Annotated in this window: 47 protein-coding genes; 31 read left to right on the forward strand and 16 right to left on the reverse strand. The window is 31.8% G+C overall.

All coding sequences use genetic code 11. The features are described 5' to 3' along the window. The 16 genes from MK083_04680 to MK083_04755 all read left to right on the forward strand — a co-directional run. On the forward strand, positions 1-117 hold a 117-nt coding region (locus MK083_04680; GenBank protein ID MCH2673748.1), incomplete at its 5' end, for a hydroxyacid dehydrogenase. Positions 118-121: 4 nt separating this feature from the next. Continuing rightward, positions 122-598 carry an NADH-quinone oxidoreductase subunit C gene (locus tag MK083_04685; GenBank protein MCH2673749.1) on the forward strand — a complete coding sequence of 159 codons (477 nt, stop codon included), beginning with the start codon at positions 122-124 and terminating at the stop codon, positions 596-598. 3 nt (positions 599-601) lie between these two features. Beyond that, positions 602-1,714: an NADH-quinone oxidoreductase subunit D gene (locus MK083_04690; GenBank protein MCH2673750.1), complete on the forward strand. Its 1,113-nt coding sequence runs from the start codon at positions 602-604 to the stop codon at positions 1,712-1,714. Continuing rightward, positions 1,714-2,913, forward strand: coding sequence for an NADH-quinone oxidoreductase subunit NuoH (nuoH, locus tag MK083_04695; GenBank protein MCH2673751.1), 1,200 nt, complete (start codon positions 1,714-1,716; stop codon positions 2,911-2,913). The genes MK083_04690 and nuoH overlap by 1 nt, the downstream gene beginning before the upstream one ends. Further along, positions 2,913-3,590: a 4Fe-4S binding protein gene (locus tag MK083_04700; GenBank protein MCH2673752.1), complete on the forward strand. Its 678-nt coding sequence runs from the start codon at positions 2,913-2,915 to the stop codon at positions 3,588-3,590. The genes nuoH and MK083_04700 overlap by 1 nt, the downstream gene beginning before the upstream one ends. Further along, positions 3,526-4,227, forward strand: a complete 702-nt coding sequence (locus MK083_04705) for an NADH-quinone oxidoreductase subunit J (protein MCH2673753.1) — start codon at positions 3,526-3,528, stop codon at positions 4,225-4,227. Before MK083_04700 ends, MK083_04705 begins: the two co-directional genes overlap by 65 nt. After that, positions 4,224-4,571 carry an NADH-quinone oxidoreductase subunit NuoK gene (gene nuoK, locus MK083_04710; GenBank protein ID MCH2673754.1) on the forward strand — a complete coding sequence of 116 codons (348 nt, stop codon included), beginning with the start codon at positions 4,224-4,226 and terminating at the stop codon, positions 4,569-4,571. The genes MK083_04705 and nuoK overlap by 4 nt, the downstream gene beginning before the upstream one ends. Positions 4,572-4,573: 2 nt before the next feature. Beyond that, complete coding sequence (locus MK083_04715; protein ID MCH2673755.1) at positions 4,574-4,768, forward strand: hypothetical protein; 195 nt, start codon at positions 4,574-4,576, stop codon at positions 4,766-4,768. 13 nt (positions 4,769-4,781) lie between these two features. Next, positions 4,782-6,743 carry an NADH-quinone oxidoreductase subunit L gene (nuoL, locus tag MK083_04720; GenBank protein ID MCH2673756.1) on the forward strand — a complete coding sequence of 654 codons (1,962 nt, stop codon included), beginning with the start codon at positions 4,782-4,784 and terminating at the stop codon, positions 6,741-6,743. 6 nt (positions 6,744-6,749) lie between these two features. Then, a complete protein-coding gene (locus tag MK083_04725; protein MCH2673757.1) occupies positions 6,750-8,285 on the forward strand; it encodes an NADH-quinone oxidoreductase subunit M in 1,536 nt (511 codons plus the stop codon). Then, entirely contained in the window at positions 8,285-9,712 is a 1,428-nt protein-coding gene (locus MK083_04730; GenBank protein ID MCH2673758.1) for an NADH-quinone oxidoreductase subunit N, read from the forward strand. Before MK083_04725 ends, MK083_04730 begins: the two co-directional genes overlap by 1 nt. Before the next feature lie 12 nt (positions 9,713-9,724). Then, on the forward strand, positions 9,725-10,561 hold the full coding sequence (locus MK083_04735; GenBank protein MCH2673759.1) for an NAD(+)/NADH kinase: 837 nt from the start codon (positions 9,725-9,727) through the stop codon (positions 10,559-10,561). A 61-nt stretch (positions 10,562-10,622) separates the two neighbouring features. Beyond that, a complete protein-coding gene (locus MK083_04740; GenBank protein ID MCH2673760.1) occupies positions 10,623-11,069 on the forward strand; it encodes an NUDIX hydrolase in 447 nt (148 codons plus the stop codon). Positions 11,070-11,090: 21 nt separating this feature from the next. After that, positions 11,091-12,773, forward strand: a complete 1,683-nt coding sequence (locus tag MK083_04745; GenBank protein ID MCH2673761.1) for an FAD-dependent oxidoreductase — start codon at positions 11,091-11,093, stop codon at positions 12,771-12,773. An 8-nt stretch (positions 12,774-12,781) separates the two neighbouring features. Next, the gene (gene sdhB, locus MK083_04750; protein ID MCH2673762.1) at positions 12,782-13,738 is read left to right on the forward strand and encodes a succinate dehydrogenase iron-sulfur subunit; all 957 of its coding nucleotides are present in this window, start codon (positions 12,782-12,784) and stop codon (positions 13,736-13,738) included. After that, entirely contained in the window at positions 13,738-14,613 is an 876-nt protein-coding gene (locus MK083_04755; protein ID MCH2673763.1) for a CoB--CoM heterodisulfide reductase iron-sulfur subunit B family protein, read from the forward strand. Before sdhB ends, MK083_04755 begins: the two co-directional genes overlap by 1 nt. Positions 14,614-14,640: 27 nt before the next feature. Here the strand turns inward: MK083_04755 and mdh are convergent, their stop codons facing one another. Genes mdh through MK083_04770 form a run of 3 tightly spaced genes read right to left on the reverse strand, consistent with a single transcriptional unit; the run spans position 14,641 to position 18,529 of the window. Further along, complete coding sequence (gene mdh, locus MK083_04760) at positions 14,641-15,573, reverse strand: malate dehydrogenase (protein ID MCH2673764.1); 933 nt, start codon at positions 15,571-15,573, stop codon at positions 14,641-14,643. 21 nt (positions 15,574-15,594) lie between these two features. Further along, positions 15,595-16,959, reverse strand: coding sequence for a hypothetical protein (locus MK083_04765; GenBank protein MCH2673765.1), 1,365 nt, complete (start codon positions 16,957-16,959; stop codon positions 15,595-15,597). Between the two features lie 10 nt (positions 16,960-16,969). Then, the gene (locus MK083_04770) at positions 16,970-18,529 is read right to left on the reverse strand and encodes an acyl-CoA carboxylase subunit beta (protein ID MCH2673766.1); all 1,560 of its coding nucleotides are present in this window, start codon (positions 18,527-18,529) and stop codon (positions 16,970-16,972) included. Positions 18,530-18,633: 104 nt separating this feature from the next. Between MK083_04770 and folP the strand changes: the two genes are divergently transcribed. Both folP and folK read left to right on the forward strand, forming a co-directional pair. After that, a complete protein-coding gene (gene folP, locus MK083_04775) occupies positions 18,634-19,461 on the forward strand; it encodes a dihydropteroate synthase (protein ID MCH2673767.1) in 828 nt (275 codons plus the stop codon). After that, on the forward strand, positions 19,458-19,934 hold the full coding sequence (folK, locus tag MK083_04780) for a 2-amino-4-hydroxy-6-hydroxymethyldihydropteridine diphosphokinase (GenBank protein ID MCH2673768.1): 477 nt from the start codon (positions 19,458-19,460) through the stop codon (positions 19,932-19,934). Before folP ends, folK begins: the two co-directional genes overlap by 4 nt. On the opposite strand, the gene MK083_04785 is transcribed toward folK, so the two are convergent. Genes MK083_04785 through MK083_04795 form a run of 3 tightly spaced genes read right to left on the reverse strand, consistent with a single transcriptional unit; the run spans position 19,905 to position 22,231 of the window. Then, positions 19,905-20,297 (reverse strand): hypothetical protein, encoded by a 393-nt coding sequence (locus MK083_04785; GenBank protein MCH2673769.1) that lies wholly within the window; start codon positions 20,295-20,297, stop codon positions 19,905-19,907. The two genes, folK and MK083_04785, sit on opposite strands and share 30 nt — an antisense overlap. 4 nt (positions 20,298-20,301) lie before the next feature. Further along, positions 20,302-20,805 (reverse strand): TlpA family protein disulfide reductase, encoded by a 504-nt coding sequence (locus MK083_04790; GenBank protein ID MCH2673770.1) that lies wholly within the window; start codon positions 20,803-20,805, stop codon positions 20,302-20,304. Continuing rightward, the gene (locus MK083_04795) at positions 20,783-22,231 is read right to left on the reverse strand and encodes a glycine--tRNA ligase (protein MCH2673771.1); all 1,449 of its coding nucleotides are present in this window, start codon (positions 22,229-22,231) and stop codon (positions 20,783-20,785) included. The genes MK083_04790 and MK083_04795 overlap by 23 nt, the downstream gene beginning before the upstream one ends. A gap of 168 nt (positions 22,232-22,399) precedes the next feature. On the opposite strand from MK083_04795, the gene MK083_04800 reads away from it, so the two are divergent. From MK083_04800 to MK083_04815, 4 genes are read left to right on the forward strand one after another with little or no spacing between them, the layout of a single operon-like run. After that, positions 22,400-23,227: an SDR family oxidoreductase gene (locus tag MK083_04800; GenBank protein MCH2673772.1), complete on the forward strand. Its 828-nt coding sequence runs from the start codon at positions 22,400-22,402 to the stop codon at positions 23,225-23,227. 13 nt (positions 23,228-23,240) lie between these two features. Beyond that, positions 23,241-24,815 (forward strand): GMC family oxidoreductase N-terminal domain-containing protein, encoded by a 1,575-nt coding sequence (locus MK083_04805; protein ID MCH2673773.1) that lies wholly within the window; start codon positions 23,241-23,243, stop codon positions 24,813-24,815. 1 nt (position 24,816) lies between these two features. Further along, positions 24,817-25,596 (forward strand): putative hydro-lyase, encoded by a 780-nt coding sequence (locus MK083_04810; GenBank protein ID MCH2673774.1) that lies wholly within the window; start codon positions 24,817-24,819, stop codon positions 25,594-25,596. After that, a complete protein-coding gene (locus MK083_04815) occupies positions 25,596-26,435 on the forward strand; it encodes a DUF4392 domain-containing protein (GenBank protein ID MCH2673775.1) in 840 nt (279 codons plus the stop codon). The genes MK083_04810 and MK083_04815 overlap by 1 nt, the downstream gene beginning before the upstream one ends. Here the strand turns inward: MK083_04815 and MK083_04820 are convergent. The 6 genes from MK083_04820 to MK083_04845 are packed head-to-tail and all read right to left on the reverse strand — an operon-like array spanning position 26,419 to position 31,538. Continuing rightward, the gene (locus MK083_04820) at positions 26,419-27,645 is read right to left on the reverse strand and encodes an MFS transporter (protein ID MCH2673776.1); all 1,227 of its coding nucleotides are present in this window, start codon (positions 27,643-27,645) and stop codon (positions 26,419-26,421) included. The two genes, MK083_04815 and MK083_04820, sit on opposite strands and share 17 nt — an antisense overlap. A gap of 4 nt (positions 27,646-27,649) precedes the next feature. Next, on the reverse strand, positions 27,650-28,087 hold the full coding sequence (locus tag MK083_04825; GenBank protein MCH2673777.1) for a VOC family protein: 438 nt from the start codon (positions 28,085-28,087) through the stop codon (positions 27,650-27,652). A 17-nt stretch (positions 28,088-28,104) separates the two neighbouring features. After that, on the reverse strand, positions 28,105-28,563 hold the full coding sequence (locus MK083_04830; GenBank protein MCH2673778.1) for a RidA family protein: 459 nt from the start codon (positions 28,561-28,563) through the stop codon (positions 28,105-28,107). A gap of 16 nt (positions 28,564-28,579) precedes the next feature. Beyond that, a complete protein-coding gene (locus MK083_04835) occupies positions 28,580-29,965 on the reverse strand; it encodes a class II fumarate hydratase (GenBank protein MCH2673779.1) in 1,386 nt (461 codons plus the stop codon). Between the two features lie 15 nt (positions 29,966-29,980). After that, positions 29,981-30,361: a carboxymuconolactone decarboxylase family protein gene (locus tag MK083_04840; protein MCH2673780.1), complete on the reverse strand. Its 381-nt coding sequence runs from the start codon at positions 30,359-30,361 to the stop codon at positions 29,981-29,983. Next, the gene (locus tag MK083_04845) at positions 30,348-31,538 is read right to left on the reverse strand and encodes an MFS transporter (GenBank protein ID MCH2673781.1); all 1,191 of its coding nucleotides are present in this window, start codon (positions 31,536-31,538) and stop codon (positions 30,348-30,350) included. The genes MK083_04840 and MK083_04845 overlap by 14 nt, the downstream gene beginning before the upstream one ends. A 76-nt stretch (positions 31,539-31,614) precedes the next feature. On the opposite strand from MK083_04845, the gene MK083_04850 reads away from it, so the two are divergent. Further along, positions 31,615-32,547 carry a sugar phosphate isomerase/epimerase gene (locus MK083_04850; GenBank protein ID MCH2673782.1) on the forward strand — a complete coding sequence of 311 codons (933 nt, stop codon included), beginning with the start codon at positions 31,615-31,617 and terminating at the stop codon, positions 32,545-32,547. Here the strand turns inward: MK083_04850 and MK083_04855 are convergent. Beyond that, positions 32,533-33,771 (reverse strand): MFS transporter, encoded by a 1,239-nt coding sequence (locus MK083_04855; GenBank protein MCH2673783.1) that lies wholly within the window; start codon positions 33,769-33,771, stop codon positions 32,533-32,535. The genes MK083_04850 and MK083_04855 overlap by 15 nt on opposite strands. Before the next feature lie 119 nt (positions 33,772-33,890). Here MK083_04855 and MK083_04860 point away from each other — a divergent pair, with 119 nt between their 5' ends. The 6 genes from MK083_04860 (at position 33,891) to MK083_04885 (ending at position 38,907) form a co-directional block, all read left to right on the forward strand. Further along, the gene (locus tag MK083_04860) at positions 33,891-34,835 is read left to right on the forward strand and encodes a peptidyl-alpha-hydroxyglycine alpha-amidating lyase family protein (protein MCH2673784.1); all 945 of its coding nucleotides are present in this window, start codon (positions 33,891-33,893) and stop codon (positions 34,833-34,835) included. A gap of 8 nt (positions 34,836-34,843) precedes the next feature. Then, entirely contained in the window at positions 34,844-35,773 is a 930-nt protein-coding gene (locus MK083_04865) for a peptidyl-alpha-hydroxyglycine alpha-amidating lyase family protein (GenBank protein MCH2673785.1), read from the forward strand. A 140-nt stretch (positions 35,774-35,913) separates the two neighbouring features. After that, entirely contained in the window at positions 35,914-36,927 is a 1,014-nt protein-coding gene (gene cobT / locus MK083_04870) for a nicotinate-nucleotide--dimethylbenzimidazole phosphoribosyltransferase (protein ID MCH2673786.1), read from the forward strand. Further along, complete coding sequence (locus MK083_04875) at positions 36,923-37,726, forward strand: adenosylcobinamide-GDP ribazoletransferase (protein ID MCH2673787.1); 804 nt, start codon at positions 36,923-36,925, stop codon at positions 37,724-37,726. The genes cobT and MK083_04875 overlap by 5 nt, the downstream gene beginning before the upstream one ends. A gap of 32 nt (positions 37,727-37,758) precedes the next feature. Beyond that, the gene (cobU, locus tag MK083_04880; GenBank protein ID MCH2673788.1) at positions 37,759-38,304 is read left to right on the forward strand and encodes a bifunctional adenosylcobinamide kinase/adenosylcobinamide-phosphate guanylyltransferase; all 546 of its coding nucleotides are present in this window, start codon (positions 37,759-37,761) and stop codon (positions 38,302-38,304) included. 3 nt (positions 38,305-38,307) lie between these two features. Continuing rightward, positions 38,308-38,907: a histidine phosphatase family protein gene (locus MK083_04885; protein MCH2673789.1), complete on the forward strand. Its 600-nt coding sequence runs from the start codon at positions 38,308-38,310 to the stop codon at positions 38,905-38,907. A 20-nt stretch (positions 38,908-38,927) separates the two neighbouring features. On the opposite strand, the gene MK083_04890 is transcribed toward MK083_04885, so the two are convergent. Continuing rightward, positions 38,928-40,592 (reverse strand): hypothetical protein, encoded by a 1,665-nt coding sequence (locus tag MK083_04890; protein MCH2673790.1) that lies wholly within the window; start codon positions 40,590-40,592, stop codon positions 38,928-38,930. 74 nt (positions 40,593-40,666) lie between these two features. Then, positions 40,667-41,848, reverse strand: a complete 1,182-nt coding sequence (locus MK083_04895) for a sigma-70 family RNA polymerase sigma factor (GenBank protein MCH2673791.1) — start codon at positions 41,846-41,848, stop codon at positions 40,667-40,669. A gap of 499 nt (positions 41,849-42,347) precedes the next feature. Here MK083_04895 and MK083_04900 point away from each other — a divergent pair, with 499 nt between their 5' ends. Further along, on the forward strand, positions 42,348-43,559 hold the full coding sequence (locus MK083_04900; GenBank protein MCH2673792.1) for a PLP-dependent aminotransferase family protein: 1,212 nt from the start codon (positions 42,348-42,350) through the stop codon (positions 43,557-43,559). Here the strand turns inward: MK083_04900 and MK083_04905 are convergent. Next, entirely contained in the window at positions 43,556-44,512 is a 957-nt protein-coding gene (locus MK083_04905; GenBank protein MCH2673793.1) for a fructose-1,6-bisphosphatase, read from the reverse strand. The genes MK083_04900 and MK083_04905 overlap by 4 nt on opposite strands. A 465-nt stretch (positions 44,513-44,977) precedes the next feature. On the opposite strand from MK083_04905, the gene MK083_04910 reads away from it, so the two are divergent. Further along, the coding region (locus MK083_04910) for an ammonium transporter (protein ID MCH2673794.1) at positions 44,978-45,568 on the forward strand (591 nt) is incomplete at its 3' end.

Below are 45,568 nucleotides of genomic sequence, written 5' to 3' on the forward strand. Positions count from 1 at the left end.
GATGTTTATGTGCCAGGGTGTCCTCCTCGTCCAGATGCATTGCTATTTGGAATCATGCAACTGCACGAGAAAATTAAGAAATATAGCCTTACTGGCGAAAGAGCAGGGGATGTATAATTCTATGAAAAACTGGAATGGTAATTTACTTGCAAAAGAGATTGATTCTCATTTTCCTAATAGCGTAAAAAAATCTAACAACAAAGATGTTTATATTCATCCAGAAAAAATTTATGAAGTAATGAAATTTTTGAAGGAAACATCGGGTTTCTCTTTTGATCTTTTGTCTTCGGTAACTGCTGTAGATTACTATGATCATTTTGAGGTTGTTTATCACTTAAAATCACTTATAACACTTTCAAAAGCCACTATAAAAGCAAAGATTGGTTATGGAAGGCAATCTGAACCAAAAATCCAGAGTTTATATTCTCTTTGGAAAGGAGCTGATTTTCAAGAGAGAGAAATTTATGATCTCATGGGTATCAAGTTTGAGGGCCATCCCAATATGAAAAGAATATTATTGTGGGATGGATTTCCAGGGCATCCACTAAGAAAAGATTTTGTAACCAACGATCAATCTTTAGTAGGAGATTCTAGTTAGCATATGTCAGTTAAGAGTGAACCAATAACAATAAATCTAGGTCCTCAACACCCTTCAACTCATGGAGTTTTTAGAATGAGGGTAACATTTGATGGTGAAACAATTATTGATGTTGAACCTATATTTGGTTATTTGCATAGAGGATCTGAAAAGCTGGCTGAAGAAAGAACTTACACTCAAGTTGTTACTTTGACGGATCGAATGGATTATGTCTCTTCTATGCTCAATAATCAAGGTTATATATTAGCCCTAGAGGAATTAGCAGGTATAAAACCTAAACCCAGAGGAGTTTGGCTAAGGATGATAGCTTCGGAGTTACAAAGAATTGCTAGTCATTTAGTTGCAATTGGATTCTTAATTCAAGATTTAGGGGCATGGGGAACTCCTCTTACGTATTCTATGAGGGAAAGAGAAAAAATACTTCAAATGTTCGAAATGTTGTGTGGTGCTAGAATAACAAATTCCTATTTACGTCCTGGAGGAGTATTTATGGATGCGCCATTGCAATTTTGGGATTCTCTTGATAATTTTATCGAAGATTTTCCATCAAAAGTAGATGAATTGGAAAATCTTTTGAGCTCAAATGAAATAATCTTTTCGAGAACAAAAGGTATTGCTGTGATTACTGCTGAACAAGCCTTGAATGCATCAATAACTGGCCCAATTCTTAGGTCTACTGGAGTTGACTGGGATTTGAGAAAATCAGATCCATATGATTACTATGATCAAGTTGATTTTACCGTACCTATTCATAATGCTGGAGATAATTATTCTAGATATTTGCTTCGAGTTCAAGAGATGAGGGAAAGTTTGAAAATAGTCAAACAATGTATTGAAAGAATTGAACCAGGTCCAGTCAGACCACATCATGATGAGGTTCCTAATTTGGTTAGACCACCTAAGGGAGATTGTTATACAGCAATTGAAGGATCTAAGGGTGAGTTAGGTTTTTATTTGGTATCAGATGGTTCTATTTCTCCATATAGATGGCACGTTAGATCATCATCTCTTATAAACCTAACTTTGCTGAAGGACATGCTTTTAGGAACTTTATTTGGTGATTTATTTGTTACTTTCGGGAGTATCGATATAAATATGGGAGAAGTTGATAGATAATGTATGAATTTATTTATGACATTTTGAAATATGTTTTAGACTTATTTCTAACCGACTTAAAGTATGAGAATTATATATTAACTTTACTAACTGGAATAATCATAGCCTTTGCTATTATTAATGCTGTTCTAGGAGGAGTACTTGCTTTAATTTGGGGAGAAAGAAGACTTTTGGGTAGATTTCAACAAAGAACTGGACCCAACAGATGGGGACCTCAAGGAATATTAACATCTACAGCAGATGCAGTAAAAGTTATGTTTAAGGAAGATATAATTCCTGAAGAAGCTGATAAATATATTTTTAATCTTGCGCCTCTTTTGCTTGTTGTACCGGTATTTATAATTTTTTCTGTAATTCCATTTGGAATGGGTTTATATGCTGTAAATATAAATGTGAGTGTTTTATTCATACTTGCAGTTACTTCTATAAGTGGATTGTCAATAATATGTGCTGCATGGGCCTCAGCAAATAGAATAGCAATTTTTTCAGCGCTCAGATCTGTAGCTATGTTGATTTCTTATGAGATACCTGTTGGCCTGTCATTAGTAGGAATCTTATTAATAACTGAATCAATGTCAGTCATGGATATTGTGAATTATCAATCTCTACCTTTTATATTGATTCAACCTGTTGCGGCTGTTGTTTTCTTTTTGGGGTCACTTGCTGAGATAAATAGAACACCTTTTGATTTAACAGAGGCTGAATCCGAATTAGCAGCAGGATACCAAAATGATTATTCAGGAATGAAATGGGGGCTGTTTTATCTTGGTGAGTTTGCTGCTGCTATTGCCGCAGCATCAGTTTTCTCTACTTTGTTTCTTGGAGGTCCTAATGGACCAATTCTACCTGGTATATTTTGGCTAACAATTAAGGTTGTTGGAGTTTTATTTGTAATTATCTGGATTAGAGCTACTTGGCCAAGATTTAGAATAGATCAAGTATTAAATTTAGCTTGGAAAGGACTTTTTGAATTGACATTAGTCAATATTGTTGTAACTTCAGTTACTGTTATAATATGGCCAGAAGGAGATTCTAATAGGATTTTGTACATTGCTCTTGCAAATTGGATATTTGCTTTCCCATTTCTAATCATTATCTTTAGATTATTAAGAACAAAAAATTATGTTGATTATATAAACATAAAATCATCATATCCTATTGGATCAGATAAGCCTAAATTCGAGAAAGTAGGAAGCTAATGATAGGACTAGGGCTTTTCAAAGGTTTGACAGTAACTCTAAAAAATCTTTTTTCTCCTGTATTTACCGTTCAATATCCTGACAAAAGAGCTGGTCTTTTTGCTCTTTCAAGGTACTTAAATAAACCAATCTCAAAACTGATTACAGAAAATCCCAAAGAATTCATAATGGGGCTTGTAGGAATGGCAAAAATTCCAGTCAAGAATGATCAATTTCCTCGGTTTCGAGGTAATGAATTTGTTTGGTACGATGATAGATGTACAGCTTGTGCTTCCTGTGCAAAATACTGCCCATTAGGAATTATTGAAATTGTGACTCATCCAAGCGGAGAAAATATGCAGGCAGGTGAAAACTATGCGATCGATAAATTTGACATAGATACTGGTAGGTGTATGTTTTGTGGTTTATGTGTTGAAGCTTGTCCTTATGATGCCTTGCATATGGGAACTGATTTTGAAAGAGGTAATTATCAAAGAGTCAATTTGGTTCTTGATAAAGATACTCTAACTTCTCAAAATAAAAATCCAAGTAGTTGGTTTAGACCCCAATTTGAAGAAAAAGATTACGATCCTTGGGATAAAGACTTGAGCAACCCTAAAGAAGCTGGAAGACATGAAAAACCTAGTTACCAAGATATTAAGAATAAATGGGTCACAAAAAGGAAAACGAATGGATAATTCTTTACTAAATATTTTCTTAATTTTAGTAGCTACTGTAGGAGTGATGAGTGCATTATTTGTGGTTGTTCAAACAAATGTTTTTAGAGCAGCTATAAGTTTAGCTTTGAGTTTTATTAGTGTTGCCGTTGTATACTTTGCCATTAATGCAGAATTTTTAGGAGCTGTTCAGATTTTAGTTTATGTGGGGGCAGTTTCTGTTCTAATGGCATTTTCTGTACTTCTTGTTAAAGATTTACAAACTGCGTCATCCTCAACTAAAGGTTTTAGTTTTTACACTTCTTTATTTATTTCAGGTTTAATTTTCGCAACTTTTACTTACGTAATATTAGCAACTAATTGGATAACTGTTGAAAATATAAAATCTCCCATTGTTGAACAAATTTTATTCGAAGAATATGTTGAAAACTCAAATGACAATTCTATAACTTCTGTGAGTAATACTTCATTAGAAAGTGAAATTAAGGAAGGTATATTTAATAATTCAATTTTGCCTATAGGAACTTTATTATCAACCAAATATTTTGTTTCTCTGCAATTAATAGGATTGATCATCGTAGCATGCGTTATTGGCTCCATTGCTGTTACTAAAAATACTATAGAGAATGATCAGGAAGGAAATAAAGAGACAGTATGACTTTAGACATAGTTTTAATTTTTTCTTCCGCATTATTATCTATTGGTATTTTTGGATTACTAACTCGAAAAAATATAGTAATTACTTTAATGTCTCTTGAATTAATATTTAATTCAGTAGTTTTGGCAGTTATTGGATTTACAAGATATAGTATTCATGAAGAATATATACTAAATTCACTGACTTCTGAAAATATTTTTAATATTTTGTCAGGGAATATACTTGGAATATTTATAATATCTGTTGCTGCAGGAGAAACAGCATTAGCATTGGCATTAGTTTTGGCTCTTGGTAAATTTAAGTCCACTGTGGAATTAACAGACTTATCTGAAATGAAAAATTAATTATGTGGATTGATTACAAAAAAGTAAATAATTTGACAACAGCTGAAACCTGGAAAAATCTTCTAGAGGCTGAAGGTTTACCTACAAAAATAATTCCAGAACAAGGATTGCTTGAATGGTCTGAAAAATCTAAGTTCAGAGTCCTTGTTCCTAAAGGTAGAGAACATGTTGCAGATGAAATAATAAGGAAAATTTAAGCAGGGATTTAATTTGATAGAGATACTAACATTATTAATATTATTGATACCATTTAGTGTTTTTCTATTTCAATCTTTTTTTGTTGTTTTCTTTGGTCCAGATAAAAAAGAGATCTCAGGATTTATAAATACGCTTTTTATTGGCCTTTGCTTTATTTTTTCACTTGTAATTATTTTTAATGTTGAAAATTTTTCTTCTACAATATCATTTAATTGGATAAGTATTAATGATGTGGATCTAAATTTTTCATTTATGGTAGACCCTCTAACTGCGATTATGTTAGTAGTAGTTTCTGGTGTATCGTTTTTAGTACAGATTTACTCTATAGGCTATATGCATGGAGATAAAAGCTTTTCACGTTATTTTTCCTATATGGCATTATTCACAGGCTCAATGCTTGGATTGGTTATGTCAAGAAATATTTTACAGCTGTTTATTTTCTGGGAATTAGTGGGTGTTTCATCTTACTTACTTGTAGGATTTTGGCATCAAAGAAATTCAGCAGCAGCAGCAGCTAAGAAAGCTTTTATAATGACAAGATTGGGAGATTTTGGGTTCTTATTCTCTATAATTTATTTGTTTAATATAAACCCTGATCTATTAGAAATTCCAAATTTGTATATAGCTATAGTCTCAGATCAAATTTCTACAAATTCTGCAACAATTATGTCTTTAGGTTTCTTAATTGGAGCAATAGGTAAATCTGCTCAATTTCCTTTACATAATTGGTTGCCAGATGCAATGGAGGGACCAACTTCCGTTTCTGCTCTTATTCATTCAGCTACTATGGTTACCGCAGGAGTTTTTCTAATATCAAGACTATTTCCTTTATTTCAACAGTCAGATATTATGACACTCGTTTCAATAATTGGAGCTATTACATCATTTATTGCTGCTACTATGGCACTAACTACTACTGATATTAAGAGAGTTTTAGCATATTCCACAATTTCTCAGCTCGGATATATGTTTATGGCCCTTGGATTGGGAGGATATACAGCCGCTATTTTCCATTTATTTACTCATGCTTTTTTTAAAGCAGGTTTATTCTTGAGTGCAGGGTCTGTTCATCATGCAGCAGGTACATTTAATATGAAATATATGGGAGGACTTAAGTCAAAAATGAAATTCACCTATTATTCAATGACAATTTGTGCATTGTCTCTATCTGGTTTATTTCCTTTATCGGGATTTTGGTCTAAGGATGAAATTGTTCTTTCTGCTTATTTAAGCGGTGGATATATTGGCTACATTTGTATGATTACAGGCTTGATCGTTGCATTTCTAACAGCTTTTTACATGTTTAGAGCAATCTCTCTTACTTTTCTTGGAGAATTTAGAGGTGGTGGTGATAAAGAATCAGAGGACCTTAAAGCAAATAATATACCTATACCAGAAACAGTTGAACATGTTCACCTTGAAGAATCTCCAAAATATATGATATATCCTATAATTGTATTATCTTTTTTTGCAATAATTATTGGTTATTTAATAAATCCAGTATTTTCTAATCTTATATTTATTGATAAGCATCTATTTGGGGTATTTTTAGAACAAAGCTTGTACCAATTTGATTATCATGGTGCTCATAAATTTAATTTTTCTATAGCCTTAGTCTCCACTTTTATATCAATAACTGGTATTTTATTTGGTATTAACATTTATAGAAAAAAAATAGAAATTGAAAAAAGTTCTATGATAGTCAGCATTAATAATTTCTTGGATAAAAAATATTATATGGATGTTCTTTATGAAAAAATATTTATAAAAAATGTTTTTTATGAAATAATCTGCTCTGGTTCTGAGTGGATAGATAAAAATATATTTGATGGTATAAATATTGGATTATCAAAGCTTGCTGGTCGATTGAGCTTTAACTCTCTTAAGCTTCAAGATGGTCAAATACATTCTTATAGTCTTGTAATGGTTCTCACCGGTGTTATTGCTGTATTTATTTTAGTGATTTTAGGATGATGTTATATGTTTAATTTTTTTCTTACAATAACTGTTTTTCTACCTGCTACAACAGCTTTACTTTTACTTTTACTGAGGACTAGGAAACAAGTAGTTCAAATTTCTATATTTTCTTCTATAATAACTTTCCTTTTATCTCTTCTATTATTTGTCTTCTACGATAGAGAAAAAGGAGGTATTCAGTTCATTGATCATCTTAATTGGATCGATTCTCTAAATATTAAGTCTTCATATTTATTAGGACTAGATGGATTATCTGCCCCCTTAGTTTTATTAACAGGTTTACTGGGTATGGTTGCCTGTATGTCGTCATGGAGAATACAGAAAAGATATAAGGAATATTTTATTTGGTTATTGATCTTGGAAACTAGTGTTTTGGGAGTATTTACCTCTTTGGATCTCTTACTTTTCTTTATATTTTTTGAATTTGAGTTAATACCAATGTATATGTTGATTGGAATTTGGGGATCGGGTAGAAAAGAATATTCTGCAATCAAGTTTGTAATTTTTACACTTGCAGGAGGTGCATTTATGCTTATCGCTATATTAGCTTTATTCACGAGTGAAGCAGTAAGCACATTAGCTATGGTATCAATACCCGAACTTGGTATTAAAGGGATTCCTGATTTAATTGCAGGCAAAGATCTGATTATTCCGTCGTCTTTTATTTTTGCATTTTTTTTCATAGCATTTGCTGTAAAACTCCCTTTGTGGCCATTACATAATTGGTTACCCGATGCTCATACAGACGCTCCTACTGCAGTCTCAATAATGCTTGCTGGAGTTCTACTTAAAATGGCAGGATATGGGCTTTTCAGAATTAATTTAGGTTTCTTTCAGGACACCCAAGGTTTTACAATATTTGATGTAGCTGAATTTTTAGCAATATTAGGAACAATTTCAATAATTTATGGAGCTATAGTTACCATAAGACAAACTGACCTAAAAAGATTAATTGCTTACTCCTCTATAAGTCATATGGGATTTGTTTTATTAGGTTTCTCTGCAATAAGTAATACAAAAGAATATTCTTTATATTCTCTTAACGGTTCAGCTATGCAAATGTTTACCCATGGAACAATTACAGGATTATCCTTCTTAGCGGTAGGTCTCATTTATGACAGAACTCATACAAGAGATATAAATAAACTTGGTGCACTGTCTAACAAAATGCCATTAATTTCTTTATTTTTTGTTATTTCAGGCTTAGCTTCTTTGGGACTTCCAGGATTTTCTGGGTTCGTATCAGAAATTATGATTTTCTTGGGAAGCTATAGCATATTTCCAGCTTATACAATAATATCTGCATTTGGTGTAGTATTGGCTGCAGGTTATATTCTTTGGATGGTTCAGAGATCAATGTTTGGTACTAATAAGCTAGAAAATAATGATAACACCTATAAATATAATGAATTAACAGATGCTAGCTTTTTTGATATTTTGCCTGCATTTTTGATAACAATACCAATCATAATAATTGGATTATTACCAAATATATTTATAACTTTTTTTGATATGGGAATTAAGGAGATTATAAAATAATGCAATTTGAAGAACTAACATATTTGCTATCTCCCATAGTTTTGATACTAACAGCTTTATTTGTATTGATAATTGATTTTTTTGTTAAAAGAAAAGTTATATTAATGCTTTACGCTCTGTTTGGAATGTTTATATCAGCTTCTATTCTAATAATTCAATTTTTTAATTTTGAAACAAGTAAATCTATTTTCTTTGATACTCTAGTTTTTGATAAATTATATATTTTTATGGCTCTTATTATAATTTTGTTATCTTTCGTTATACTAACAGCGTTTTACGACTACATAATTAATCAAGTAACTTTTAGGTCTGAATTTATTTCATTATTACTATTATCTTTAGTAGGTTCTTTGTTTGTAATAATGTCAATTGATTTTATTACTTTGTATTTATCTCTTGAATTAGCCTCACTTCCAATAATTTCATTAGTTGCTTTTGGTAGAGGAAAATTTAGTTTAGAGGCTGCGTTTAAGTATTTGATCTTAGCTTCATTATCGACTGGAATATTTCTAATTGGGGTTGCATATCTTTATGGAGTTACTGGGTCAATAGATATCCAAAACATGAATATTTCTTCTCTAAATCCAGCAATAATTTTGGGTCTTGTTTTCTTATTTATGGGTATAGCATTTAAGTTGTCAATTGCACCTTGGCATATGTGGACCCCTGATACATATCAAGGATCGCCAATGCCCATAGTTACTTATCTATCAACAGTATCAAAAGTAGCTGGTTTTGTTTTGATTATCAGAATATTTATTGAGATATTATCTATAAATTTCGATTCAAATAACTTCATAATATTCTTGTCAATAGTTTCATTTTTGTCAATGACAGTGGGAAATTTTGGAGCTATTTTGCAGAGTGATCTTAAAAGATTATTTGCTTATTCAACGATTGCTCATGCTGGATATATGTTAGTAGGTATAATTGCATTAATTTCAACTTCTTCTGCCGGTTCAACTACTCTTTTTTATGTTATTGGGTATGCATTAACCAACTTAACTGTATTTTTTTGTTTGCAATATGTTATAAATGTTACTCATAGTTCTTCAATAAATTCACTTAGGGGATTATTTAGTGTTTATCCCTTAGTCTCAATATTATTAACTATTTCTATTCTAAGTCTTTTGGGTATACCTGCTACTGTTGGATTTATGGGTAAGGTATTAGTTTTTAGTTCAGCTGTAGATAATGGATTAGCTTGGTTAGCTGTAGTTGGTGTTATAAACTCTTTTATTTCTGCATATTATTATTTAGCTATGTTGAGAAACATTTATATTTCTACTGAAAAATTCGAACAAAAGTCTAATAGCAACAATAACTATATTTTAGTAGCATCATTATCATCATCGTTAGTTTTGATATTGGGGGTTTTCCCTGATTTGTTATTATCTATATTAGATAATGTTGTTTCATCCATCTAAAAGAGGTAATTAGTGAAATATAAAAGTATTTGTTCAGTAATAAATCCCGAATCAAGTCAAGCTGTGATTCTAAGTAAAGAGATTGAATCAAAATTTTCAGATTTGTCATGGCAAAAAGTTCAGGATTTTAATTTTGAAAATATTACAAAAATAGACTTAGTAATTGCTATAGGTGGAGACGGGACAATATTACGTGCTGTTTCATTAGCAGTAAAATTTGATGTACCTGTATTAGGCATAAATATGGGTACTGTTGGTTTTATGACTGATATTGAAGGTGATAAAGCTATTGGAGAAATATCTGATTACTTGAGTGGTGTCAGAATAGAAGAAAGATCTATGCTTGAAATTGAATTTGTTAATTCAAATAAAAAATACTCCTACACAGCTTTGAATGACATAGTTATTGCTAGAGGTTCTTCAATTTCAATGATAGAAACTATTACAGAAATTGATAATATTCATCTTGCAACCTATAGAGGAGATGGATTAGTAATTTCCACTGCAACAGGATCTACAGGTTATGCTTTATCAATTGGTGGGCCTGTGCTAGATCCCAAATCAAATGACTATTTCATAAAGCCTATAGCAACTCATATGAGTCAGTTTGGTGGTGCAGTAGTTAATTCTGAATCAATTTGTAAAATAACTGTTTCAACTAGAAATGATGCTCAAATAAGTATTGATGGTTTCATAGAGCACAAAGTAGAAAATAATGACTATTTCACGATCAAGATATCTGACACTAAAGCAAAATTTTTAAGAAAAAATCCTTCAAGTTACTATTGGGGTTCAATAACTGAAAAACTTGGAATAAGAAAAGGCAACTATATTTCAAAGAATACATAACATGGAATCTAAATTAGTTTATAATGCGGACTCTCTAAAAATAAGAAGAGATACTTACGAGATGTCTAATAAATCAATCATAAACAAAGATTTTGTTGATCATCCTGGATCTGTGTTGATAATAGGTATTAGGGAGAAAAAAATTCTTTTTGTAAAGCAATGGAGGCAACCTGTAAAAGAGTTCACAATAGAACTTCCATGTGGAACTCTTGAAACAGATGAGAGTCCACTAATGGGTGCTGACAGAGAATTCAGAGAAGAAACTGGTTTTGCAGCTAAGAAATATATATCTCTAGGTAAATTTTATGCAGCCCCTGGTTACAGTAGCGAAATGACGGAATATTTTTTAGCACAAAAGATTTACGAATCCTCGCTTAGTCCAGATGAAGATGAAGAGATTTATTTAGAAGAATATACTCTTGAAGAAGCTATGAATTTAATTAAAAATAATAAAATTATAGATCAAGGCACAATATCGGCTCTAAATATCTATAAATCAATAATATAATTTTATTAAGGAGAGTTTTATATGTATGATCATGATGTATTAATAGTTGGTGCAGGATTAGCAGGTCTACGCTGTGCAGTTGAAGCACAAAGGTTAGGTCTTGATGTTGCAGTAATAACAAAAGTTCACCCTGTAAGAAGTCATTCTAATGCTGCCCAGGGAGGTATTAATGCACCTCTTACAGATCGAGGAGATGATTGGAAAGGTCATGCTTTGGATACAATTAAAGGTAGTGACTATTTGGCCGATCAAGATGCTGTTGAAATTATGAGTCAAGAAGCAGGTGATGCTGTGCTTGAACTAGAAAGAATGGGTGTTATTTTTTCTAGAGGAGATGATGGTAAATTAGGAACAAGAAGGTTTGGAGGTCAAAAAGTTGCAAGAACATTTTTTGTTGGAGCTATTACTGGATCTGCGTTACTTCACGTTTTATACGAGCAATCACTGAAGATGGGATTAACTGTATATGAAGAATGGTTTGTAACTTCTCTAATTAAGCATGAAGGTGCAGTTAAGGGTGTAGTCGCTCTTGACTTAAAAACTGGTGAAATTGAAGCTATAACCGCTAAATCAGTGGTAATTGCAGCAGGTGGTGCTGGTAGAGTATTTGAACCATCAACTAATGCACTGATTTGTACAGGTGATGGTTTATCTTTGGCTTGGAATAATGGTGCTGGTCTTATGGATATGGAAATGATTCAATATCATCCTACAACCCTAGCCAGAACAGGAATCCTACTATCAGAAGCAGCGAGGGGAGAAGGAGCTTATCTTCTTAATGCTGAAGGAGATAGATTTATGGAAAAATATGCTCCTGATTACATGGAGTTAGCTTCCAGAGATGTTGTATCAAGAGCTGAACAAACAGAAATTAATGAAGGTAGAGGTATTGATGGTAATGTTCTTCTTGATCTAAGACATCTAGGCAAAGAATTTATTGAGACTAGGTTAGGTTATCTTCAAGAGGTTTCAGTTGAATTTTTAGGTATAGATATGTCTGAAAAACCTGTCCCTATAAGGCCTGGTATGCACTACATAATGGGTGGTATTAAAACAGATGTCGATGGAGAAACTGGCGTCCCTGGATTATATGCAGCAGGTGAATGTGCAAATGTAAGTGTTCATGGAGCTAATAGGTTAGGTGCCAATTCATTACTAGACACAGTTGTTTTCGGTAGAAGGTCTGCTGTTAAGGCATCTGATTATGTTAGAACAGTTTCAAATGAAGATATTCCCACTAAGGAATTTGTTGATAAGGACCTTAAAAGAATAAAAAGTATAATTGAGTCAGATGGTAAGCTCAGAGTTTCAGAAGTAAGAAATGAAATGGCTGAAGCAATGACCAAAGGAATTGGAGTATTCAGAGACCAAAAGTCTATGGAGTACGCTAAATCTGTTGTCGATAAAACAAAAATAAAGTATAGAGACTCTATCAAAATTGATAACAAAGGTAAGGTCTATAATACTGATTTACTTTTTGCTCTTGAGCTTGGAAATATGATTGATTGTGCTGAATCTATTGTCCATGGTGCACTGACTAGAAAAGAGAGTAGAGGAGCTCATTTTAGAACTGACTTGACTGAAAGAAATGATAAAGATTGGTTGAAACATACATTGGTGCTAAAAGATCTGGAAGGTGAGATTACTGTGAAAACTCCGGATGTATCTATCACACAATGGCAACCAGTAGAAAGAGTTTACTAGGAGTTCTTATGAAAGTAAATTTAAGTGTTAAAAGATATGATCCTGAAAAAACAAAAGATAATAATTGGCTTGAAGATTATCAAATGGATATCCACCAATCGTCTACTGTATTAGATGCCTTGATTCATGTCAGAGAAGAAATTGATGGAACATTAGGCTTAAGATGTGCTTGTAGAGCCTCTATTTGTGGTTCATGTGGAATGAAAGTAAACGGTCAAGCAAAATTAGTTTGTAAAACTAGAGTAGAAGAATTATCTCCCAATGGAGAAACTCTATTAATTGAGCCAATGGGAAACCAACCAGTTATTAAAGATTTGATAGTAGATATAAGTTCTTTTTTTGCAAAAATGGAGCAAGTTAGTCCATTTCTTCAACCCGATAAGCTTCCTGAAAAAGGAGAATTTATTGCATCAAATGATTCTATGGAAAAACTCTTGACTGAAATGAATTGTATTATGTGCGGATTATGTGTTTCTGATTGTACTGTATTGGAAGTAGATAACTCATTTATAGGTCCCGCTGCATTAGCTAAAGCGTCAAGATTTGTATATGATCCAAGAGACGATAAAACCTCTGAAAGACTTAACTATTTAAACGATGAGAGCGGAGGTATATGGGATTGTACAAGATGTATGCAGTGTGTTGAGGTTTGTCCAAAGGGAGTAAATCCAATGGATAGAATAATGGATCTAAGGGAATCTGCAATAGAAATTGGTGCTAAAAAAACTCATGGTTATCATCATACAAATTCTTTTGAAAAATCAGTTACAGCTCATGGTAGATTAGATGAAAGTAGATTAGCATTAGAATCAGCTGGAATATTCAATATATTTAGATTGCTAGATTTAGTTCCAGTAGGCCTTAGAGCACTTATCAGAGGTAAATTGCCACCATTATTTCCCCATAAGGCAAAAGATAATAAAAAGATTAAGGAATTGGCCAAAGCTATTAAGGAGAAAGAGTAATGAAATTTGCATTTTATCCAGGATGTGTAGCTAGAGGAGGTACTCCTGAGTTGCTTTCTTCATCTATGGCTGTGTTAGATAAACTTGGTATCGAATTAGAAGAACTAACAAAAGCGGGTTGTACAGGTGCTGGAGTTCTTCAAGAAAAGAACCCTTTATTAGGTGATTCAATTAATGTCAGAACCCTTGCGATGGCTGAGCAGTTAGGATTAAATATTATGACTTTATGCTCAACTTGTCAGGGTGTACTTAGTCAAGCTAATCTTAAGGTGAAAAAAGATAAGGAATATTTAGACGAAATAAATGATTTGATAAAAGATGAAGGTTATGAATATAAAGGAACAACAGAGGTAAAACATCTTTTATGGATATTGGTAGAAGATTATGGTTTAGATAAACTTGAATCTCATTTTACAACAAAACTATCTGATCTAAAATTTGCTCCATTTTATGGATGTTACATGGTTAGACCATCTGAAGCACTAGGATTTAATGAAAGACCAGAAAGAAAAATGTATCTTGAACAGGTTATTGAATCTTGTGGGGCTGAGGCTATTGATTTTCCAGGCAAATTTTCATGTTGCGGATTTCCAATACTCTTTATCAATCAAAAGAACTCACTAAAAATGGTTTCCAATAATACAGGTTCAGCAAAAGATCTTGGTGCAGATGCTATGGTGACTCCATGTCCACTTTGTCACTTAAACTTGGATGGATATCAAGGTAAAGCCAGAAATAACAATAGAGGTGATAAAGCTGATTTACCAATAATTCACATGCCTCAAATGATAGCTCTTGCTATGGGAATTGAGAAAAAAGATATAGGCCTTGCAAGACATATAGTTTCAGCTAAAGAAGTTCTAAATAAAGTTTAAAATTTACCTTCATTAGAAGTTTGTATATCACTTATTTTTTTTCATAATATCTAACAGTTCAATAACAGAGTCAACTGATTTTGAAAGAGCTGAATGTTCATCTTTATTCAGGTCAACCTCAATTACTTCTTCAATTCCATTTGCTCCAAGCTTTACTGGAACACCTGCATAAACATCATTAAATCCATATTCTCCACTTAATAATGCTGCACATGGTAATATCTGCTGTTTATCTAATAAGATTGCTTCAACCATTTGAACAATTGATGCGGATGGTGCGTAGAATGCAGATCCTGTTTTCAGCAGAGCAACAATTTCAGCACCACCATCTCTCGTTCTTTGAACTATTGATGCTAATTTATTTTTTTCAATCATATTCTCAACAGGAACACCACCTACGTTTGTTGCTCCTATAACAGGAACCATAGTATCTCCATGTCCCCCAAGAACATATGCGTTGACACTTTCAACAGAAACATTGAGTTCTTCAGCAATGAAAGTACTAAATCTAGCAGTATCTAAGATACCGGCCATTCCAATAACTCTTTTAGAGTCAAATCCACTTATATTGTAAGCATGTTGAACCATCGCATCTAATGGGTTAGAAACTACAATAATTATAGAATTTGGAGATTGTTTTACTACTTCTTCTGTAACACTACCCACAATTTTCATATTAGTAAGTAGAAGATCATCTCTACTCATTCCAGGTTTTCTTGCTATTCCAGCAGTAATAACAACTACATCTGAGTTAGCAGTTTCTTCATATCCATTTGAACCAATTATTTTACTGTCAGTTCCCAAAACAGGGCCTGATTCCAATATATCCAATGCTTTACCTTGTGGCATGTCCTCAACTACATCCACCAATACTACATCAGCATATTTTTTTTCAAAAATTCTTTGTGCTGTTGTTGCCCCTACGTTTCCTGCTCCTATAACTGATACTTTAAATTTCATCATTTACCTCCAATTATTTTTTTATTTACCCCAAGGAGTAATCGCTTTTTTTAATGATTCATATCCCTGTATGAATCCAGGTCGATCTCCACTATAAACTTCATCAAATTTTTCTAATGCACTATCTAGCCATGAATGTAGTTCCTTATTATCAGGATTAGCATCAATATATGCATCTCTAATAAGCACAAAATGTATTCTGGGATCATATGGTTGTTTAGTTCCTCCCACCCATTCATCACCATCTAATAATCTTAATAACATTGCATCTGCTGAACCTAGTGTTTGCTCATGAATAGGAGGTCCTGACATTCTATGCATAACTGAAGTCATATCTCTACCATTACCTGTGGTATAACCCATATCTGACCAAATATTCCTCATATCAACATCTTGCCCTAAATGTTTTGCAACTTTCCCCCCAAATGCTCTTAGGGGATCTGAAATATCAGCTAGCAGATCAGTTAATCTGTCTCCGTCTAAATCTGTAGAAAGGACTATAGTTTCTTGTTGTTCGATAATATCCCATACTAGAAGACCATAATTTGTATCAGATATATGTTGCTCTATTCTTCCTGACCAATTTTCCATTCCATCTTTGAAATCTGGAGGTAAAATTTTTATTATTTTATCGATTCTTTCTTTATGTTCCTCATAGGGATCTACTGCATATTTTCTTCCAACTTCAAATTTGGTTCCTTTTAAAAGCCAAGAATGAAGTCCAGCATTAATTCCATCCTCCATTGCTTGAGTAGGTTTAGTTGCGACTCTACCAATTGAGCCAGAATCGTTAACTAATTTTAAGAATAATCTGTTAGCATATGCCATTTGAACTGCTGGAGTATTCATTTCAGAATGAACTATTCCTTCATCGTTAACTCCAAATTTCTCTTTATCTTGGGAGTAAGGAAGGCATGGCATTGATCTTACCACAGTTATCGGCCCATATGGTCTGACATTACAATATACACCAGCCTGAGTTCTTAATGGAGCATTCCCAGACTTACCCATAACAACAACTTTCTTGCCTCCTCCATCATTTACATATGCATCACCTGCTGTCGACCACTTGATAGAAGTACAAGGCATATTCCCAAACCAAGCAAGAGCTTCAAGTTTAGTATCATGTCTGTATTGAGACCACATTGGGACACCATAATAAGGTAGTCCAAGGATATCGATAGCAGCGATTGTTCCTAAAAGTGCATATGCATCAGTTAATGAATGAGCTACAGGATTAATTTTTCCATCATGGTTACCACCTTGCCAAACTACAGCGTCTGGATATCCCTCAGGCTTTATATCAGCTTTTTCAAAAATATTTGATAACTCATTAAATAAATTACCATTGGCCTCAGTTTTAGCTATATTCAATAAGTCGATCATTTTTTTCTCCTTATAAAGGTATATTACCGTGTTTTTTTGGGGGATTCTCTGAATATTTTTTGCTAAAAATTTCTAAAGCATTAGCAATTTTTTTTCTTGAGTCTGCTGGATCTATTACATCATCTATATAACCTCTAGAGGCAGCGATATATGGAGTTGAAAATTTTTCTTTATATTCAGAAATCAATTTTTCTCTAGTTGATTCTGGGTCATCAGACTCTGAAATTTCTTTTCTAGATATTACATTTACAGCACCTTCTGGCCCCATTACAGCAATTTCAGCAGTTGGCCAAGCAAGATTTAGATCAGATCTTAATTCTTTAGAATTCATAACTATATAAGCTCCACCGTAAGCTTTTCTCAGAATAACAGAAATTTTAGGGACTGTTGCTTCTGCGTAAGCATAAATTAATTTTGCTCCATGTCTTATTATTCCTTGATGTTCTTGATTTACACCTGGCATAAATCCTGGAACATCTACTAAGGTAATTATAGGAATATTATACGCATCACAAAATCTGACAAATCTTGCAGCTTTATCAGAAGCATTTATATCTAGCATTCCTGCCATATGCGCAGGCTGATTGGCTACAATCCCAACACTGGAGCCTCTAATTCTTCCAAACCCAATAACAATATTTTGAGCATAGTTAGATTGTATTTCTAAGAAATCTTTATCATCGATTATGTTATCTATAACATCAATAACATTATATGGTTGAGTAGATTTTTCAGGGATTATTGTTCTTAACATTTCACCATTTGGATCACTAGAATTACTTTCAATTTTTTTTGCATTTTCAAGATTATTTTGAGGTAAAAAACTTAAAAGCTTTTTAACTGCATTTATACATTTAGCTTCGTTATCATATACGAAATGAGCTACACCAGATTTAGTCGCATGAGGCACTGATCCTCCTAAGTCTTCATGACTTATTTCTTCGCCAGTTACAGACTTTACAACATCAGGTCCAGTTATATACATTTGACCTATATCTTTTACCATAAAAATAAAATCAGTAATAGCAGGAGAGTAGACTGCTCCACCAGCTGAAGGCCCTACGATTACCGTTATTTGCGGTACAACACCTGAATACATTGTATTTCTAACAAATACCTCTCCATATCCTGCTAAAGAATCAACACCTTCTTGAATCCTTGCTCCCCCAGAGTCATTAAAACCAATGATAGGAGCACCATTTTTTGAAGCCATATCCATGATTTTTGCAATCTTTTTCCCTGCAACCAAAGATAATGAACCTCCCAAAACAGTAAAATCCTGAGCATAAGCAAAAGTTTGTCTGCCGTTTACAAAGCCATATGCTGTAACAACTGAATCTCCATCATAAACACTTTTATCTAATCCTAAATCTTTAGACTGATGCTGAACAAAAATATCAACCTCTTCAAAATCAGAATTGTCAAAAAATAGTGCTAATCTTTCCCGAGCCGTTAGTTTGCCTTTTTTCTTTTGAGATTCTATTCTTCTATCTCCACCACCTTTTTGAGCATTTTCTCTTTTAGAATTGAGTTGCTCAATAAGATTTTTATTTTCATTATTATCAGGCAATTAGTTAACCTTATTATTAATTCATAAATATTATTTTCAGACTTAATAATAAATATGAAATATAATAATTCATAGAACTAAATGCCCAATAAAACAGACTTCTTATGAATAAATTATCCGTAAATACTAAAAGTTTATTAATTATGGGAATAATAAATGCAACTCCTGATTCTTTTTCAGGTGACGGTATATTCAAAAATAAAAAATTCTCTTTAGAAAGAGAATTAGAAAACATGCTTAAACAATCTGTGGATATTATTGATGTAGGAGGTGAATCAACTAGACCTGCTTCAGTTTATGAAAATGTTAAAGAAGTGACTGAAAATGAAGAACTCGATAGAGTTTTACCAATCATTGAATTTATAAAGGAAAATTTTCCTCTTTATATATCTATTGATACAAAAAAACCTTTAGTTGCAAAAGAAGCTATAAAATTAGGCGTTTCTGTAGTAAATGATATTTCTATGCTTGAAGATGAATCGATCTTAGAATCAATCGGTGAAAATAATATATTTTATGTACTAAATCACTTTAGAAAGAATAAAAAACATAAAAATATTATTCCTGAAATTATTGATGACTTATCAAGCAAGATTGATCTTATACTAGAAAAAGGTATCAAAAGAGAATATATAATCTTAGATCCTGGAATTGGATTTGGTAAAAAATTTGATCAATCAAAAGATGCTTTATCAAATGTAGATATTATTAAGAGATCTTTTAATTTGCCAATAATGATTGGCCCATCGAGGAAATCTTTTATCGGATATTATACTGACAAAGAAGTTGATGATAGAATTTTTGGAACTGCTGCTTCAGTTGCATATGGAATCATAAATGGAGCAAATATAATAAGAGTACATGATTACTCTGAAATGAATGATGTAAGAAAAATGATAAATATTTTGGAAGAATCAAGATTTTCATCATGAAATCAAACACTGCTTACTTATCAATAGGTTCTAATCTTGGTAATAGATCTGAAAATATTAAGAAGTGCTTAAGTCATATTTCAGCTATTTCTATCATAAAAGCCACCTCATCAATTATTGAAACAGAACCATTCAAAGTATCTATAAAACAAGATAACTTTCTAAATCTTGTTGTTAAGATTGAATTCCTTAAAGACCATTTTGAGCTCTTGAATGATATAAATTTAATTGAAAGTAAATTAGGTCGAATTCGTTCTTCTGTTAGAAATGAACCTAGAATTATAGATATAGATATTATTTTTTTTAATGATTTGATTTTTTCTAATGATAATTTAGAGATTCCTCATCCTAGATTTAAGGAAAGGCTTTTTGTTCTTCAACCATTAAGTGAAATCTCTCCAAACTTTATAGATCCAATAACTAAAAAAACAATAAAATTCTTATTAGATGAAGCTAAGAATACTAGCAATTAGATAAATAATTATTGATATAAAAAAGGAAGGATTTACTCTAAATTCTTTTATAGAATTTCTACTGACCCAAGTCAGATATAAAAGTAAAAATGTAAGTAATACTTTCGTAAGCAAAAGAGTCATTTGAGTATTTGAATAATTTCCATAAGTCAGTCTATCAAAAGCAATAATCACTCCTGATAGGAAAAGTAAAATACTTGAAACAAGAAGAATAGAGTTATAGTCAGAAATAAAGTCTAATGCATTAATATTTTTGTCTCTATATTTTATAGACTTGATCAGATACAAAAGTGAGCCACCAAGCCAAATTCCCGCAGATACACTATGAATCCAAGCAAAAAATATGTAAGTAATATCATTCAAATTTTTACTCTATTTCAGATATTTTGTTTGATACAATTTGCTCGTCAATAATACCTATCCATCTATTTATTTCATCCCCATTCTTATCAAATAGAATAGTAGTTGGGAAAACATTTATTTGTAGTAAATCTATTATTGCATCAGATTCATCAGCTACAGATTTATAAGAAATATTTTTTTTCTCAAGCATATTTTTACCATCTTCTTTGTTATCAAGTCCCAATACTTGTACTCCTATGACTCCAACAGAATCATATTTTTTATTTATATCATCAAGAATATCTAATTCGTAAATACATGGAGGACAAGAAGGAAACCAGAAATTTATTAATATATTTTTTCCTGAATAATTTTCAATATTAAAATTATTATTGTCAATTGTCGTTTTAGGAAAAACTATTTGACCAATATTAGCTTTTTCAGATTGATTATCGCAACCAATTACTATCACAAATACAATAGAAAGTAATAGAAAAATATTTTTTTTAAAAAGATTTAATTTGATCATTAATAGCTTCTAATAATTTGTCTGAACTCACTCGAATTTGCTCCATAGTATCACGATTTCTTATAGTTACTGAATCATCCTCTTCAACACTTTCAAAATCTATAGTTACACATAGTGGAGTACCTACTTCATCTTGTCTACGATACCTTCTACCAATTGATTGAGTATCGTCATACTGAGTTGTATATAAAGTATTCAATCTATCAAAAATATTTTTACTGTATTCAGAAAGTTTTTCATTCCTTGATAATGGAAGTACAGCTATTTTTATAGGTGCAATCTCAGGATGTAATTTTAATAATGTTCTTGTTTCTTTATCTGTTTCCTCTTCGCAATATGCATCGCATAAGAATGCCAGAACGCTTCTGTCTGCTCCCATCGCAGGTTCTATCACATAGGGTGTAAACCTTTTATTATTTTCCTGATCAAAATAAGATAAATCTTTACCAGATAGTTCTGAGTGAGCCTTAAGATCATAGTCTGTTCTATTTGAAATAGTTTCTAATTCACCCCAGCTCCAAGGAAATAAATAATCTATATCTGAACTAGCTTTAGAATAATGTGGCAATTCTTCACTTTCGTGTTTCCTAATCATTAAGTTTTCTTCTCTAATTCCATATTTTTTAAACCAATCTAATGAGAACTGAATCCAGTAGTCATGCCATTTTTCATCGTCATCAGGGCTGCAGAAAAATTCCATTTCCATTTGCTCGAATTCTCTAGTTCTAAATGTAAAGTTACCAGGGGTAATTTCATTTCTGAAAGACTTTCCTTGTTGAGCAATACCAAAGGGAATTTTTTTTCTTGAAGAATTTAAAACATTTAGAAAATTAACAAACATAGCCTGAGCAGTTTCAGGTCTAAGATAAATTGTAGAAGAAGAATCTTCAACTGGTCCAATAAATGTCTTGAACATGAGATTGAAGTTTTTAGGTTCAGATAATATACCTCCATCTGGGGAAGGATTATCTTTATTTTCTGACTCTGCTAATGGAATTATTGAAATAATTTTATCTTTTACTAATTTTTCTGCTTCTAATTTATCAGAAGCTTCAACGGCTATAATCTTATTTTCTTTTTTTGCTTCTATTTCTAATATAAAAATATGGTCTTCTCTATATCTTTTACCCGTGTTAGAACATTCAACGAGTGGATCAGAGAATGATTCTAGATGACCTGAAGCTTTCCAAACATTTGGATGCATTAATATTGATGCATCAATACCAAAAATATCATCTCTTTCGCTTACAAAAGATTTCCACCAAAGATTCTTAACGTTTCTCTTAATCTCTACTCCAATTGGTCCATAGTCCCAAACAGAAGATAATCCTCCATATATTTCACTAGAAGGAAAAATAATTCCTCTTCTTTTAGCCAAAGAAACAAGTTTTTCTAATTCTTCAAGCTTGTAACTATTTTTACTCAATGATAACTCCTAGTATATATTCTATTAAGATTATCTTAGATTTATAATTTTTTTTATTAGTTTTTTTAACGCATTTAGTAAAACCTATTGAAATAAAGCAAACTTATTTGATATTAAGTACTACTCTGCATATACTTCTAATAAATAAAATTCATATCGAGGCAAGTAATGAGTTCTCAAGATCTATCTGGAAAAATTGCAATGATTACAGGTGCAGGAAGTGGCATTGGTGCTGGGATTGCAAATGTGTTATTTGAAAGAGGTGCAACACTCGCTCTTTGTGATTTATTTGGAGATTCTGTTTCAAAAACAGCTGAATCTTTATCTGATGACATTCTTCATGATTCTGTTGATGTAACAATCCCCGAAGATATTGAAAGTTTTAGAGATAAAATTTTAGATAAGCATGGAACTATAGATATTTTAGTGTCTAATGCAGGAGTTATAGGAGGAAAAGGATTTTCTAAAAGGAAAAATTATTCTAAAGATGATTGGGATAGTACTTACGATGTTAATGTAATCGGTATGGTCAATAGTGCAGATGCAGTTGTAGATCATATGAAAATTCAAGAATATGGAAAAATTATTAATATTGCTTCTCATGGAGGTAGAAAACCCAGAGGATTAGGAGATATTCATAGAGGTAACGTTCAAACTCCATATTTAGTATCAAAAGCTGCTGTTATTCAATATACGCATTTATTAGCCATTGAATTAGGTTCATATAATATAAATGTAAATGCAGTTTGCCCAGGTGTGATTTGGACACCAATTTGGGAAGCAATAGCAATTAACCATATAGAGCAAAATCCAAACTTAAAAAATAAAACCCCTAAAGAAGTTTTTGATGAGTTTGCAGTTAAAGCTAGAACTCCGTTAGGTAGAGAGCAAACTCCTGAAGATATAGGTAAAACTGTTGCATTTTTTGCTTCTGAAGAATCTTCTGAGATAACAGGGCAAGCTCTGAATGTAAATGGTGGAGCTACATTAAACTAAAAGAGGAATTTATTTGAATAAATATTATGACTATATAATTATTGGAGCAGGTTCATCTGGTGCAGTTTTAGCTTCAAGATTATCTGAAAATCCTAATAATAAAATCTTACTTATTGAAGCAGGGAATACATTTGAGAGAATTGATCAAATTCCAGGAGTTTTGCTCAACGGTATGTCAACTGGAGCTGATTGGACAGGTAATTTAGCTATAGGTACTGAATTTGATTGGCAATATAAAGCTGTTTCTAATCCAGAATTTAAAGATATGGGAGTACCAAGAGGAAGAGTAGCTGGAGGAACTAGTTCTATAAATGGTCAAGTTTTCTTGAGAGCAATACCTGAAGATTTTGAGAACTGGAAGAATGGAGGTTTAGAAGATTGGTCTTATGAGCAATGCCTAAAATACTTTATCAAACAAGAAAATGATCTAGATTTTCAAAATGAATATCATGGAAATAATGGGCCAATTCCAGTCAAAAGGCATAGTTTAGACTCATTATTAGTCGATCAAATGAGCTTCTATAATACTGTAAAGGAAATGGGATACAAAGCAACTGAAGATCATAATTTACCATACTCTGAAGGAGTTGGCCCAATGCCATTAAATAATTCAAATGGCATTAGGTGGAGTACAGGTATTTGTTATTTACTACCAGCTCTTGAAAGAGAAAATTTAGATGTTTTATCTAATAAAATATGTAAAAAAATATTGATTGAAAATGGTAAACAAATTGGATTACAACTTTATGATGATGAGGTTTTTGAAGGTAATGAAATAATTATTTCAACTGGTGCTGTTGAAAGTCCAAAGCTATTAATGCTTTCAGGTATAGGTAATAAATCAGAATTTGAAAATTATAATATAAAGCATTTACATCAGCTGAAGGGAGTTGGACAGAATTTGAGAGATCACCCAGCTGTTGAATTAAGGTGGAATGCTGATGATTTATTAAATAATGATCTTAGTGATGTTGGTGCTCAGAAAGTGGGATTAAGATATACATCTTCAAAATCTAAAGATAGGCTTGATATGGTGTCAGTTATGAGATTCCAACCTAAAGAAATGAATCCAGACAGTTTACATTTTGAAAAAACTGATTTTGGTAATACCAGAGTAGCAATTACTACAGGCATTTTTTTAGCTAAAAGTTCAGGAAATTTATCCTTAAATAAGCAAGATCACAACAAATATCCAAAAATAAATTATAACTACTTAAGTAATGAATATGATATGGAAAGGCTTATTGAAGGTGTTAAGCTCAATTTTGAAATTGCAAGAAATAGTAACTTTGATTCTTTTAGAAAAGAATTAATTGCTCCATTACCTGAGGCATTTGAAAACGATAAGTTATTAAGAAAATGGATTTTATCTAAAGTTCATACTATGCATCATATTTCAGGTACTTGTAAAATGGGAAGTATTAACGATGAATTTTCTGTTGTTGATAAATATGCAAAGGTAATCGGAATTGAAGGATTGAGAATAGCTGATTGTTCAATAATGCCAGATTGTGTAAGAGCAAATACTAATGCCACAGCTATTATGATTGGTGAAAAAATTTCTGATCATATAAAAAATGGAGATTAATATGAAAAAATTATCTGCAATTCAAGTTAGAAATAAAGCCAGAAATGGAGAGAACTTTACTACTTCAGGTTTAGCTGAAGGTTTTGTACAAACAAATGTAGTAATAATTCCAAAAGAAGATGCTTTTGATTTTATGCTTTATTGTCAAAGAAATCCTAAACCCTGTCCGATAATAGAAGTTTTGGATCCAGGAAATTATGAATCTTCATTTGCACTTCAATCAGATATTAGAAAAGATATCCCAGAGTATAAATTATTTAATCATGGAAAGTATTCAAAAACATTAACTGATATAACAAAAATTTGGAGAGATGACTTCGTTACTTTTTTGCTTGGTTGTTCTTTTACATTTGAAAATGAGTTGATAAAGAATGGGCTTGAGCTTCCATATTTTAAACAAGGAAAAAATGTACCTATGTTTATTACTTCTATAGATACAGAAAAATCTGGAAAATTTTCAGGTAAAATGGTTGTTACTCAAAGATGGATTCCAAGGGATAAACTTGTTAGATCTATACAGATAACTAGCAGATTCCCTAATCAACATGGAACACCAATTCAGATAGGTAACTCTTCAGAAATAGGTATAAATGATCCGACTAAACCAGATTTTGGAGATCCTTGGATACCTCAAAATGATGAATTGATTCCAGTTTATTGGGCTTGCGGAGTAACTCCTCAAATAGCAATAAAAGAAGCAAAATTAGAAATAATGATAACTCACTCTCCTGGCAAAATGTTCTTGACAGACCTCAAAGATGAAGATATGGCTGTAATCTAATGAGCTATTCTGAAATTGAAAAAATAATTCTTCATGATGATACGAGAGGAATGTCAGATTTATATCAAAAAATTGGAAAAGGATTTATTGAAAGATCAACTAAATTAATTCTAGAAAAAAAGGGAGTTATTATTATAACTACAGGTTTCTATATACTTTCAGCAAATGCACCTGAAACTGATGGTCCCCCTGGGGCTGTTGCTCTTGGGAAATCATTAGAGAAATTAGGCTATGATGTATTTTATGTAACAGATAAATATTCTTATAATATTCTTTCAGGATTGTTGGGGGAGGGGAATATAATTGAATTTCCTATAACATCTCATATTGAATCCAGTACTTTTGCAAATAAATTAATTCGAGACTATGATCCTAAGTCATTGATTTCAATTGAAAGAGCAGGATTATCCAATGATGGTAAGTATAGGAATTTTAAAGGAGAAGATTTCTCTAAATATAATGCCAAAATAGATTATTTATTTGAGCAACATCCTAGAACTGTTGGAATCCTAGACGGTGGAAATGAGATAGGAAGTGGAAATTATATTGAGGAAATAATAAAACTAGGAAATATAATTGACTATCCTTCAATTATTACTGCTACAGAAAGTATAATTTCTAGCACTTCAAATTGGGGAGCATTTGGTTTGATTGCAGGTCTATCAATTCATGAGAATATAAATTTATTACCAAGCGTGGATGAAGGTAAAAGGCTTATAGAGAAAACATATAATTTGGGAGCCGTAGAGGGCTTAACAGGAGAATCTAAGCCTTATGTAGATGGAAGATCTCTTGAAGAAGATATGATATGTTTGAAAAAGCTTAATTCTCTGTTTTAGAATTATTTTTTTCTAAAGTTTCCTTAACAAAGAATCTCAAAAAAATGATTCCTGTTATAGCAATAATGCCACTAGAAAAACTAGCTGTTGCTAATGAGTAAGAATTTGCTATTATTCCCATAACTGTTGGACCTGCAGCACCTCCACCATCTGAAATAAGTCTCCATATACCTAAAAATCCTCCTCTATTATTGGGTGGTGATAAGTCTGATCCGATTGTTAATACTAATCCACTTGAAATACCATTACCAATTCCTGACATTATTGCAGATAATATAAGTGTAGAGTATGAGGTAAGAAACATTAATGGGTTGTCAACTGTACCTATTAGTACTAAAGAAAAGCCTAGAATTATAAATGCTGGTATTCCAGTATATCTCCTTCCAAATTTGTCCATTATAAAACCTGCGATTGGGAACATCAAAGAGTCAACAGCAAAACTTAATGTTGTTATGTATCCAATTTCATCTTTACGTAAACCTATATTATCCCCCCATAAGGGTATCACTATTTCTCTACTTGCTCTCAAAAATTGTAAAGCCACAGCAGCCATTCCTGCGGTGAGATAAGCGTTTCTATTATCAATGAAAGTATTTCTTAAATCTATCAGATAGCCTTCATTTGACTTTTTATCATTAAATTCTAAATTTCTTGATGTAGTTGTGATTAGTATTAGAGTTAATCCTGCAATAAATGCCTGAAAGAAAAAGGGTGCTCTTATAGAGACAAATTGTGCTAATATTCCTCCGATCAATGGTCCAATTATTGTAGCTATTCTGCCTAATCCTCCAAATAAAGATAAAGCTTTACCTCTATTTTCATTAGGAATAACTGAAGCTATATAAGCATGTCTTGAAATTGACCAAAGGGCGAAACTTGCGCCTGCCAATAATCTAGAAAAAAGGAGTAAAGAAAAATTTCCACTTAATCCTGCAAAAATAGCACTTATTCCAAATAATACTACTCCAGCAACCATTGTTCTATTAAGACCAAATCTTCCTACTAATAAACCTGCTGGAACATCAAATCCCATTGTCCCAAAATGTCTAGCAGCAATAAGAAATCCTATCAATAAATCTCCAGATTGAAAAGTATCTCTTGCAAATATAGGAAGAACAGGAATAAGTAATCCCTGGCCCATAGAAAGTAAAAAACTTGGAGCATAAACACTCCAAATTATAGATTTAATTGAAAAATTATCTTTCTTCAAAATACTAAGGGTTTTTAGTATAACCCCAAGCGTCTACGATTCTATCAGAATGCTTGATATTATTATGAGTTGCAAATTCTATTGTATTACCATCTATATCTTGGATATATATTGCCCTTTGACCATCATGTCTTATTTGGGGACCATTTGTAATTTGATATTCAGATTTTTTTAGTATTTCTACGGTTTCATCAAAATTTTCTACTTCAAATGCAACATGGAAAGGTACTAATTTGTTTCCGGGACCATCAGGTGGTTCAATAAGATGTACCATTGTTCCATCAGATATCTTTGACCAAATGACATGTTTTTCATCAACCATCGATGGGATGATAGTCAATCCAAGAAAGTCTCTATATAAACTAAAAGATTTCTTTCTATTATTAATTGGGATTGCAACATGATTAATTTTTTTTATTTTTATCTTTCGCGAATCTTTCATTTTATCCCTCAAAAAAATTAACTTACTTCAACTATTATCTCAATTTCTACAGCCATATTATTTGGTAGAGAACCCATTCCAACAGCAGACCTAGCATGTCTTCCTTTATCTCCAAAAACTTCTACAAAAAAATCTGAGCAACCATTAATTACTTTAGGGTGATCCGTAAAATCAGAAGTTGAATTAACCATCCCAAAAACTTTAACTATTTTTTTTACTTTATCTAAAGAACCTAAGTAAGATTTCATAGCAGAGACTAAATTAATAGCTGTATTTCTTGCAAGTTCATAAGCTTCTTCTGCTGTAATATCTGATCCTACTTTCCCTGAGATGAAATCACCGGATTCATTTCTTGGCCCTTGCCCAGATAAATAAATTAGATTACCAGTTTGTTGAACAGGAATATAATTAGCTACAGGACTAGGTGGTGTTTTTAATTCTATTCCTAATTCTTTAAGTTTTTCTTCTATTGTCATAATTATTCTCCTTATATTATTTTGGTTCAGTCATACTAAGTGGTTCTAAAATTTCATCAATCTCTTCGGAGTTTAATTCTGTTTCCTCTAGTGTGACTTCCTTTATAGTTTTTCCTGTTTCAGATGCTATATGAGCAATATTTGCAGCTTTATCATATCCTAATCTAGGAGCTAATGCAGTACAAATTGCTAACCCTTGGTTTACCATATTAGGACCTTTTTCAGTTGCTACAAGTCCTTCTATGCATTGTTTAGAGAAATTTTTACTTCCGTTAGAAAGGATTTCAATAGATTCAAGAAGATTGTGCGCAGCGATTGGCATCATAACATTTAGTTCAAAATTCCCACTTTGACCAGCTATACTTACAGTTTGATCATTTCCCATTACTTGAGCGCATATCATTGTTACAGATTCTGCTATAACAGGATTAACTTTTCCTGGCATAATTGAAGATCCAGGTTGAACCTCAGGTAGATTAATTTCACCAATTCCAGCTCTAGGACCTGATCCTAACCATCTGATATCATTTGAGATTTTCATTAAGCTTACAGCAAAGCTTCTCACGCAACCAGAAGCATACACAATGCCGTCTATTGTAGATTGAGATTGAAAATGATTTTCTGTCTCACTGAATTTTATATTTGTTTTTTTACTTATTTTGGCTATTACTGAGCCACAAAACTCAGGATTCATTCCTATACCTGTTCCTACAGCTGTTCCTCCTAAAGCTAGTACAGACAATTCACTTAATGCGGACTCGACTTTCTTAATTGAATTATTTAGTTGACCATAATAACCCTTAAATTCCTGGCCCAATCTAATTGGAGTTGCATCTTGTAAATGAGTTCTACCTGTTTTAACTATATCCCAAAATTCTTTGGATTTTTTTTCTAGAGATTTTCTTAATATTTCCATCGAAGGTATTAGATTATCTTTTATAGAAATTGCAGCAGCAATATGAATAGCAGTAGGAATAACATCATTAGATGATTGCCCTTTATTTACATGATCATTTGGATGAACAGGTTCTCTAGAGCCAATTTTTCCTCCAAGTTTATTAATAGCTAGATTAGAAATGACTTCATTTACATTCATATTTGTGGATGTTCCTGAGCCAGTTTGGAAAATGTCTACGATAAAGCTTTCATCATGTAAACCATCAATTACTTCTTGGGCAGATTTAATAATTGAATCTGCGATATTTTGGTCTAATAGATTAAGTTCTAAATTAGTTTCAGCAGCTGATTGTTTAATCAAGCCTAAGGCTTTAATAAAAGACCTTCCAAATTTCAAATCTGAAATAGGAAAATTTAACTGTGCTCTCCTAGTATTAGCTCCATATAAAGCATTAGATGGAACTTCTAGCTCTCCCATGGAATCTTTTTCTAATCTCATATTCATAAAACTTCTCCATTTTTAGTGACGTTTGTCATATTCTTCAAATGTTTTTGCAGCAGCTGCTAGTGAATTAACCGCAGTTGGGTATCCTCCATAAAAAAGCATTTGAGTTATTAATTCTACAATTTCTTCTTTACTCCAACCATAGTTTAAGGCCCCTGTAATATGACCAGGTAATTGATTAGGTTTGTCTAAAACTATTAATGCTGCAATTGTACAAAGTGATCGAATTTTTGCATCTAATTTAGGACGTTGGTATATATGCCCAAAAAGGGTCGCGTTTATTAGATCAAAAGCTTCTTCCGTACTTTTAGCTACTTCAGGAGTTCCTGGATCACCATCATAGTACCATTCTCTCCATTCTTTAGCTTTTTCTAATAATTCATCATAACTTTTCATTTTTTTTGCCTCCATGTAATTTAGTTTTATATGGCTTATATATTCCTATAATAAGCGCTAATAAAGTTATTAATGTAGATAACCAAAATATAGCATTAATTCCAAATGAATTTACTATTAAACCTGATAAAGCTGGGCCTAAAAACATTCCTATAGCATAGTAAGCTTGATATGCACCCATTGCCAAGCCTCTTGAAGTTTCTTCAAAGCTTATAAGGATTAGAGTTATAGTAACAGTATAAAGAATACCTCTTCCAAAACCTGAAATAAATTGTAAAGTTGCAATCAAGGATAAATTTTCAACGTAAGAAGTAAATATTAAGCTGATGATCATGCATATAGAACCTAAAATAATAGTTTTTCTAGTTCCAATTTTATTGATAAACCAAGCTGATAAACTCATCCCACATATTCCAGCAAGTTGAGATAATGTAGTTATATCACCTATATTTGTTTTCGTTCCTCCCAGATTCTCAATTATGATTGGCAAAAATCCAAAATTTACGCCAAATGTAACAAAATGAAAGCCAATTGCTATTATTGAAATTCTTATAAGGATAGTACTTCCTAATATTTCATAAAAATTATAATTCTTCTTATCATTTTTTTTCTTATTTTCTTTAGATGCAAAAAATACTATCATTCCTAAAATACTTACAAATAGTGAAGCAATAAAAGGAGTAGTATCTCCAAAATAATCTGCGAGTCTTCCGCTAATCAAAGTTGAAATAGTTATTGCTATTCCGTTAATACCCATCATAAATGAACTTGCGTAATGCATTAGATTATTTTGAAATTGAGAAGCAAATAATAAACTTATAGCTACCCACCCTGCACCTGCTACTCCAGTTACTGATCTTGCTAGAAATAATTGAATAGGATCTGATGCTAGTGTTAATCCTAATGAACCTAAAGCTGAGCATAGCATTGTAATAATTGCAAAAGGTTTAGTTCCCCATTTATCTACTGCTATTCCCAATGGAATTCTTAGTATCATTTGTCCAATAGCGTATGCTGCAACTATATAACCAATCATTGTTGCTGAAGCGCCAAGATCCTTTGAGTAATTCGGAAGTATGGGAACATATAAATAAAGAGATACCCAAAAGAAGAAAGTTCCAATAACAACATAGATTATTGAAGGGTTCCTTAAGATTTCTTTAATTAACTGAGACAAGATATGATATATTTTTTGTTATAAATCAAAATTACTTATTATTTGTGGTTAACTCCACATCAAAAAGGGGACTTATATGAAGTTTTGTTATGCCAATAGAAGAATGACATTGTATCCAAATTCCGTAGATCCTTGGGATTTAGATCCAATCGATTATACTAATCAATTTCTATCTAAAGTAAAGGAAATGGGTTTTGATGCCCTTGAAATTTCTACTGAAACTTTAGATAGAACTGGTGGTAGTGAAGAAAAAATATCTGAATTCAAAAAAAGAATTAATGGATTTGGTCTTGATATAGGTTCAATTAGAAGTGGCGGCACTCTTACTGAAGCAAAAAATGCTCCTGAAAATATAAGAAAAATGAAAAAATCAATAGAATATGCTAAATGGGCAGGAGCAGAAGTTGTTAATGGTGCAATCAGTGCACCAGTTAGATATCCTGGTAATCCTGAAGGAAGTCTTCCAGCATCAGGTAGTGGTTGGTCAAAATCACAAGACTCTTCAAAGGATGCTAATTTATGGGTGTATGAACATCTAGCTAAAGTCTATCAAGATGCTTGTGATAAAGCTTCAGATGGAAACTTAAATATTTCTGTTGAAATACATCAAAATTCACCAGTTGATAATTCTTGGTCAGCAGTTTATTTGTATGATTTAGTCTCAAGGAAAAATTTTGGAATAAATCCTGACTTAGGTAATGTTCTATGGAATTATGATCAACCTGAAGAAACCTTTGAAAATTGTATAGATAATGTTGCTTCAATCTCAAATTATTGGCATTGTAAAAATTTACAAACTGTATACCATCCAGAGAATGAGAGATCTGTTTTTATAAGAGTTCCTTTACCAGATGGTGAAATTGATTATAGATATGCTATGACATCATTAACTAATGCAGGATATGAAGGTTATATGGCTATAGAAGGAACTCAAAATGGTGATCAGTTCTACAAGGATTATCAAAGCATAAGTTATGCTAAAAACGTTATCAAATCATTGGATATTTAGATTATTGGGCCCCTTACCAAATTTTGATAGCCAAACTAAAATAATAGAAAAAATAAATAAAATAGAAATACCCAAAAAAGCATTTCTATAAGAACCTGTTTGGTCGTGAACTAATCCAGCAATTAATGGAGAAACTGCCATCGGTACAGAAGTGAGAAATTGATTAATTCCCATTAATGATCCTAGGTTTTTCATACCAAACTGTTCAACAATTATTAATGGTATTAATGCACCGAATGCTCCAAATCCAAGTCCATAAATAAAACATCCAATCCATAGTAGTGTTTCGTTAGAATCTATGCATAAAACCATTATTCCAATAGTTTGAAAAAACATACTCAAAATAAGAGTTTTTCTTGCTGAAAAAACTTCACTAGCCCTTCCAAAAATAATTTTTCCAATTACGCCCATTACAGCAATCATCATTAAGCAACTTGTTGCAAAATTTGTTCTCATTCCCTCGTCTTCTAAAAATTGAGTTAATTGAGTTAATATTCCTTGATACGTCAATACTCCAAGCATAAGAGAAATATTTATTGTCCAAAATCTGAATGAATAAAGCGCTTCTCTAATTTCAAAACCTAACTTGGATTGTTCTTTTACGTAAGAAATAGAATCTAAGTCTCTACTAGATCTTATAGATTCAGATTCTACTAGATCTAAAGATTCAGATACTATAAAGTATGAAAAAATTCCAAGAAATAACATTATTATCCCAAAAACAATAAAAGCTAATTCCCAGTTTGAAAAAGCAATTATTGAAGCAGCTAGGGCCGGCATAGTGAATCCTCCAAAATTATTTCCTGATGTAACTGCTCCCATTACTCTTCCTCTAGTTTTGGGAAACCAAAGAGACACCATCTTACCTGAAGTAATATGAGTAGCTCCTGGAAATCCAGCATAAATAAGCCCACTATAAAAATACCATTGCCATAAATGAGTTATTGTAGGCCTTAATAGGAAACCAAAACTTATAAGTATCAATGAAATAAATAACACTGTTTTTATTCCATATTTATCAGCCATTTTGCCTAAAATAGGACCAGTTATACCTGATACAAAAGCTAAAGATAATGCTCCGTTTAATTGAGTTTTAGTCCAACCAAATTCATTTTGAAGAGGAGTGGCAAATTGTCCAAATGCGTATTGAGCCATTCCAATAGATAAACCCGTTGAAAGAAAGGCAATTATAGCAATTGGATAGCCTCTGTAGGGTAATTTCATATTGAAGCCTTAGGAAATACTTATATTAAAAAACAAATTTGTTTCATCTTATAGCTTCACTAAAGTAAATCAAACATCTAATATGAATGAAAACCAATTTTATTATTTAAGGGAAGCTTATGACTACAACTAAAATTATCTATGAGCCTGTTCAGAACTGGGCAAAATTACCCATGGGAATATCTTTTTATGGAGATTGTGGTGGTGTTGCAGTAGACTCAAAAGATAATGTATATGTATTCAATAGAGGAACTGATCCAATATGTGTTTTTGACCAAAATGGAAATTTTTTGAGGTCTTTTGGTCATGGAGACTTTGATCGACCACATGGTATAGAAATTGATTCTGAAGATAATATTTACTTAGTTGATGATGGCCCTGGAAATTTTGTTCAAAAGAGAAAAAATAATGGTGATATTATTTTTACAGTAGGTGAAAGAGGTACAGAAGCACCTTGGCAAGGAGGAGAAATGTTTAATAGACCTACTGATATTGCTATTCATCCTTCGACAGGGGAATTATTTGTTTCGGATGGCTATGGTAACTCTAGAATTCATAAACTTACACCTGACGGAAAACATATACTGAGTTGGGGAGTTCCAGGAACTGGAGATGGACAATTTTCTCTTCCTCATAATATTTCCATGATAGGTGATGATAAAGTAATTGTTGCTGATAGAGAAAATTTTAGGTTACAAATATTTGACTTAAATGGAAATTATCTCGATCAATGGCACCTTCATCATCCAATGTCAGTCACTGAAGGAAAAAATGGAGATAAAAATCTCTACATAGGTGAAATGGGACCACCAGATGTTCAAAAGGGAGTTCCTGGATTAGGGAATAGAATAGTAGTTCTTAGTCCTGAAGGTGAAAAGATCAGTGATTTTGGAGATGGATTACCTGGACAAAATATAGATCAGTTTGTTGCGCCTCATGGCGTTACTACAGATTCTAAAGGAGATGTTTATGTTGGAGAAGTAGCATGGACCTGGTGGGGATCTAAACAAGATCCAAAGCCATTAGGAGAGTTGAACTCTTTAAGAAAATGGACAAGGAAATAGAGGAATAAATGATAGATAATAATACAAAATTTTCACCTGTAGCATTTTGGGCAAAACTACCTCATCCAATGAGATTTCATGAAGCTACAAGTGTGGCAACAGATTCAAATGATAATGTTTATGTTTATAATAGAGGCTTATTTCCTCTAATTATTTTTGATAAAGAAGGAAATTATATAAATCATTGGGGTCAGGGTGAATTTGATAGACCTCATGGAATAAGAATTGATGAAAATGATGACCTTTTTTTAATTGATGATATTGGACATATAGTCCAAAAGAGATCTAAGGAAGGTAGAATTATATTCACAATCGGAGAAAGAGGAAAAGCCGCAGAATGGCAAGGTGGAGACTATTTTAATAGACCAACTGACGTTGCAATTGATAGACAAACAGGAAATATATTTGTTTCTGACGGTTATGGGAATTCTAGAATCCATAAGTTTGATAGTTTAGGGAAACATATCTTAAGTTGGGGTAAACCAGGATCAGAAGATGGAGAATTTTCACTTCCTCACAATATAAGTATTTTTGATAAAGATAAGATAGCACTTTGTGATAGAGAAAATTTCAGAGTTCAAATTTTTGATTTTAATGGTAATTATCTTGATCAATGGCATTTTCATAGACCAATTGCTATTTATTCTGATCAGTACTCAAAAGAAGTATATATTGCTGAAGCCGGTGCTCCTGATGTGCAAGCAGGAGTTCCAAATTTAGGATTAAGAGTAGTCATTGTGAATGAAAATGGCGATATGATTTCATCTTTTGGGAAAGGAACATTAGGAGAGGAACCTGATCAATTAATAGCTCCTCATGGAATTGCAGTTGATACTCAAGGCTCAGTTTACATTGCAGAGGTTTCTTTTACTGCTTTTGGTTCAAATCAAGATCCTCAAAGAGAAGTTGTTTCTTTAAAAAAATGGGAAAGAAGTTAGTTATATTCTTAAGATATGGTTATTTTAAGTTTGAATAAGATAAGATAATTCCCTGATTTAATTAGATAACAATTTTATTACTCAAATATACATAACAAGTAACTATTAGAAAGTTATAAAATTATAAGAAAAATAATTTTATGCAATTAATTAACAAAATTAAGAAATCAATAGATTCTAAGACTAAGCCAATTGGTTCACTTGGATTAATTGAAACTATTTCCAAAAAGATTTGCCTAATTCAAAAGACCACTAAACCTATCCTAAACCAGCCTAAAATAATTGTGTTTGCAGGCGATCATGGAATAGCAAATTCTGGTGTAAGTTCCTATCCTCAAGAAGTTACACATCAAATGGTTAGGAATTTTTTGAATGGTGGGGCGGGGATAAATGTTTTTTCTAGGACTCACTCAATTGATTTATTAATTGTAGATTCGGGTGTGAATTATAAATTTGATAAAACTGAAAAATTAATTAATAAAAAAATAGATTTCGGTACAAAAAGTTTTATTAATCAAAAAGCTATGTCTGAAAGACAATTAGAAGACTGCTTCAAACATGGGAAAGATTTAGTGCAAGAAATTTCAAAATTAGGAACAAATATTATTGGATTTGGTGAAATGGGAATTGGTAATACGTCTTCAGCTGCAATGATTATGAGTTATTTACTGGATATATCTTTAGAAAAATGTGTAGGAATTGGAACAGGATTATCAGAGAAACAACTCATAAAGAAAAGAAAATTATTATTGGATGCTAAGAGTTTTCATGGAAATATTAATGATTGCTATAAAGTTTTACAGACATTTGGAGGATTTGAAATTGTTCAAATGACTTCAGCAATGCTTGAATCATATAAACAAAATATGATCATAATGGTTGATGGATTCATATCTTCTTGTGCATTTTTAGCAGCTTCAAAAATCAATTCAAAAATTATAAATAATACATTCTTTTGTCATTTGAGTTCTGAGAAGGGTCATAATTTATTGCTGCAAAAGATTAATGAAAGAGCGATATTAAGTTTAGAAATGAGACTTGGAGAAGGAACAGGTTGTGCTCTTGCATATCCAATAATTCAAAATTCAGTAAATTTTATTAATGAAATGGCTACATTTGAAAATGCTAAAGTGAGCTCTAAATCAAATGATTAAAGAAGAAATAAAGATATTTTTTACTTCATTAATGTTTTATACCAGGATTCCATGTCCTAAATATGTTGATCATTCAGAAGAATACTTAAATAAAGCAACTAGATATTTCCCATTAGTTGGAATTATTGTTGGAGTTATAAGTTTTATTTTCTATTGGATTTCTAATCAAATTTTCAATGTTCAAATTAGTGTAATAATTTCAATTGCTTCAGGAATATTAGTAACAGGGGCATTTCACGAAGATGGTTTTGCAGACACTTTTGATGGATTTGGTGGAGGTTGGACTAAAGAAAAAATTCTTGAAATCATGAAGGATAGTAGAGTAGGAGTATATGGAGTTATCTCAATAGTAATACTTTTATTTCTAAAGATATTTTCCTTAACTTCTTTAGTTTTAATAATTCAATCAAATTTTGACCAAACTAGTGAATTGATAATTTTTATGATTTTTATAACTTATCACTCGATATCTAGGTTAACTGCAATAAATATAGTTTTTACGTCTGATTATTCAAGAGCTGATGAATTAGGAAAGTCCAAACCGGTTGCAAAAAATAATACTTTTACAGAAATATTTATTTCTTATTTATGGGGATTAATACCCTTGTTAGGACTAACTTATTTTTCTGCTTTATATTTATTGGTAGTTTTTCCACTTTTATTCTTATTTATTTATTCTTCAAGATATTTCAAAAAATATATAGGTGGATATACTGGAGATTGTCTTGGGGCCGTAGAACAATTATCTGAATTAACATGCTTATTATTTTTTTTAGCCTTAACAAAATTTTTAACATAGTCTAAAATTTTTGAGAAAGTTGTAGGTTATTTATGGGGAAAAAATTAATTTTTGTTTCAGGAGGCGCAAGAAGTGGTAAAAGCTCTTTTGTTGAAAATTGGGCGATTGAGAATGGTAAGAAAGTCTTATTCATAGCTACAGCAGAAAGATCTGATGAAGAAATGGAAGAAAGAATAGATTCTCATATAAAAAATCGTCCAAGTTCATGGGAAACAATTGAAGCTCCATCAAATATTTCAAAATCACTTGATGATAATTATCAAAAATTTGACACTATAATTCTAGATTGCATTAACTTACTTTCCGCAAATGCAATAATGAAATTTTCAGAACATTCTAACCAAGAAGAGTCTGATAAAGCTGTTTTATTTCAAATAGAAGATGTAATAAATGCATATAATAAGTCTTCTGCAACATGGTTAATAGTCACTAATGAAGTTGGATTAGGTCTTGTACCTCCTTATAAATTAGGTAGACTTTTTAGAGATTCATTAGGTAGAGCAAATCAAAAATTAGCTAAAATTTCAGATGAGGTAATTTTTATGGTTTCTGGAATACCAATGTATATTAAAAAGTAATTTATGGAATTATATGTAATAAGACATACTGAAGTCCACAATCCTGATAATTTATGTTACGGAAATTTTGATATCCCTTTATTGAAAGATTATGAACTAAAATCCGATCTTTTATTCTATAATTTACCAAATAATATAGATCAAATTTTTTCAAGCCCTTCAAAACGATGTACTGATTTACTTGATTATCAAAATGTTGATTTTATAACTAAAAATGAATTAAGAGAGTTGGATTTTGGTGATTGGGAAGGGAAAAAATGGGATGAAATTAATCAAAATGATTTAAATTTTTGGATGGAAGATTATGTTAATAGGCATCCTAAGAATGGTGAGAAAATGATAGATTTATATAATCGTTCAATAAAATTTACATATGATGTATTTTATTTGAATCATAAGAAAATTTTATTTGTTACTCATTCAGGTGTAATTAGAGCATTACTTTCTGAGGCATTGGATATTAATCTTAGAAATATTTTTGATATTCCAATAAAGTTTAATGAAATTTACAAATTTAATTTTAATTCTTCAAATAAGCTAAGCTTACATTTCTCTTCAAAAAAAGACATTGAAACAAACTACACTACAAAAAAAATCATTTGATTACATTTATTGATATTTTCTTAAAACGGTTCAGGATTAGCTGCAATTTTCTCAAGGTCATCTCGAGTATATGATCCCAATGATCTAAACTCATATTCAGTATAGTTTTTTATCCATTGCATAGCAATTTTTGAAGATTTTATATACTTTAATTTTTGGTCTTCAGTTGCATCATCTCCAAGTAGATCAATAATATCTCTAGTTTCATCATTTATAATTTCTTTTACAAGCTTAAATGAGTGTTCTTCTTCAGTATCTTCTGAAAATGATTTATGAATTATTCTTTGAGCTATTTGTCCAGTTGAAATCCTAGCTGTAGCCAAATCTTCCATCAATGCTGGTCTTTTGCCAGGTTTCCCAGCTAATCTATCGATACCTTTTGCTCCTCTACCGTTTAACCAACCTTCTATATATTCAAGAAGTGTTCTAACATTCTGCCTTGTGCCTTCCTTTGTAAGAGTTCCTTTAGGATTATCAATCTTTACTGGATAATTATCAGGATTCTTCATATCTTCTGATGGCTCCCACCCTGATTGTCTTAGCTTCTTAAATGGTTCAGCTGCTGGATCCATATGATATATGTGAGCAACCCAAGCTCTAATAAATCCCTGTTTAGCTTCCCATTCTTTGTCTGCCTTTATAGATTTTGCTGCCTCAATATTTACATCTTCGTCTCTTGAGGGTAGTGCAGTAGCCATTCCTCCAATAGGAACAGCGTCATGTTTTAGACAAATTGCAACTAATCTTCTAAATATATTCGACATGAATTCAGTATTTTGTATTGTTACGTCAAACCTATCAGGCCAAACAAATTCTTTATCATGCATTACATATTCTAGGATGCTTGCTTTTAGATCCCATCTAGCAGCATTTAGCCCTGCAGCATATTCTCCTAACGCAAAAAGCATCTCTTCCATTTGAAATACCGCTGGTAAGGATTCAATTAAGATAATTGCTTTGATATTTATATCATTTATTTCATTAACTGATTTTTTTATTTCGGTGAACAAACTATTATAAAACTTAGCTTCTCTAGCTGACTCAGTTTTAGGAATATAAAAATAAACCCCTTCTCCTTTTTTGTGTTGTTCTCTACCTCCAAAGAATAGAGTAAGAGCTGTACCTAAAATTGTTGCTGAAATGGGTTCACCATCTATCGTCACATCTGGCTCGTCTAAATGCAACCCTCTTTCTCTGTGCATAAAAAATGGAATTTTACCTGGTTCTAATTCATAATGTTTACCTGTTTTTTTATTATCAAAAGTCAAGGTTCCCAGCGTTGCATTCATTCTATTTCTTGTTGCATGAATAGAATCTTCTAATGTATGACCTGCTGCATCTTCATCATCATCTAAATCTCCCTCAGCTCTAACTCCCCCAGGACCAGGGTTAAGTGCATTTATAAGCATAGATGCTATACCTGCTGGACCAGAAATTTCTATTCCTGGTTTTCTGAGATCTTCTGGAAGATCATCAATTTTCCATTCCCCATTTGCTTCCGATTTATCAAGAGGAGCTGGCATGATACCATTTCTAGCCTTTTCTTGATTCTCAATCCTTTCTTTTCGAATTTCTTTTACTTCATCACTGAATTTATCATGAAGATTAACAAGTAAAGTTTGAAATTCTGGTGTAAAAATATCATTACACTCAATCTGTGACTGAAAAGATAATCTGTCTCTCAAAGTAAGTTCTCCTCATATTAATTATTATCAGGAAAATTATACTATTTATTTGACTTAAATCTATATGTTGAAAACTAAGAAATCAGCTCTTTCAAATCTGAAACGTCTCTATCAGATCGTAATCTTCCAAGAGCCTTTCTTTCAATTTGCCTAATTCTTTCTCTAGTTAGACTTAAGTCTTTTCCTATTTCTTCTAGAGTTCTAGGCTTACCATCAGTAATTCCAAACCTTAGCTCTAAAACTTTTCTTTCTCTATCATTAAGTTGACTAAGCACAGAATCTATATGACTTCTCATAGAGGATTGGGCAGCTACTTCAGGCGGAGTTGGAGTCGATTCATCTTCTATAAGATCGCCTAACTCATTTTCACCCTCTTCACCAATTGGAGTTTCAAGTGAAACTGGTTCTTGAGCCATCTTGAGTATTTCAGCAACTTTATTTGGTTGCATTTCCAATCTGTCAGATAGCTCCTGGATAGAAGGTTCTCTATTAAATTCTTGAGCCAATTCTCTTCTTGATCTCATAATTTTATTTAATGTCTCAACAACATGAACTGGAATTCTGATAGTTCTAGCTTGGTCAGCTATTGCTCTTGTTATTCCTTGTCTTATCCACCAAGTAGCATAAGTTGAAAATTTGAATCCTTTTCTAAAATCGAATTTTTCAATTGCTCTCATTAGTCCAATATTTCCTTCTTGAATCAGATCTAGCATAGATAATCCTCTGTTTAGATGTTTTTTAGCTACAGAAACTACTAATCTAAGGTTAGCTTCACCTAAATGCTTTCTAGCTTTTTCACCTTCTTCTTTTAATATTCTGAGGTGATTTCTAAAAATATTACCTTCTGTAAGTTCTGCTATTATGGGATTTGGATTCTTGATAGTTTTTTCTATATTTAATTTCGATTTGATTAGATAATCTTCTGGGAAAATTCTTCTCAAAATTGATAATTCTATAATTTTTTCCTGAGTTTCTTCAAGAGGTATTCCAGTACTGTCTGAAATATATTTTGAAGCTTCTAGAAAAAAATCATCAATTTTTTGTCCGTCTATAATTTCTTTTACTTTTTCATTTACAGAAAGTTCAGATAAAGTAAATTCACCTTTTATATTGAGAAATTTCTTTAATGATTTGGTAATTTCCTTTAGATCTGATATTTTTTCGAGTAATTTTTCAATGATAAACCCGTTAAGATCCTGATTATCGTAAAAGCTGTTTGCGTAATCTATTTGTTCATCAGAAAACTCTGAAGGCATTATTAGAATTTTTTTCAAAAAAATAGAACTTTCAATGGACCTCGCTAATATAACTTCATCTTTTGCAGATAGTAAGTTTACTTTACCAATTTCTTTGAGATACATTCTTACTGTGTCATTTGAAAGTTCAGAATCATCTTTATTCTTTTTTGAACTATCTTTACTAGATTCTCTTCTTTGTTCCCAACTTGTTAATTCTGAGCTGCTAAATGATTTTAAGTCTTGTTCTTCTTCATTTGCTTCATCTTCTATTGAAGTTTTACTTGAGCGATGAATTTTATCATCATCTGCTTCTTCAAAACCCTCTTCAATTATGTTGCCATCATCATTTGATTTTTGAATCAATTATATCTCTCCTTTTTTTTACCCCTGAATTATAATTTTATTCCATTTTCTAAAAAAAAAGAACATAAATTTAATACAGGTTTTACACTTGATAGTTCTAAATATTGTATATACTCTAGATAAAAATATATTTTTTCGAAGAAGAGGGAAAAAAATGAGCATTTCAAGTAAATTCAATTTTGATAATTTATGGTCCGAAAAATCAACTGACGCAGATAGACTTATAACAGAGCATGCAAAGTATGATTTTGCTGTAGCTTATCCACCTTATGAAGCTGTTCCAATGTACGGGCTTATAGATGGTTTAAAATCAAAAGTTGATGCAGATTTAGAAAAAGTTTCTATTGAAATGGCTTATTATCCTCATGTTCAAGGTGATGAATCATTAAGAGAATTCACTGCGAATAAAATTAAAACTGATAGAGGTATAAATGTAAATAAAGAATCTATTGTTTTGTGTAATGGATCAGGAGAAGCCAATGGATTGGTTATTCAAGCTTTGATTGATCCAGGTGACTTTGTTATCACTGAACAATTTGTTTATATGGGTACTACTAAGCAATTAAACTATTTTGATGCTAATATCGTGGGATCACCAATTGATGATCAAGGTTTAATACCTCATAAGTTTGAAGAAACAATTTTAGAAATTAAGAGAAATAATGGAGTAATGCCAAAAATGCTTTATACTATTCCAGAGCATCAAAATCCTACTGGTTCAACTCTTCCTAAGTCAAGAAGAATAGAAATTATAGAAATTTGTCACAAATATGGCATTCCTATATTAGAAGACGATTGTTATGTAGATAATAGATTTGAAGGTTCACCAGAACCATCTTTTGCTTCACTTGATGATTCTGGAATGGTCATTTATGTCGGATCATTTTCAAAACTTATAGCACCTGGATTAAGAATGGGATTTTTTACAGCAAGTGATGAAGTTATAGATAGAGCCCTGTCTGTAAAGGTTGGTTCTGGCCCTAATCAGTTTACTGCATATGCTATAGATGGATTCCTAAGAAGTAATTTAGATCTACAAAAATCAAATTATGACAAAATATTGAAAGATAAAAAAGAATCTATGGAAAGAGGTTTACAGGAATTTTTTTCTAATACTAGTGCAAAATGGTCCTCTCCTAAAGGTGGTTGTTACACTTGGTTGGAAATGACAGATGGGACTAATCTATCTGAAGTTAGAGATGAAGTTTTTGATAGAGGAGTTGGGTATATTGCCGGAGATATGTTTGCCCCAAATGGGGATGGACAGAATATGGCTAGATTATGTTTTGCTTTTGAATCGGTTGAAAAAAATTATGAGGGAATTAAAGAGTTAGCTTCAATATTTAAGAGCCTAAAAGTAATTTAAGTATTTTCATATATATGCATTTCTGCATTATTTCCTACATAAAACCCTACTCTTTGATGCAAATTATCTGGTTTGATATTTAATATATTTTTCTCCCCATCTGAGGCAAATCCATTTGCATTTTTTGCTATCAAAGACAAAGGATTGCACTCATAAATCAATCTTAATTTTCCTAAACCTGTTTTAGAGTCAGCAGGATAAGAAAATATACCACCTTTGATTAGATTTCTATGAAAATCAGCTACTAATGACCCTACATATCTAGAAGTATAATTACCATTTGCACCAGATTTAAGTGATTTGAGCCATCTTTTATCTTTGTCTGAAAAATTATTCCATTTAGATTCATTTATTGAATATATCTTTTCGTTACCATAAGAAATGTTTTTAATTGTTAGAAATGGTATACCATTTTCATCGAAGCTAAAAATAGACGTATCTTCACTCATTGAAACGCACATATCTGAAGATGAGCCATAAACAGTATACCCAGCAACTATTGCATCCTTACCCTTCTGCAGAAGGTTTGATTCATCATTTTGATCATTATTAATTTTTTTATAAATTCCAAAGATTGTACCTATTGTTACTGAAACATCAATATTAGATGATCCATCCAGAGGATCAAAAACTACAACATATTCAGCTTCTTGATTATTTGGGCTCGGAATAATAACTGATTCAATTTCTTCAGATCCCATCAAGAAAACTTTTCCTGAATCTGATAAATTTTTTATTAATAAGTCATTAGAAAATTGATCTAATTTTTCTACCTGTTCACCTTGAACATTTATTTTACCTGTTTTACCAACTAAACTATTAATCTTAGAAACTCGAACTACTTCAGAAATTTCGTAGCAAGTCTTAGAAATAATATTAATAATACTCTTAAGATCAGAGTCTATTTTTAAGTTATCCAGATGCTGGGCAAGAGTAATATTTTTATTATCCATAATTAATATAGTTTAATGGTTTAAGTATATTTATAGAAACATATTACTTAGGCAAGAGTTTTTCAAGAAATTTATACGGTTATATTACACCAAAAATAATTTATCAAATTATTTTATTTATAGTTGTGAAGTGAATAATTAGTTTAATATTTAGACTACAGATATAAGAACACCTGAAATAATTACAATTATGTAAAATGACATAATTACTGCAGATCTTTTAGATTCTTTCACTATTAAGTTGTTATCAACTGATTTTCTCATAATTAAAATCTTTGTTTATTTCTTTTATGTTGATTATTATCGACAATAAGTATTACCTAACTATTATCAATATGTTACGTATTTGTTTAATAATGAAAATTATAATCATCTGTAATATTTTAGAAACATTTCTTTAACTCTTTTGAAATATTGCCTAAATAAACTCATTCCATAGTTTAAATTATTTGAAGGAGTAATGTTATGGATTTTAATCCCGTAGCTCTTGATATAGTATGGACGCTACTGGCAACCGTTCTTGTATTCTTAATGCAAGCAGGTTTTTCTCTGTTAGAGGCTGGTGCGACAAGAGCAAAGAACTCAATAAACATAGTCATGAAAAATGTTATGGATATGTCCTTGGGTTCACTAGTGTTTTGGTTGGTTGGTTTTGGGTTTATGTTTGGAAGTAACAGTTCTGGATGGATCGGAACCGATAACTTCTTATTATCAGAAATAGACCCTGCATCTGAAACTGGATATTTTGATTTTGCATTCTTTATATTCCAGACCGTTTTTGCGGCAACAGCAGCAACTATTATTTCTGGTGCTGTGGCAGAAAGAACTAAATTCACTGCTTATCTTATTTATGCTGTAGCAGTAACTGGATTTATTTATCCAATATTTGGTTCATGGGTATGGGGTGGAGGATGGTTGAATGATGTTGGCCCTGGTTTTGTAGACTTTGCTGGTTCAACAGTTGTTCATAGTGTTGGTGGATGGGCTGCTTTAGCTGGTGCTATTGTAGTTGGTCCAAGACTTGGAAAATATATTGATGGTGCACCACAAAGATTA

The organism is Dehalococcoidia bacterium, from assembly GCA_022451965.1.
In the GTDB taxonomy this organism is placed as follows: Bacteria; Chloroflexota; Dehalococcoidia; order Lucifugimonadales; family Lucifugimonadaceae; genus TMED-70.

Coding starts and splice junctions, on each gene's coding strand:
- MK083_04745 (MCH2673761.1), top strand. CDS start 11,091: ATGTATGATCATGATGTATTAATAGTTGGTGCAGGATTAGCAGGTCTA.
- MK083_04755 (MCH2673763.1), top strand. CDS start 13,738: ATGAAATTTGCATTTTATCCAGGATGTGTAGCTAGAGGAGGTACTCCT.
- MK083_04885 (MCH2673789.1), top strand. CDS start 38,308: ATGGAATTATATGTAATAAGACATACTGAAGTCCACAATCCTGATAAT.
- MK083_04730 (MCH2673758.1), top strand. CDS start 8,285: ATGCAATTTGAAGAACTAACATATTTGCTATCTCCCATAGTTTTGATA.
- MK083_04865 (MCH2673785.1), top strand. CDS start 34,844: ATGATAGATAATAATACAAAATTTTCACCTGTAGCATTTTGGGCAAAA.
- MK083_04835 (MCH2673779.1), bottom strand. CDS start 29,965: ATGAATATGAGATTAGAAAAAGATTCCATGGGAGAGCTAGAAGTTCCA.
- folK (MCH2673768.1), top strand. CDS start 19,458: ATGAAATCAAACACTGCTTACTTATCAATAGGTTCTAATCTTGGTAAT.
- MK083_04830 (MCH2673778.1), bottom strand. CDS start 28,563: ATGACAATAGAAGAAAAACTTAAAGAATTAGGAATAGAATTAAAAACA.
- folP (MCH2673767.1), top strand. CDS start 18,634: ATGAATAAATTATCCGTAAATACTAAAAGTTTATTAATTATGGGAATA.
- MK083_04900 (MCH2673792.1), top strand. CDS start 42,348: ATGAGCATTTCAAGTAAATTCAATTTTGATAATTTATGGTCCGAAAAA.
- MK083_04860 (MCH2673784.1), top strand. CDS start 33,891: ATGACTACAACTAAAATTATCTATGAGCCTGTTCAGAACTGGGCAAAA.
- MK083_04705 (MCH2673753.1), top strand. CDS start 3,526: ATGAAAAACCTAGTTACCAAGATATTAAGAATAAATGGGTCACAAAAA.
- MK083_04850 (MCH2673782.1), top strand. CDS start 31,615: ATGAAGTTTTGTTATGCCAATAGAAGAATGACATTGTATCCAAATTCC.
- cobU (MCH2673788.1), top strand. CDS start 37,759: ATGGGGAAAAAATTAATTTTTGTTTCAGGAGGCGCAAGAAGTGGTAAA.
- MK083_04685 (MCH2673749.1), top strand. CDS start 122: ATGAAAAACTGGAATGGTAATTTACTTGCAAAAGAGATTGATTCTCAT.
- MK083_04855 (MCH2673783.1), bottom strand. CDS start 33,771: ATGAAATTACCCTACAGAGGCTATCCAATTGCTATAATTGCCTTTCTT.
- nuoH (MCH2673751.1), top strand. CDS start 1,714: ATGTATGAATTTATTTATGACATTTTGAAATATGTTTTAGACTTATTT.
- MK083_04840 (MCH2673780.1), bottom strand. CDS start 30,361: ATGAAAAGTTATGATGAATTATTAGAAAAAGCTAAAGAATGGAGAGAA.
- MK083_04765 (MCH2673765.1), bottom strand. CDS start 16,959: ATGATCGACTTATTGAATATAGCTAAAACTGAGGCCAATGGTAATTTA.
- MK083_04740 (MCH2673760.1), top strand. CDS start 10,623: ATGTCTAATAAATCAATCATAAACAAAGATTTTGTTGATCATCCTGGA.
- MK083_04725 (MCH2673757.1), top strand. CDS start 6,750: ATGTTTAATTTTTTTCTTACAATAACTGTTTTTCTACCTGCTACAACA.
- MK083_04700 (MCH2673752.1), top strand. CDS start 2,913: ATGATAGGACTAGGGCTTTTCAAAGGTTTGACAGTAACTCTAAAAAAT.
- MK083_04905 (MCH2673793.1), bottom strand. CDS start 44,512: ATGGATAATAAAAATATTACTCTTGCCCAGCATCTGGATAACTTAAAA.
- MK083_04790 (MCH2673770.1), bottom strand. CDS start 20,805: ATGATCAAATTAAATCTTTTTAAAAAAAATATTTTTCTATTACTTTCT.
- MK083_04690 (MCH2673750.1), top strand. CDS start 602: ATGTCAGTTAAGAGTGAACCAATAACAATAAATCTAGGTCCTCAACAC.
- mdh (MCH2673764.1), bottom strand. CDS start 15,573: ATGAAATTTAAAGTATCAGTTATAGGAGCAGGAAACGTAGGGGCAACA.
- cobT (MCH2673786.1), top strand. CDS start 35,914: ATGCAATTAATTAACAAAATTAAGAAATCAATAGATTCTAAGACTAAG.
- MK083_04800 (MCH2673772.1), top strand. CDS start 22,400: ATGAGTTCTCAAGATCTATCTGGAAAAATTGCAATGATTACAGGTGCA.
- nuoK (MCH2673754.1), top strand. CDS start 4,224: ATGACTTTAGACATAGTTTTAATTTTTTCTTCCGCATTATTATCTATT.
- MK083_04815 (MCH2673775.1), top strand. CDS start 25,596: ATGAGCTATTCTGAAATTGAAAAAATAATTCTTCATGATGATACGAGA.
- MK083_04810 (MCH2673774.1), top strand. CDS start 24,817: ATGAAAAAATTATCTGCAATTCAAGTTAGAAATAAAGCCAGAAATGGA.
- MK083_04715 (MCH2673755.1), top strand. CDS start 4,574: ATGTGGATTGATTACAAAAAAGTAAATAATTTGACAACAGCTGAAACC.
- MK083_04825 (MCH2673777.1), bottom strand. CDS start 28,087: ATGAAAGATTCGCGAAAGATAAAAATAAAAAAAATTAATCATGTTGCA.
- MK083_04895 (MCH2673791.1), bottom strand. CDS start 41,848: ATGCCTTCAGAGTTTTCTGATGAACAAATAGATTACGCAAACAGCTTT.
- sdhB (MCH2673762.1), top strand. CDS start 12,782: ATGAAAGTAAATTTAAGTGTTAAAAGATATGATCCTGAAAAAACAAAA.